The following is a 55,607-nucleotide window of genomic DNA, read 5'->3' as shown; positions in this document are numbered from 1 at the left end:
CGGGCAGGCGGCCGGCAGGCGTCTGTCGCCCGGGCGCGTGTTCACCCTGGCCGGCGTACGCCCGGTGCTGTTCGTGGTGCTGGCCTTCGTGCTGGCGCACAACATCCTCTACACCTACATCGCGCCGTTCCTGGCGGCGTCGGGCATGGAAAGGCGGACGGATCTGGCGCTGCTGCTGTTCGGCGTCGCGTCGCTGCTGGGCATCTGGATCGTCGGCGCGCTGATCGACGGCCATCTGCGGGCGCTGACGCTGGCCAGCACCGGCCTGTTCGGTCTGTCCACGCTGGCGCTCGGCGTGGCGGGCGATGCCCCGGCCGTGGTCCTTGCGGCGGTGGCCGCCTGGGGCCTGGCGTTTGGTGGTGCGGCGACGCTGTTCCAGACGGCCCTGGCCAGGACCGCGGGCGACGCGGCGGATGTCGCCCAGTCCATGCTGGTCACCGCTTGGAACACGGCCATTGCCGGCGGCGGCATCGTCGGCGGCGTGCTGCTCGAACGGCTGGGCGTCGGCGCCTTCGCGCCGGCCCTGCTGGTACTGCTGCTGGCGGCGCTGCTGGTGGTGTGGGGAGCGAGGCGGCACGGCTTTCCGCCTCCGGCCGACGCGGCCGGAGGCGGAGAGGAGGCCGCCGTCTCCGTCAGTCCGTGCGGTCCAGCCGGCGCAGATGCAGCATGTAGAGCCGGGAGAAGCGCGTCACCAGATCGTGGAACGGCAGCGGCTTCACCGGGGTGAAGGGCAAGGCCAGCTCTTGCGCGCCCGTCCCCGTGGCGTGGCGTGCCAGTTCGCGGCCAACGGCGGTGCCCAGCGCCATGCCGCGTCCGTTGTAGCCGACCGCCCCGGTCACGCCGGGCGCCAGCTCGTGGAAGTGGGGCCGGAAATCGGCGGTCATCGCCAGATGCCCGCTCCAGCTCCGCGCGATGGCCGGATTGCCGATTTGGGGGAAGACGCGGCGGATGCGTTCCCGCGTGCGCTCCCGCGCCCGCCGCTCGGCGTCCGCCGACCGCACCAGCGTGCAGCCGGAGACCAGCCGGTTGTCGGCAGTCCAGCGGAAGAAATGCAGGTCGCCGCGGGTGTCGCTGCACGCCATGTCGGAGGGCAGCACGCTGGCGCGCAGGGCGGCGGGCAGCGGCTCCGTCACCATCTGGAAGTTCAGCACCGGCACGACCGAGCGGCGCAGCCCCGGCCACAGATCGTCGGTGTAGGCGTTGGTCGCCAGCACGACGCGGTCGGCGGTCACGCTGCCCCGCGGCGTGGTCAGGGTCCAGCCGGTGCCGGCGCGCCCGATGGACACCACCGGCGTGTCGCTGTGGATCGCCACGCCCAGCCCGAGGGCGGCCCGCGCCATTTCGCGGGCCAGCGACAGCGGGTTCACATGCCCGCCGGTCGGGGCGACCATGGCGCCGTGCCAGAAGCGCGTGCCCAGCGCCCGTTCCGTCTGCGCCGCGTCGAGCAGCGCGACCTCGGCCCCCAGCGCCCGCCATTGCGCGACCCGCTGCTCGGCCGCCTTCATGCGGCCGGGCCGGTGGGCCGGCTGGATCCAGCCCTTCTGCACGCCGTCACAGCGCATCTGGTAGCGCTCGATCAGGTCGAAGACCAGCGCCGCCGAGCCGCCGACCATGCGGGCCAGCGCCGATCCCTTCGCCTCGCCGTAGGCCGCCGTCAGGTTGACGGGGTCGAGGCGCGACAGCGTCGGGATGATCTGGCCGTTGTTGCGGCCCGACCCGCCGAAGCCCGGCTCGCGCGCCTCCAGCACCGCCACGCGCACGCCCTGCTCGGCCAGATGGATCGCCGTGGACAGGCCGGTGACGCCCGCCCCGACCACCGCCACGTCCACCCGGACCGACCCGTCCAGCGGACCGGTCTCCGGGCCGGTGACGGCACTCGCCGCCCAATGGGAGTCCGGCAGCGGCGCGTCCAGCAGCGGTTTGAGAAGCGCGCTCATCGCGTCCCCTCCTCCACCAGCAGCGTCTTGGCCAGCGCCACCCAATAGCTGGCGCCGATGGCCAGGTTGGCGTCGTTGAAGTCGTAGCCGGGGTTGTGCAGCAGGCAGCCGCCGTCGGTCGGCCCGTTGCCCAGCCAGACGTAGCAGCCCGGCCGCTCCTTCAGCATGAAGGCGAAATCCTCCGCCCCCATGGAGGGCATCGGGTCGTGGTCGATGTTCGCCTCGCCGACCAGCGTGGCGGCGACGCGGGCGCACAGCGCGGTCTCGGCGGCGCTGTTGACCGTCGCCGGGTAGCGCCGCTCGTAGCGCACGCTGGCGGTGCAGCCGAAGGCGGCGGCGGTGTGCTCGGCCAGCGCGCGCAGCCGCGCCTCCACCACGTCCTGCACCCCTTCCTTGAAGGCGCGGACGGTGCCGCGCAGCGTGACCTCCGCCGGGATGACGTTCCAGGTGTCTCCGCCGGTGATCCAGGTGGTGGAGACCACGGCGCTGTCCAGCGGGTGCAGGCTGCGCCCCGGAATGGTCTGCAGGGTGGTCAGCAGATGGCCGGCGGCGGTCATCGGATCGTGGCCGAGATGCGGCATGGCGGCGTGGCTGCCCTTGCCGTGGACCGTCACCTCGAAGATATCGTAGCTGCCCATCATCGGCCCCGGCCGCAGCGCGATCTGCCCAAGCGGCAGGCCCGGCCAGTTGTGCATGCCGTAGACGCCGTCCACCGGGAACCGCTCGAACAGCCCCTCGGCGATCATCTCGCGGGCACCGCCCTCGTTCTCCTCCGCCGGCTGGAAGATGACGTGCAGCGTCCCAGCGAAGTCGGGATCGTCGGCCAGGACCTTGGTGGCTCCCAGCAGCATGGTGGTGTGGCCGTCGTGGCCGCAGGCGTGCATCCGCCCCGGATTGACCGAGCGGTGGGCGAAGTCGTTGGTCTCGTGAATGTGCAGCGCGTCCATGTCGGCGCGCAGCGCGATGGCGCGGCCGCCGGGGCGGCGGCCCTTCAGCGTGCCGACCACGCCGGTGCGCCCCAGCCCCGTCGCCACCTCCAGCCCGAAGGCGCGCAGCTTGTCCGCGACGAAGGCGGCGGTCTCGTGCTCCTCGAAGGCGGTTTCGGGATGGGCGTGCAGATGGTGCCGCCACTGCCGCATCTCCGGGGCCAGGGCCTCGGCGGCGGGATGCAGGCGGACGTTCGCGGGGATGGTCATTCCGGGGACTCCTGGGGTCCGCCCGCCGGCAGGCTGTAGCGGAAGTCGCAGTGGCTGGCGCCCTGCATGATGGTCTGGGTGCGGGTGAAGCGGACGTCGGGCCGGTAGCCGCACATGAACTCGCCGTCCCGGTTGCAGGACAGGATGTCGCCGATCTCCTCCACGCCCATGGCGCGGTAGCTTTCGGCGTAGCGGCAGCGGGTAACGTTGAAGCCCAGCCGGTCGGGCGCGCTCTCGATCACCTCCAGCCGCAGGGCGTCCCCGGCGGTCCACAGGGCCAGCCGCTCGTGGAAGGTGGCGAGATCGGCGGTGCCGCGGGTGGCGCGGTCCTCCGCCGCCATGGCGGCGCCGGCCTCGCGTGCCATCACCTCGATGGCGCGGGCGAGCACGGCGCGCGCCTGCTCCCGCCCGATCTCGGGCAGGAGCTGGTCGTAGAGCGCCTTGGCGAAGGCCGCCTCGATGCGCCGCCGCTCCAAGATGGGCAGGGGAGCAGACGCGGGAGCGGCGTTTTCGGTGTCGTTGGTCATCGCTGCGATCCTTTTTCCGTCAGCCGCCGAGATAGGCCGCCCGCACGCGCGGGTCGGCGGCCAGATCGGCGGCGCTGCCCGAGAGTGTCACCCTTCCCGCCTCCATGACATAGGCGTGATCGGCGACACGCAGCGCGGCGCGGGCGTTCTGCTCCACCAGCAGGATCGAGGTGCCCTCGCCGCGGATCTGGACCAGCAGGTCGAAAATCTGCTTCACCACCATCGGCGCGAGGCCGAGCGACGGCTCGTCGAGCAGTAGCAGGCGGGGCTTCGACATCAGGGCGCGGGCGATGCACAGCATCTGCTGCTCGCCGCCCGACAGCGATCCCGCCTTCTGGGTCAGCCGCTCGCGCAGGCGGGGGAACAGCTCCAGCATCCGTTCCATGCGGGCGGCGCGGTCGTGGCGCAGCGTCCGCCCGCCGAGCAGAAGGTTCTCCCGCACCGTCATGGTGCCGAAGATCTGCCGCCCCTCCGGCGCCTGGGCGAGGCCGCGGCGCACCACCTCGTGGCTGGGGCTGTCGGTCATATCCTCGCCGTCGAAGACGGTGGCGCCGCCCGTGGTGCGGTAGATGCCCGACAGCGCGCGCATCAGCGTGGTCTTGCCGACGCCGTTGGCGCCCAGCACGGCGACGATGGCCCCCTCCGCCACGTCGAGCGAGACGCCGCGCAGGATCTCCTGCGGCCCCATGCGCACCGTCAGGTCGCGGACTTCAAGGATGCGGCGGGTGGCGATGGCGTGTGCGGCGTCAAGCGGCATCGTCTTCCACTCCCAGATAGGCTTCGAGGACGGCGGGATCGCGCTGCACCGCCTCCGGCGTGCCGTCGGCGATCTTGCGGCCGGACGCCAGGACGATGACCCGGCTGCAGCTTCCCATCACCAGCCCCATGTCGTGCTCCACCAGCAGAACGGTGACGCCGCCGGCGTGCAGGCGGCGGATGAAGTCGGCCAGCTCCGCCGTCTCGGTGTCGTTCAGGCCGGCCGCCGGCTCGTCGAGGATCAGCAGCCGGGGCGCGGTAGCCAGGGCGCGGGCGATCTCCAGATACTTGCGCTTGCCGTAGGACAGGTTGGCGGCGATGTCCCCGGCCTGGGCGGTCAGGCCGACGCGCTCCAGCGCCTCCCAGCTGCGCTCGCTGACCGCGCGGCTGTGGGCGCGGCCGTTGACCAGCGCCCGCCAGGGCGACTGGCCGAAGGCGCCGACCGCCCCGACGGACACGTTGTCGAACACCGTCATGTTGGGGAAGACGCGCAGGTTCTGGAAGGTGCGGCCCATGCCCATGCGGGCGATCTGCCAGGGCTTGCGCCCCGTGACGTCCTGCCCATCGAAGGTCACCGTGCCGTCCGACGGCGGGGTGAAACCGGTGATCAGGTTGAACAGGGTGGTCTTGCCGGCGCCGTTGGGGCCGATCAGCCCGACCAGCTCGCCCTTGGCGATGGTGGCGCTGACGTCGCTGACCGCCAGCAGACCGCCGAAGCGCCGGGTCAGCCCCTGGATGGAGAGAAGCGTGTTGCTCATGATCCGCCTCACTTCCAGCCGACGGGCGTGCCGCCGGCGATGGTGGCCCAGCCGCGGGAGAAGGAGCGGCGGACGAAGCCCAGCGCGGTGCCTTCGGCCAGCATGCCCTTGGGCAGCAGCAGGATGGACAGGAACATGGTCGCCCCGACGGCGATCATGCGGTAATCGCCGATGTCGCGCAGCGCCTCCGGCAGAACGATCATGAACAGGGCGCCGACGACGGCGCCGGGAAGGCTGCCCAGCCCGCCGACCACCACCATCGCCAGGATCAGGATCGATTCCATGAAGCGGAAGTTGTCCGGCGCGATGTAGGCGGAGGTGTGGGCGAGCAGCGCCCCGGCGATGCCGGCGAAGAAGGTGGCGACGACGAAGGACTCGATCTTCAGCCGCTCCACGTTGATGCCCATGCTGTCGGCGCACTGGTCGTCCTCGCGGAGGGCCCGCAGCGCGTTGCCGTAGTAGGAGTGGGTCAGCCGGTGCAGCACCCAGACGCAGGCGACGGCGATGACCGCGACCGCCAGATAGCGGCTGAGCAGCGTGTCGGCCTGCCAGCCGAACAGCGAGATCGGCGGGATGCCGCGGATGCCCATCGGGCCGCGGGTCACGTCCACCCAGTTCAGCAGGACCACGTAGATCATCTCGCCGATGCCGAGCGTGGCGACGGCGAAGTAGATGCTGACCAGCCGCATGGTCGGCAGCGCCACCAGGAAGCCGAACAACGCGGCGATCAGCCCCGCCGCCGGCAGCGTGACGATGAAGGGCAGGCCGAGCTTCGTGGACAGCAGGGCCGCCGCGTAGGCGCCGATGCCGTAGAAGGCGGCGTGGCCGATCGACGAGCAGCCCGGCGGTGCCCGTCACATGGTTCAGGCTGGCCGACAGGATCACGAAGATCATCGTCGTGATGGCGATCTGGGCGAGGTAGCTGGACCCGGTGCCGACGATCGCGGCGGGCACGGCGCCGAAGGCGACCGCCAGCAGAAGGAGGGTCCAGGCGAACCGCCGGCCTCGCCCGGAAAACGCGGCGGGCGGCGCGAGGGTGGCCGGCATCAGCCGGGCGTCAGGCACGTTCACGTCCATGTCCGAACAATCCTTGCGGGAAGAAGACCAGCGTGATGACCAGAAGGCTGTAGGTGATCAGGTCCTTCCAGCCGCTCGACAGGAACTCGGTCGCGATGCTCTCCGACACGCCGAGCAGCAGGGCGCAGGCGACCGCCCCCGGGATGCTCGACAGGCCGCCCATCACCATGGCGACGAAGGCCTTGACGCCCGGCGCGAAGCCCATGTGCGGCGAGATGGCGCCGTCGTAGAGGCCGACCAGGATTCCCGCCGTGGCGCCCAGCATCGAGCCGACCGCGAAGGTGGTGACGATGGTGCGGTCGGTGTTGATGCCGACGTAGCGGGCGCCGAGCTGGTTGTTGGACACCGCACGGATGCCGAGTCCGGTCTGGGTGCGGTAGAGCAGGAACTGCAGCGCGCCCAGCATGACGGCGGAGGTGGCGAAGATGACCAGACTGCCGCTGGCGACCATGACCGGCCCGATGGCGACCGGCTGCTGCAGCAGGTAGCCGGACGGGATGCCCTGCATGTCGCCGCCGAAGATGTGCATCATGATCTCGCGCGTCACGATCGACACGGCGAGCGAGGAGAGCAGCGTCGCCTCGCGCATGGCGCGGGACTTCTGGCTGGCCTCGTCGGTGAAGCGGCGGAAGGGGCGGAAGGCGATGCGCTCCAGCCCGACGCCGGACACCGCGCCCACCGCCAGAACCAGCGGCACCACCGCCAGCAGCGGCGGGGCCATCGCGGTGATGACCATCAGCCCGACGAAGGCGCCGATGGTGTAGACCTCGCCGTGGGCGAAGTTGACGACGTTCAGGACGCCGAAGATCAGCGTGAAGCCGATCGCCATCAGGGCGTAGACGCACCCGATGGACAGGCCGTTGATGACCTGCTGAAGGAAGAAGACATCGAAGACCATGGCGTGCTCCAGGCTTCGGGGAGCGCGCCCGCCGGTCCCGGCGGAGCGCGCACCACGGCGTGTGTCCCGAAAAGCGGATCGTGTGGAAAGCCCTGGGGCGTCCCTGGGGCGTCCTTAGACGGTACCGGTCAGGGGCCGGTCACGACCTGGAAGCGGCCGTCCTTCACCATCATCTTCGCCAGCGCCTTCGCCGGCTCGCGGGTGACGGGGTCGAAGCTGGTGGCGCCGGTCACGCCGGGATAGTTGGTGGTGGCGGCCAGCGCGTCGCGCAGGCTCTCGCGGGTCACCGACGGTCCGGCCTTGGCGACGGCGTCCAGCATGATGCCGACCGCGTCGTAGGCTTGGGCGGCGAACATGCCGGGCTCCGACTTGAAGCGCGCGGCGTACTCCTTCACGAAGGTCTGCACCGCCGGGTCGGGGTTGTCGGGCGTGAAGGTCGTGGCGAGATGCAGCCCCTCCACCGATTCACGCCCCAGCTCGATCAGCTTGGGCGAGTAGAGGGAGCTGGTGCCGTAGAGCGGGATCTTGATGCCGAGCTGCTCGCGCTGCTGGGCGAAGGCGGCCCCCTCCTCGTAGAACATCGCGAGGTAGATCACGTCGGGCTTCTGCCGGGCGACCTTGGTCAGGATGGAGCGGAAATCGCGGTTGCCGGGGTTGAACGCCTCGGTGGCGGTGATCTTGCCGCCCTTGGCCTTGAAGCCGCTGACGAAGCCGTCGAGCGCCGAGATGCCCCAGTCGTTCTGGATGTAGATCACCGCCGCCGTCTTCTTGCCCGCCGCGATGATCCAGTCGGCGTTGTACGGGCCTTCGAAGGCCTGGGTGGTGATGTTGCGGAATTGCCAGGGGCTGAGCTTGGTGAAATCCGGGTGCGAGGCGGTCTGGGAGAGCTGCGGCATCTTCTCCGCCGCGTAGATCTCACCCGCCGCCATCGACACGGTGGATGAGAAGTCGCCGATCACCCCGACGACCTTGGAGTTGTCGAGGAACTTGTGCGCGATGTTGCGCGCCTCCTTGGGATCGTCCTTGCTGTCCTCGAAGGTGATGGCGACCTTGGCGCCGGCCAGCTTGCCCGAGGCGTTGAACTCCTCCAGCTTGATCTGGGCGGCGTTGCGGAACATCTCGCCATACTGGCTGCGGTCGCCGCTGAGCGGCGCCTGATAGCCGATGACGATCTCGCGGTCGGCGGCCTGGACGGCGGTGCCGGTGGCCAGCATGGCGCCCAGAACGGCGCCGAGAATGGCGTTCTTCCTCATGATTCGGTTCCCCTGTCGGCGAGGCTGGACGGTCAGTTCGCGGCGGCCGGATCAGCGACGGGCGCGGCGGCGCCCGGCGTGATCGTCAGGTGGCAGCAGGTGCTGCGGCCCGGCTTCCAGGTGTCGACCTCGATCTCAAAGCCGGCGGTCTCGAAGGTGCCCTTGTCGACCGCGCCGGCGAGTTCGCAAAGCGTCTCAACCGTCTGCGCCGGCAGGTTGGCTTCGAGCCAAGCTTCCTTCAGCGGACAGGTGTGGAAGCGGATCTCCAGCACCTCGTCGGTGCAGCGCACGACCTCCGGCCCGAACTGGGCCTCGGCGTCGGGGATGAACTTCAGGAAGGAGTCCCGCAGGCCGGCCAGATCGGCCGGGGCGTGGGGCGCGAAATTGTGGGCGATGGCCGCACCCCGGCGATAGATGGTGCGCGCCATGATCTCCCGGGCCTTCTCCTCGCCGATCTCCTTGCGCATCTCGTCGAAGGCCGCCTCATAGACCATCGCGCGGCTCTTCATCGCGTTGCGCAGAAGTGTGCGAAACTCGTCCATCGGTGAATGCTCCTGTTTTTTTGCCAAGTGTCTTGCGGTGGCGATTTTTGTTTTTTGAAAGCGCTTGTTCTTGCGTCAGAGGGACGGGCCGCCCTGAAGGAAGGCTTCGATCCGTGCCTCGTCGGCGGCGGTGTCGAAACCGGCCCGCCCCATCCAGGCGTCGTCGTGGTAGGTGTTGCGGTAGCGCTCGCCGGAATCGCAGATCAGCGTGACCAGCGAGCCGGCCCGCCCGGCGTCGCGCATCCGTCCAGCGATCCAGCACAGCCCGAAGAAGTTGGTCCCGGTGGACCCGCCGACCATCCGGCCAAGCCGCCGCGACAGCACCCGCATCGCCGCCAGCGAGGCCACGTCGGGCACCTTGATCATCTGGTCGACGACTTCGGGGATGAAGGACGGCTCGACGCGGGGCCGCCCGATGCCCTCGATGCGCGACCCGCGCTCGCAGGTCAGCGCGGCGTCGCGGTTGACGAAGCTTTCGTAGAAGACCGAATGCTCGGCGTCGGGAACGCACAGCCGGGTCGGCAGATGGCGGTAGCGGATGTGGCGCCCGATGGTGGCGGCGGTGCCGCCGGTGCCGGCGCTCATCACGATCCAGTCGGGCACCGGGTGGCGCTCGCTGCGCATCTGGCCGAAGATCGACTGGGCGATGTTGTCGGTGCGCCAGTCGGTCGCCCGCTCGGCGTAGGTGAACTGGTCGAGATAGACGCCGCCCAGCCGCACCGCCAGCGCCGCCGCCTCGGCATAGATCGCCTTGGAGGAGTCGACGAAGTGGCAGCGCCCGCCGTGCAGTTCGATGGCGGCGACCTTCTCGTCCGAGGTGCCGCGCGGCATCACCGCGTGAAAGGGCAGGCCGAGCAGCCGGGCGAAATAGGCTTCCGACACCGCGGTGGAGCCCGACGACGCCTCAATCACCGGGGTGCCCTCGCCGATCCGCCCGTTGCAGATGGCGAACAGCAGCAGCGACCGCGCGACGCGGTGCTTCAGGCTGCCGGTGGGGTGGGTCGACTCGTCCTTCAGATAGACGTCGATCCCGGACAGTTCCGGAACGTCGAGCTTCAGCAGCGGCGTGTCGGGCGACCGCGCCGCCTCGGTCTCCAGCAGCTCGATCGCGCGCCGGGTCCAGTCGCGGCCGGTGGCCTCGGGCAGCGGGGTGTAGTCGAGGCGGAACGGCTGACGGATCGAACCGGCACCGGGAGAAAACGGCACGGTCTGCGCGGAAGCGGTCATGTCACCCTCAAAGCGCGATGACGGCGTCGATCTCGACCGACGCGCCGAGCGGCAGCGCGGACACCTCGACGGTCGAGCGGGCGGGGAACGGCGCCTGGAAGAAGCCGGCATAGACCTCGTTCACCGCCTTGAATTGGGTGAGGTCGGTCACGTAGACGGTCATCTTCACCGCCTTCGCCAGGCTGGTTCCGGCGGCCTCGGCGATCGCCGCGATGTTGGTCAGGCTGCGCGCCGCCTGGGTGGGCGCGTCCGGGCCGGCGAAGGCCCCGGTGGCCGGGTCGATCGGCAGCTGGCCGGAGACGAACAGCAGCCCCCCGGCGACGCGGGCCTGGGCGTAGGGGCCGATGGCGGCCGGGGCTTTGTCCGTGGCGATGGTGTCGGTCATCATCCTGATCTTTCCTGTTCTGGCCCTGTGGTGGCGGCCGCCTGCTCAAAGGCTGGCCTGCTCAAAGGCCGGGCGGTCTGCCCGCGATGGCGGCATGCGGGTGCATGCGAAATCCTCAAAACGAAAAAGCTTTTCTCCTGGCGGGCCAAACGAGCAAAATCATCCGTCCCAACCGCGAAGGCCCCGAGCAACCCCGATGACCATCGACGCCACCGACCGGAAGATCCTGGCCGCCCTTCAGGCCGACGCGACCCTGTCGCTCGCCGACCTCGGCAAGCAGGTCGGCCTGTCCGCCACCCCCTGCTGGCGCCGCGTGCAACGCCTTGAACAGGAAGGCTATGTCCGCCGCCGCGTGGCCTTGCTGGACCGGGCCAAGCTGAACGTCGACGTGACCGTCTTCGTGGCCGTCCGAACCAGCAAACACTCGGCGGAATGGCTGGAGGAGTTCCGTCGCGTGGTGGCCGACATACCGGAGGTTGTCGATCTCTACCGCCTGAGCGGCGAAATCGACTATCTTCTGCGGGTGGTCATTCCGGACATCAAGGCCTACGACTCCTTCTACCGAAAGCTCATCGAGCGCATCGAGCTTCAGGATGTCTCGTCAATGTTCGCCATGGAGGAAATGAAGTCGACAACGGAAGTCCCTCTTTCTTACGTAAAAACCCAGACCAGCTAGGATTTTACTTGTTGGTTTTCTTTTTAGACTCACGCTTCGGCAATTTTCGCGAAGCCCCTGTAGTGATTCTCAATATCGCATGGTTCATATGAGAATTTTTTACTTTTTTGGCTGAGAAGGCGCTTCTATGTAGAAAAAATTTCCACGTTAAAAGCATCTCATAGAAAATTCATTTCTCGTGGCTGCCGGTGTGCGAATGGATCGGGCGTTTGGCCTCTATAACTCTCTCCCCCTGGGGAGAGGGTGGCCCGGAGGGCTGGTGAGGGGGATGTGCTTGGCGGCACGTCCGGCAAAAGCGCAACCCCCTCACCCTAACCCTCTCCCCAGGGGGGAGAGGGGACTTCAAATGCAATCGTCCAGGCCCAGCCCCCGTTGCCTATTGCCTGCGCAAAGCGGCCGGTCTATATGCGTAACGTCTCACTCAATGAGACGCTGAAACCGCCAGGGCAGGCGAACCTTGAAAACGCGCAGCACGCCGACTCCCGACGCCGCCACCGCCACCGCCACCGCCAACGTCCCCGACGACGCGGCCAAGCCGAAGGCCGCCGCCACCGACCGGACCTTCGCGATCCTGGAACTGGTCGCGTCGGCCTCCGGCCCGCTGGCCGTCAAGACCATCGGGACGACGCTCGGCCTGCCCAAACCGACCGCCCACCGCCTCGTCAACAGCCTGATCGAGAAGGGGCTTCTGGCGCGGGATCTGGAAACGCGCGACGTCATCATCGGCGTCGAGGCGGCTCGGCTGGCGGTCGGTATCCTGCGGGCCTCGCTGTCCCGCGCACCGGTCCGATCCGTTCTGCGCGCGGTCAGCGCCGAGCTGGGGGAAACCTGCAATGTCGGCGTCCTCGACGGCGGCGACGTCGTCTATCTCGACCGCGTGGAGGTCGAGCACTGGCCCCTGCGGCTCCAGTTCGGCGTCGGATCGCGGGTACCGATGCACTGCACGGCCATGGGCAAGCTGTTCCTCGCCACCCTGCCGGACGGCATGCGGAGCCGCCTGCTGGCTTCCGGCCCCTTCTCCGCGCAGACCGCCCACACCCTCACCGATCCGGACGCGCTGGCCGCCGAGCTGGAGCGCATCGCCGCGCGCGGCTACTCGCTCGACGACGAAGAGTATGTGGTGGGCGTGTTCTGCGTGGCGGTGCCGATCCTGTCCTCCACGGGCCGGACGGTGGCGGCCATTGCCGTGCAGGCCCCGAAGGTCCGGCTGTCGCACGACCGCGTCGAACAGGTCCTGCCCATCCTCCGCCGCGGCGCCGAGGCCCTGTCCGCGCAGTTCGGATAGCCTTCCTCCCCCCATCGTTCTTCAAAACCGGACGTTTCATTGCCCAAGCCGCGGGATGCCGGCAGGGCATGCCCCCGTATGCATGGATAATTGGGTACACGAACTTTTTGGGCTTGCGCGACCCAGGGTCCTGTGAGTTAATGATACAAATCGTATCGCTGAATGAGACCAAGAGGCCGAGCGATACGCTTCCAGTCACGGGGAGGAACGATGACGCGGAAGATCGCCTTGGGCTCCGCTCCGTTGCAGGAGGCCCGCGAACCGACAATCGAGGACGCTGCCGATAACAACTCCGGTGACCGCCGGCCGCTCGCCGACCGCGTCCTGGCGTTGCTGGACGCGGTGGCCGGGGCGGGACAGCCGATGGCCGTCAAGGACATCGCGGAGAAGCTGGCCCTGCCGAAGCCGACCGCGCACCGGCTGATCGCCATGCTGGAGGAACGCGGCTTCCTCGCCCGTCCGATCGACGGCCGGCTGGTGACCGTCGGCCCGAAACTCCGCACCCTGGCGCTCAACACGCTGCGCAGCTCCCTGGCCCAGGCGCCGTCGCACGCCCGGCTGCGGGCGCTCAGCTTGGAGTTGGGGGAAACCTGCAACATCGGCGTGCTGGAGGGCGGCGACGTCGTCTATCTCGACCGCGTCGAGGTGGAAGGCTGGCCGCTGCGCCTGGAATTCGGCGTCGGGTCGCGGGTGCCGCTGCACTGCACGGCGATGGGCAAGCTGTTCCTCGCCTTCCTGCCGGAACTGCCGCGGCGGCGCCTGCTGGATTGCCTGCCGCTGCCCCGGATGGCGGCGGCGACGCTGTGCGACCCGGCGCTGTTCCGCGCGGAATTGGACAGCATCGCCGCCTGCGGCCATTCCTTCGACGACGAGGAATACATGCCGGGCGTCTTCTGCGCGGCGGTGCCGATCCGCGACGGCGCGGGACGGATGGTCGCCGCCCTGGCGGTGCAGGCGCCGAAGGTCCGGCTGTCGCGGGAATCGGTGGCCGACCGGCTGCCGGTCCTGCACCGCGCCGCAAGCGACATGGCCCACGCGCTGGGCATCGACGCCGCCCCGGCCGAGCCGGCCCTCTCACCTTAAGGAAGACGGACGCCATGGCAAGGACGCTTGAGACGACCGCCGCCGGATGCCCGGCCCGGCTGATGGCGCGCAGCGCCGCCCTGGAGCCGGTTCCCACGGCGGTGGTCGCCGCAGGGTCGCCGGTCGCGCTGGAAAGCGCGCGGCGCGCCGCCACCCTCGGCCTCATCGAGCCGGTGCTGGTCGGCGATCCGGCGGCCATCGCCGACAGCGCCCGCAGCATCGGCTGGACGCTCCACGGCGCCTGCGTGGTTCCGGCGCGCGACGACGCGGCGGCGGCGCGGATCGCGGTGGCGCTCGCCCGTTCCGGCGACGTCGGCGCGCTGATGAAGGGGCACATCCACACCGACACGCTGATGCTCGCGGCCCTCGACCCGAAGAACGGGTTGCGCACCGGGCGCCGCTTCACCCACGCCTTCCACATGACGCTGCCCGGTTCGGGCCGCGAGCTGGTCATCACCGATGCGGCGATCAACGTGGCGCCGTCGCTGAACACCCGGCTGGACATCATCCGCAACGCCGTGGAGCTGTGGCGGCTGGTCGGCGGCAGCGACCCGCGCGTGGCCCTGCTGTCCTGCACCGAGGAGGTGACCGAACGCGTGCCCTCCAGCATGGACGCCGACCGGCTGACCCGCCTGTGCCAGCAGGAGGTGCCGGGCGCGACGGTGTTCGGGCCGCTGGCGCTCGACCTCGCGGTGTCGGCCGAGGCGGCGCGGATCAAAAACCTGTCCCACCCCTGCGCCGGGGCCGCCGACATCCTGGTGGTGCCGAACATCGAGACCGGCAACGCCCTGTTCAAGGCGCTGGTGCATTTCCTGGACGCGGTCGCCGCGGGAATCGTGCTGGGTGCTGCGGTGCCGATCGTTCTCACCTCGCGCGCCGACCCGCCGGCGGCCCGCATCGCCGCCGCCGCCATCGCCCAGATCGTCGCCGGGCGCCGCTCCGCCACGCCGGGCGCGCCCTACCCCACCACCGCAGCCAACAAGGGAGGCGCCGCCCCCAGCCTGCACGCCTGACGCTCAAAAATAAATCCTGGGAGGGAATGCAAATGCTCCGCAACGCCTTGACGCTCACCGCGGCGGTGGCCGCGCTGCTGACACCCGTCCTGTCATCCGCCCCCGCGCGCGCCGACGATTACCCGTCGCGCCCCATCGAGGTCATCGCGACCTTCGGGGCCGGCGGCGGCGCCGACCTGATGGCGCGCCAGTTCGCCCGCCTCGCCGAACCCCATCTCCACGTCGCCATGCCCGTCGTCAACGTGTCCGGGGCGTCGGGCAACGCTGGCCTGACGCGGGTCCTGACCAACCCGGCCGACGGCTACACGGTCGGCACGCTGATCGCGCTGTCCGTCTCCTCCTGGGCGTCGGGCCTGGGCACGGCGAAGCCGGACAATTTCGTCTATGTGGCGATGATGCAGAACTCGCCGTCGATGCTCTACGTCTCGAAGAACAGCCCCTTCAAAACCTACGAGGACTTCGCCGCCCACGCCAAGGCCAACCCCGGCAAGCTGCGCGTCGCCACCTCCGGCTACGGCACGCAGGACGACATCACGCTGAAGTATCTGGGAAGCCAGGGCGTGCCGGTGACCAACGTCCCCTTCGCCCGCCCGTCGGAGCGCTACGCCTCGCCCATCGGCGGCCACACCGACGCGATCTACGAGGAACCGGGCGACGTCGCCCAGTTCCTGAAGTCCGGCGACCTGAGGCCCATCGTCGTGTTCGACAAGCAGCGCCATCCCTCCTTCCCCGACGTGCCCGCCTCGGCGGAGCTGGGGCTGGACATCGGCGACCTGCCCAACTTCCGCACGCTGGCCGTGCCCGCCAGCACGCCGCCGGAGCGCGTGCAGAAGCTGCACGAGGCCGCCGCGAAGGTGCTGGCGAGCCCGGAATGGAAGACCTTCTGCGCCGACACCTTCACCTGCGTCGACACGCTGGTAACGCCGGACCAAGCCAAGGAGGAGGTCAAGGCCTTTTATGAAACTGTGAAGGGCTATCTGGACCGCTTCGCGACCAAGACCGTCGGCCAGACACCGGGCTGAGTCCGCTTCCAATTCCGCCTCACCCGTTTCATCGCTCCTCAGGGAGGGAACCGTGACTCCCCTGTCCCACGGTCTTCGCCGGCTGGCGACACCCGCGGCCCTGCTCTTCGGGTCGCTTCTTCTCTCGCAACACATCGTGCGCGACAGCACCATGATCGCCGGCCTGCCGGACCCGGTGGGACCGACGGGATGGCCCCGGCTGATGCTGGGCGCGGTCGGGCTGTGCGCCCTGATCTGGATCGCCAAGGAACTCCTGGCGCTGCGGCGCGCGGTCCACCAGCAGAAACCGATTGATGAGGAATACGAAGGCTACGCCTATGGCCGGGCCATGATCGGGCTGGGGCTGGTCGTCCTCTACGGCATCGCCCTGCCGCAGCTCGGCTTTCCCATCGCCACCGCGGCCTTCGTCGCCCTGTGGTGCCTGATCGGCGGCATCCGGCGCCCGCTGACGCTGGCGCTGGTCACCGGCATCGGCTGCGTGGCGCTCCTCTACATCTTCGTCCTGCTCGCCCAGATGCCGCTGAACCGCGGCCAAGGCGTCTTCGACGGCTTCACCGTCGCGCTCTACCGCCTGCTCGGCATCTACTGAGCCGGCCACCGGAGGGATCGTCCCATGGATATCCTCGCCAATCTGGCCGGTGGCTTCGCCGGCGCCCTCGATCCGTACAACTTCGTCTTCCTCGTCTCGGGCCTGATGCTCGGGGTGGTGGCCGGCGCTTTGCCGGGCATCTCCTTCGTCAACGCCATGGCCATCGCCCTGCCCTTCACCTACCTGCTGCCGCCGGTCACGGCGATGTCCTTCCTCGGCGGCATCTATGTGGGTGGCGTGTTCGGCGGCTCGATCTCCTCGATCCTCATCAACATCCCCGGCACGCCGGCCTCGCTGCCGAGTTGCTGGGACGGCTACCCGATGACGCGCAAGGGCCTGTCCTCGCGGGCCTTGAGCATCGCCATCACCGCGTCGGCCTTCGGCGGGCTGGTCAGCGCGTTGCTGCTGACCTTCGGCGCCCCGCCCTTCGCCAGCTTCGCGCTGAAGTTCGACCAACCGGAATTCTTCGCCGCCACCATCCTGGGCCTCGTCAGCGTCATCGCCATCGCCAAGGACGCCCCGCTGATGAGCGCGCTCTCGATGTTCCTCGGCCTGCTCATCGGGACGGTCGGCGTCGATCCGATGTACGGCATGCCCCGGCTGACGCTGGGCGTCCCCGACCTGGAGAGCGGCATCAACTTCACCGTCGTGATGATCGGCCTCTTCGCCATCGGCGAGGTCGTGGACCTGATCTGCAAGCGGGCCGGCGGCGCCCGCTCCGTCGCCACCAAGCCCGGCAAGCAGGTCGGCCTGTCCGACCTGTGGCGGGTGAAGTCCTCCGTGCTGCGCGGCACCGGCGTCGGCTGCACCATCGGCGTCATCCCCGGCGCCGGGGCCACGGTGGGAGCGGTCATCGCCTACAGCGTGGAGAAGCAGGCCTGCGGCAAGGGCGACCGCTTCGGCACCGGGATGGAGGAAGGGCTGGCGGCCCCGGAGGCGGCCAAGAACGCCACCACCGGCACCGCCATGATCCCGTTGCTGACGCTGGGCATCCCCGGCAGCGCCGCCACGGCGATCATGCTGGCCGCCATGCTGATCCACGGGCTGAACCCCGGCCCGCTCCTCTTCACCTCGAACACCACGCTGGTCTACACGATCTTCGCCAGCATGCTGATCGCCAATCTGCTGATGATCGTCGCGGCGATGGGCGTGGCGCGGGTCTTCTCGACGCTGATGCGCGTGCCGCCGGCCATCCTCGGCGCCTTCATCATCGTGCTCAGCGTCGTCGGCGCCTACGGCGTGCGCAACAACCTCTTCGACGTCTATGTCTGCCTCGCCTTCGGCGTCGTCGGCTACTTCATGAAGCGCACCAACTTCCCGCCGGCCCCGTTGGTGGTGGGCGTGATCCTGGGGCCGCTGTGCGAGCGCTACTTCCTCACCTCGCTCGCCAACTACGAAGGCAACATGGCGGTGTTCTTCACCCGCCCGATCAGCGGCACGATCCTGGCGCTGTCCGCGATCTTCCTCGCCTGGTCGATGTGGCCGGTGGTGAAGCCCCTGCTCCGCCGTCCTCCCAACGATCCCACCCACGGCGATCCGGCCCCGAAGGAGCCTCCGCACCGGGTGCTCAAAGCCTGACCGTCCGAACCAACGAACGAACCTTCAGGGAGAGAGACAAGCAAATGGACAACATCATGCTCGACCGAACGCCGGCCAGCGCCGACCAGGAGGCCATCGCCGCCCTCGTCGCCCGCGCCCGCACCGCCCAGCGCGCCTTCGCCGACGCGACGCAGGAGCGGGTGGACGACGCCGTCGCCGCCCTCGCCTGGGCCATCTACGAGCCGGGCCGCGCCCGCGCCCTGGCGGAACTGGCGGTGGCCGACACCGGCCTCGGCAACGTCGCGGACAAGATCGTCAAGAACCAGCGCAAAACCTTCGGCACGCTGCGCGACCTGATGCGGGTGCGCACCGTCGGCGTGATCGAGGAGGACACCGCCAAGGGCATCGTCAAGATCGCCAAGCCGCTGGGCGTCGTCGGCGCCGTCACCCCCTCCACCAACCCGGCGGCCACGCCGGTCAACAAGGCGATGATGGCCGTCAAGGGCCGCAACGCCATCATCATCGCCCCCTCCCCCATGGGCTCCGCCGCCACCGGCCGCACGGTCGAGCTGATGCGGGCCGAACTGGCGCGCATCGGCGCGCCGGAGGATCTGGTGCAGATGATCCCCACCCCCATCACCAAGGGCCTGACCCAGGCGCTGATGGAGGCGGTGGACCTCGTCGTCGTCACCGGCTCGCAGGACAACGTGCGCCGCGCCTATTCCAGCGGCACCCCGTCCATCGGCGTCGGGGCCGGCAACGTCCCGGTCATCGTGGACGAAAGCGCCGATCTGGCCGAGGCGGCGCGCAAGATCTGCGCCTCCAAGACCTTCGACAACTCCACCTCCTGCTCGTCGGAGAACGCGCTGATCGTCCTCGACTCCGTCTACGACGCGACCATCGCGGCGCTGGAGGAGGCCGGCGCCTACCTCTGCACCGCGGAGGAGCGGGAGCGCGTGCAGTCCCGCCTGTGGGAGAACGGCAAGCTGAACCGCAAGCTGATCGCCAAGGACGCCGCCATCCTGGCCGAGGCGTTCGAGCTGGCGCCCAAGGCGCGGGAGGCGCGCTTCTTCCTGGTGGAGGAGACGGGCGTCGGCAAGGCGCATCCCTTCTCCGGCGAGAAGCTGTCGCTGGTGCTGGCGGTCTACCGGGTGCCGGACTTCGACGCGGCGGTCGATCAGGTGCGCCGGATCCTCGACCACCAGGGGCGCGGCCATTCCTGCGGCATCCACACCAAGGACGAGGCGCACGCCAAACGGCTGGCCGACGAGCTGGACGTGGTGCGCGTGCTGGTCAACTTCGCCCACACCTTCGGCAACGGCGGCGGCTTCGACAGCGGGCTGAACTTCACCCTCTCCATGGGCTGCGGGAGCTGGCAGAAGAACTCCATCTCCGAAAACCTGAGCTGGAAGCACTTCGTCAACATCACCCACCTCGTCCGCCCGATCCCGGAGGACAAGCCGAGCGAAGAGGCCCTGTTCGGCCCCTTCTGGTCCCGCCACGGACGCTGACGGAGGCGACGATGAACTTCGAGGAACAGGCTGGAAAATCCGTTCTCGCCCGCGCCGGGGTGAGCGTTCCGCAGGGCCGCCTCTGCGCCAGCGCGCAGGAGGCCGAAGCGGCCGCCCGCGCCATCGGGCCGGTGGTCGTCAAGGCGCAGGTGCCCACGGGCAAGCGCGGCAAGTCGGGCGGCGTCAAGCTGGCCGCCACGCCGGAGGAGGCCGCGGCATCCGCGCAGGCCATCCTGGGCATGGAGATCGGCGGCTTTCCGGTCGCCCGCGTCCTGGTCGAGGAGCAGGCGGCCATCGCCCGCGAATTCTACGCCGCGGTGCTGAACGACCCGGCCAGCCGCAGCCCGCTCGTGCTGTTCTCCACCGAGGGCGGCATGGACATCGAGGAGGTCGCGGCGACCCGCCCCGAATCCCTGCGCCGCATGGCGGTGGACATCCGCAAGGGCTTCGGCCCGGCGGACGCGCGCCGCCTGCTGCTGGGGCTGGACCTCGGCGAGGCCGCCGTGCCGGTGGCGGCGATGCTGGTCGATCTCTACCGCGTCTACCGCCAGCACGACGCCGAGCTGCTGGAGATCAACCCGCTGGCCCTGCTCGCCGACGGCCGCATCGTGCCGCTGGACTGCAAGCTGACGGTGGACGACGCCGCCCTCTACCGGCAGGAGGACATCGCCGAACTGGGCGCCAAGGAGCCGCTGTCGGCGCTGGAGGAGCGCGGGCGGGCGCTCGACCTCAAATACATCGAGCTGGAGGGCAACGTCGGCGTCCTGGCGAACGGCGCCGGGCTGACCATGACGACCATGGACGTGGTCAGCCACGCCGGCGGGCGTCCGTCCAACTTCCTGGAGATCGGCGGCGAAGCCTACACCAAGGGGACGGAAGCGCTGGACCTCGTGCTGTCCAACCCCGGCGTCAAAAGCCTCGTCGTCAATTTCTGCGGCGCCTTCGCCCGCACCGACGTGATGGCCGGCGGCGTGATCCAGGCCTGGAAGACGCTGAACCCCACCGTCCCCGTCTTCTTCTCCATCCACGGCACCGGCGAGGACGAGGCCGTGCGCATGGTGCGGGAGGAGCTGGGAATCGAACCCTACGACCGGATGGAAGACGCCATCTCGGCAGCCGTGGAGGCCGCGCGATGATCGTACGCAAGAGCGACCGGGTCCTGGTGCAGGGCATCACCGGCAAGCAGGGCACCTTCTGGACCGAGCAGATGCAGGCTTACGGCACCACCGTGGTCGGCGGCGTGAATCCGAAGAAGGCCGGGCAGAGCCATTGCGGCGTGCCCATCTTCGCCACCGCAAAGGAGGCCATGGCGAACGGCGGCTTCGACGTGTCGGTGATGTTCATCCCGCCCGCCGCCGCCAAGGCCGCCGCCATCGACGCCATCGAGGCGGGGGCGAAGACCGTCGTCTGCCTGACCGAGCACATCCCCGCCCACGACGTGATGGAGATGCACGCCGCCGCGGCGGAGCACGGCACCCGCATCATCGGGCCGAACACCGCCGGCATCGTGACGCCGGGCGAGGGCTTCGTCGGCATCATGCCGGCCTTCAACCCGCGCATCTTCCAGCCGGGCCGGGTCGGCGTCATCTCGCGCAGCGGCAGTCTGGGCACGCTGGTCTGCCTGAACCTTGTGCGCGGCGGCCATGGGCAGTCGGCCTTCCTCGGCATCGGCGGCGACCCGATGATCGGCACGACGACCAAGGACGCGCTGGCCGCCCTGATCGACGATCCGGGCACCGACGCCATCGCGCTCGTCGGCGAGATCGGCGGCAGCATGGAGGAGGAGGCGGCGGAGCTGGTGGCGAAGACGGACAAGCCCGTCGTCTCCTTCATCGCCGGCCGCGCCTCCCCGCCGGGCAAGAAGATGGGCCACGCCGGGGCGATCGTGACCGGCGACCGCGGCAGCTATGCCTCCAAGCGCGGCGCGCTGGAACGCGCCGGGGCCGTGGTGGTGGACGTGCCCGGCGACCTGCCGGCGGCCCTCGACGCGCTGATGGCCGAGGCCGCGAAACGGTCGGGCGCGCAGCGGCTCGCGGACTGACCGCTCAGCCGCCTTTTTGAAGAACGGTACGGCAGCACTGCCCCCTTTCCCGGCCCCCTCTCCCGGCCCCCGCCGGGAGGGAACGGGGGAGGCATACCGGAAGGAACGGATCAGGATGGCGAAGATCGACGACGTCGGCGGCCAGCGTGCGCGCGGGTTCGCCTTCACCCAGAGCCACCAGCGAAGGAGCGGGCCGGCGGCGCCCGAGGACGCGCGCGGCTGGCTCGACCGCTACCAGTCGCCGCGCGAGGAGCTGAACCCCTCGCCGACCGTCTCCGACACGGTCAAATACACCACCTGCTACATGTGCGCCTGCCGCTGCGGCATCAAAGTGCACATCAAGGACGGCCAGCTCCGCTTCATCGAGGGGAACAAGGATCATCCGGTGAATCACGGCGTGATCTGCGCCAAGGGGTCCGCCGGCATCATGACCCAGAACTCCCCGGCCAAGCTGCGCAAGCCCCTGCTGCGCACCGGGGAGCGCGGCACCGGCGAGTTCCGCGAGATCGAGTGGGACGAGGCGCTGACCATCCTGACCGAGCGCCTGGGCAAGATCCGCGACAGCGACCCCAGCAAGCTCGCCTTCTTCACCGGGCGCGACCAGAGCCAGTCGCTGACCGGCTTCTGGGCGGCGCAGTTCGGCACGCCCAACTTCGCGGCGCACGGCGGCTTCTGCTCCGTCAACATGGCCGCGGCGGGCATGTACACGCTGGGCGGCAGCTTCTGGGAGTTCGGGGAGCCGGACTGGGACCACACCCGCTACCTGCTGCTGTTCGGCGTGGCCGAAGACCATGACAGCAACCCGATCAAGATCGGCCTGTCGAAGATGAAGGCGCGCGGCGCCAAGATCGTCTCCGTCAACCCGATCAAGACCGGCTATTCCGCCATCGCCGACGAATGGATCGGCATCCGTCCGGGCAGTGACGGTCTGTTCGTCTTCGCCCTGATCCACGAGCTTCTGCGTGCCGACCGCATCGACGCCGAGTATCTCGTCCGCTACACCAACGCCCCCTGGCTGGTCATCCAGGATCCCGGCGCCCCCGACGACGGCCTGTTCGCCCGCGACGCCGACGGCGCCCCGCTGGCCTGGGACGCGGTGGAGCAGCGCGCCATTCCGGCCACCGCGGCCGGCATCCGCCCGGCGCTGGTCGGCGCCGTCACCCTGCCGGACGGGCGGCGGGCCGTGCCCTCCTTCCATCTGCTGGCCGAGCGCTACCTCGACCCGCAGCACGCGCCGGAGGCGGTGGCCGAGCGCTGCGGCGTCCCCGCCGACACCATCCGCCGCATCGCCGCCGAGATGGCCCACCTCGCCTTCCAGGAGACGCTGACCATCGAGCAGCCCTGGACCGACTGGGCGGGGCGGCGCCACGAGCGGATGGTCGGGCGGCCCATCGCCATGCACGCCATGCGCGGCATCTCCGCCCATTCCAACGGCTTCCACACCTGCCGGGCCATCCACATCCTGCAAATCCTGCTGGGCACCATCGACGTTCCGGGCGGCTGGCGCTACAAGTCGCCCTACCCCCGCCCCGCCCCGCCGGGTCCCAAGCCCGCCGGCAAGCGCGGCGAGACCGGCCCCGGCAAGGCCATCCACGGGATGCCGCTCGGCTACCCCATGGGGCCGGAAGACCTGCTGGTCGGCGAGGACGGGCAGCCGCTGCGCATCGACAAGGCCTTCAGCTGGGACGCGCCGCTCTCGGTGCACGGGCTGATGCACATGGTGGTCGCCAACGCCTGGGAGGGCGATCCGTACCGCGTCGACACGCTGTTCATGTACATGGCCAACATGGCCTGGAACTCGTCGATGAACACGTCCGAGACGATGCGGATGCTGTCCGACAAGGACCCCGACAGCGGCGAATACCGCATCCCCTTCATCGTCTATTGCGACGCCTACGCGTCGGAGATGGTGGCCTACGCCGACCTCGTGCTGGCCGACACCACCTACCTGGAGCGGTGGGACTGCATCTCCCTGCTCGACCGCCCGATCGGCAGCGCGCACGGCCCCGGCGATTCCATCCGCCAGCCGGTGCTGACCCCCGACCGCGACGTGCGGCCCTTCCAGGACGTGCTGATCGAGCTGGGCGCGCGGCTCGGCCTACCCGCCTTCGTCCGGGAAGACGGCAGCCCGCGCTACCCCGGCGGCTACCCCGACTACATGACCAACCACGAGCGCAAGCCCGGCATCGGCCCGCTGGCCGGCTGGCGCGGAGCCGACGGCAAAGAGACCGGCAAGGGCGCGCCCAACGCGGACCAGCTCGACCGCTACGTTCGCAACGGCTGCTTCTGGCATTTCGAGCTGCCGCCGGAGCAGCACTATTTCAAGCACGCCAACCAGGCCTATCTGGAGACCGCCACCCGCATGGGCTTCCTCGACAAGCCGGAGCCGGTGATCCTCCAGCTCTACGTCGAGCCGCTCCAGAAATTCCGCCTCGCCGCGCGCGGGCACGGCGCGGTGCTGCCGCCCGCCGACAAGCGGCAGCGGGTGGAGACCTACTTCGACCCCCTGCCCTTCTGGTACCCGCCGCTGGAGGAGGAGGGGCTGGACAAGGGCGCCTTCCCGCTGCACGCGGTCACCCAGCGCCCGATGCCCATGTACCATTCCTGGGGATCGCAGAACGCCTGGCTGCGGCAGATCCTGGCCCGCAACAGCCTTTACATCGCGCGCTCCACCGCAGAGGCGCTCGGCCTCGCCGACGGCGACTGGGCCTGGGTGGCCAGCCCGACCGGGCGCATCCGGGTGCCGGTCCATCTGATGGACGGGGTGGAGGCCGGGACGGTCTGGACCTGGAACGCCATCGGCAAGCGCTCCGGCGCCTGGAACCTGTCCGCCGACGCGCCGGAGGGGACGAAGGGCTTCCTGCTCAACCACCTGATCTCGGAGCTGCTGCCGGAGCGCAACGGCTACCGCCACGCCAACGCCGACCCGGTGACCGGGCAGGCCGCCTGGTATGACTTGCGCGTCCGCGTCGAGAAGGCCCCGCCGAAGGAGCGGGCCGAGACGATGCCGCGCTTCCCCGCCCAAGCCATGCCGCCGGGCGTCGAGCCGCCGCCCGCCATCCTGCGCACCGGCGCCGCGTTCCGGTCCACGTCTCGGGGAGTCCGGTCATGACGAGCCTTCCCAACCGCGAGCCCGGCGCCCCCCGGCTGGGGCTGGTCATCGACCTCGACACCTGCGTTGGCTGCCACGCCTGCGCGGTGGCCTGCAAGCAGTGGAACGCCGGCGGCCACATGGCGCCGCTGACCGACACCGACGCCTACGGCGCCGGCCCGGACGGGGTGTGGTTCAACCGCATCCACAGCTTCGAGGCCGGCTCGGACCAAGGCGGCTGCGGGTCGCGCACCACCAACTTCCCGCGCTCCTGCCTGCATTGCGAACAGCCGGCCTGCGTGACCGTCTGCCCGACCGGCGCCTCCTACAAGCGCGCCGAGGACGGCATCGTGCTGGTCAACGAGGATCTGTGCATCGGCTGCAAGCTGTGCTCCTGGGCCTGCCCCTACGGCGCGCGGGAGTTCGATCAGGACGTCGGCGTGATGAAGAAATGCACCCTGTGCATCGACCGCATCCACAACGAGACGCTGGCGGAGTCGGAGCGGGTGCCGGCCTGCGTCATGGTCTGCCCGACCTCCGCCCGGCATTTCGGCGACCTCGCCGACCCGGCCTCCGCTGTGTCGAAGCTGGTGGCGGAGCGCGGCGGCTACGACCTGATGCCGGAACTGGGCTACGAGCCGACCAACAAGTACTTGCCGCCCCGGCCCCGGCCCACCCTGGCGCTGGACGAGCGCGTCACCAGGGACAGCGCCAACGACGATCTGCCGCTCCACGGCCTGCTGAAATGGGCCGACCGCATCCTGGCGCGCTGAGGGAGGAAATCCGATGCATCCGGCCTTCTCCATCATCTTCTTCACCAGCGCTGCGGGCGCCGGTTACGGCCTGCTCGCCTTGCTCGGTATGCTGGCGCCGTTCGGCCTGCTGCCGGCGAGCCCGCTGTTCGGCTTCGCCGCCCTCGCCCTCGCCCTGGGGCTGGTGGTGGCCGGGCTGTTGTCCTCGCTGGCCCATCTCGGCCGGCCGGAGCGGGCGTGGCGGGCGCTGTCGCAGTGGCGCAGTTCCTGGCTGTCGCGCGAAGGCGTGGCGGCGGTCGCCACCTTCCTGCCGGCGGGGGTCTTCGCCATCGCTTGGCTCTTCCTGGGGAGCGGCGTGGCGGGGGTCGCCGGCTGGATCACCGCGGCGATGGCGGTGGTCACCGTCTATTGCACGGCAATGATCTACGCCTCGCTGAAGCCCATCCGCCAGTGGGCCAACCCGTGGGTGCCGCGCAGCTATCTGGCGCTGTCACTGATGACCGGGGCGCTGCTGCTGAACGCGCTGCTGGGCGTGGCGGGTCAGGCGGCGGGCTGGTCCTCCCTGCTGGCGCTGGCGTCGGTGGCGCTGGCCTGGGCGGCGAAGGAAGGGCATTGGCGGCATTGCGCCACCGCCCGCCCCGTCAGCACGGCGGAGACAGCCACCGGGCTGGGCCACATCGGGCGGGTCCGCCTGCTCGACGCCCCGCACAGCGAGGACAACTACCTGCTCAAGGAAATGGGCTTCCGCGTCGGGCGCCGTCACGCCGTCCGCCTGCGCCTGATCACCCGCCTCGCCGCCTTCGCCCTGCCGGCGGCGCTGAGCCTCGGCGCGCTGGTCGCCGGCCCCGGCGCCCTCTCCGGCACGCTGGCGCTGCTGGCCGCCGCCGCCGCCGCGCTGGGGGTGATCGCCGAGCGCTGGCTCTTCTTCGCCGAGGCGAAGCACACCGTGACCCTCTTCTACGGCGCCGGGGAAGCCTGAGCCCGCCTCTTCACCCACCCACCACAGGAAAGGAACAGAGATGCCGCATGGCCATACCGATCACGGCTCCGCCCTGGCCTTCCTGATGACCCGCGCCAAGGCGATGGATGCCCGGAGCCTCTACATCTGCGGCTCGCCCTCCTGCCCCCGCGTGGGCTTCCGCTCCGGTCCGGGCATCGTCTACGAGCCGCTCTCCACCGGTCTCGCCGGACGCCTTGTCGACCGTTTCGCGGTGGACAGCCACGGCCTCAGCCAAGGGCTGCTCGTCTGGAGCGGGCGCCATTACCGCTGGTTCAGCATGCCGATGCCGGAGGGGGACGACGGCTACGCCCCCCTGATCGCCGTGCACCGGCCCGCCATTTGTCCCGGCCCCGGCGAGCGGGCCATGCCGCGCGTCATCGCCGGCTGACCGCCCCGCCCTTCGCCTTCATCCCATCCATGAAACGAGGATGCGCACCATGAAAATGACCACCGAGGAAGCGTTCGTGAAGGTCCTTCAGATGCACGGCATCCGGCACGCCTTCGGGATCATCGGTTCGGCCATGATGCCGGTCTCCGACCTCTTCCCCAAGGCCGGCATCCGGTTCTGGGACTGCGCGCACGAGACCAACGCCGCCCTGATCTGCGACGGCTACAGCCGCGTCACCGGCGAGATGGCCATGGCCATCGCCCAGAACGGACCCGGCGTGACCGGCTTCGTCACCTCGATCAAGACCGCCTACTGGAACCACACGCCGATGCTGCTGGTGACGCCGCAGGCCGCCAACAAGACCATCGGCCAGGGCGGCTTCCAGGAGGTCGAGCAGATGGCCATGTTCCGGGAGATGGTCTGTTACCAGGAGGAGGTGCGCGACCCCAGCCGCATGGCCGAGGTGCTGAACCGCGTCATCGAGAAGGCGTGGCGCGGTTGCGCCCCGGCGCAGATCAACGTGCCGCGCGATTTCTGGACCCAGGTCATCGACGTCGAGCTGCCGCAAATCGTCCGGCTGGAGCGTCCGGCGGGCGGGCGGCAGGCCATCGCCGAGGCGGCCCACCTGCTGTCGGAAGCGAAATTCCCGGTCATCCTGAACGGCGCCGGGGTGGTGATCGGCGGGGCCATTCCGGACAGCATCGCGCTGGCGGAGCGGCTGGACGCGCCGGTCTGCTGCGGCTACCAGCACAACGACGCCTTCCCCGGCAGCCACCCGCTGTCGGTCGGGCCGCTCGGCTACAACGGCTCCAAGGCGGCGATGGAGCTGATCGCCAAGGCCGACGTCGTGCTGGCGCTCGGCACGCGGCTCAACCCCTTCTCCACCCTGCCCGGCTATGGAATCGACTATTGGCCGAAGGGCGCGCGGATCATCCAGGTCGACATCAACCCCGACCGCATCGGCCTGACCAAGAAGGTCTCGGTCGGCATCTGCGGCGACGCCAAGCAGGTTGCCCAGCAGATCCTGGCGCAGCTCGCCCCCGGTGCCGGGGACGCGGGCCGGCTGGAGCGCCGGGCCTTGATCCACCAGACCAAGTCGGCGTGGCTTCAGCTCCTGTCCTCTCTCGACCATGAGGAGGATGACCCCGGAACGAGCTGGAACGCCGAAGCGCGCGAGCGCGAGTCCGACCGCATGTCGCCCCGTCAGGCGTGGCGGGCCATCCAGGCCGCCTTGCCGGCGGACGCCATTCTTTCCACCGACATCGGCAACAACTGCGCCATCGGCAACGCCTACCCCACCTTCGAGGAGGGGCGGAAGTATCTGGCTCCCGGCATGTTCGGCCCCTGCGGTTACGGCTTCCCGTCGATCGTCGGCGCGAAGATCGGTTGCCCGAGCACACCGGTGGTCGGCTTCGCCGGTGACGGCGCCTTCGGCATCTCGATGAACGAGATGTCCTCCATCGGGCGCGAGGGATGGCCGGCGGTCACCATGGTGATCTTCCGGAACTTCCAGTGGGGGGCGGAGAAGCGCAACACGACGCTGTGGTTCGACAACAACTTCGTCGGCACGGAGCTGAACCCCAAGCTCAGCTACGCCAAGGTGGCCGAGGGTTGCGGCCTGAAGGGCATCACCGCGCGCACCCAGGACGAGGTGACCGCCGCCCTGCGCCAAGCCATCGAGGACCAGGGGCGCGGCATCACCACCTTCGTCGAGGTGATCCTGAACCAGGAGCTGGGCGAGCCGTTCCGCCGCGACGCCATGAAGAAGCCGGTGGCAGTCGCCGGCATCGCCCCGTCGGACATGCGCCCGCAGCAGGCCGTGTAAGGCGGGGCGCGGGCTGTTCACGCGGTGCTTGTTGCATGAGTTGTCGGGGCTTTGCCCCACCCTAACCCTCCCCCGCTGACGCAGGGGAGGGAACTTTTTTGCCCCCTCCCCTGCGCAGCAGAGGAGGGCCGGGGTGGGGGCAATACTGTCCAAAATTGATGCCTTGGGGCATGTCACGTTTCGACTTCGAAAGCCCCTATAGGTTGCTTTATTTTTAAAACAGAACAACCTAAAGACGCTTTCGATTTCGAAAGCGGTCACTCCCCCAGCAAATCGTCGATGCGCATCCGCAGGTCCCGCAGCAGCTCCCGATGCTCCTTCTGCATCGCGTTGCTGACCGCGTCGATGGCCTTCAGCTCCTTCTCGATGCGGTTGATCGAGCGGCCGAGCACACGCATCGGCTCCACCGAGCCCGGCGCCTTGGACGCCCGCGCCGCGCGCACCGACTGCACCGTCAGCCCGCCGGTGCGCGCCGACTGCCACAGCCGCCGCACCTCCCCTTCGTCGCCGACGAAGGCCAGCTCGACCAGGGCGGAACGGGACACCGCGTCGGGGTTCTCCCGGTATTCGCGGAGGATGTCCGTCGGCAGGTCCAGCACCTTCAGCCGCTTCGACACCTCGGCCTCCGAGCAGCCGAGCACCGCGGCGACCTCCGCCTGGGCGTAGCCGTGGCTGTCGATGAGCTGGGTCAGGCCGCGGGCCAGATCGATGGCGTCCAGGTCCACGCGCTGGACGTTCTCGATCAGCGCGATCTCCTCCGCCTTGCCCTTGGTGATGATGGCGGCGATGGTCGGACGGCCGAGCATCTGGTGGGCGCGCAGGCGGCGCTCACCGGCCACGAGGCGGTAGACGCCCTTTTCCGCCGTCTCCTGCACCAGCACCGGCTGCTGGAGTCCGTGCCGCTCGATGGAGGCGGCCAGCGAGGCGAGCGCCGTCTCGTCGAAGATGGTGCGCGGCTGGTTGGGGTCGGTGCGGATGGCAGCGACGTCGGCCTCGATCAGCCGGGGCAGGGCGCCGGTCAGCCCGAACAGCCGGTCGGTCTCCAGGGCGGGGGCGGTGTTCTTCGCTTGCAGAACCGTGGCGGCGGTCTGGCGGGTCAGCTTCTTAGGCGGCATCGGACGACTCCCGGATGCGTCCGGTGGCCTTCAGCAGGGCACCGGCGATGGCGGCGTAGCTTTCCACGCCCGGCGCGCCGATGTCGGCGTCCAGCGTGATGACGTTGGCGCCGGCGGCCTGCGCGTAGATCGTCGCGCGCGGCACCGGCGGGAAGACCCGGTAATCCTCTCCCCACAGCCGGCCGATGTCGTCCAGCGAGGAGCGGTCCTGGGTCTGTCGGGGATTCAGCATGGTCGGCAGCACGCCCAGCACCCGCAGGTTTGGATTCAGACGCCGCTGGATCTTCGTCACGGTGTCCAAGAAGGCGTTCACGCCCAGGATGGCGTGCGGCTCCGCTTGGCAAGGGATCAGCACATAGTCCGCCGCGGTCAGCGCGTTGATGGTGACCGCCCCCAGGTTCGGCGCGCAGTCGATCAGGATGAAATCGTAATCGCCCCGCACCGCGTCCAGCATCTCCGCCATGGCGGTCTGGGCGTTGGTCAGGTTGCCGGGCAGTTCCGTGTCGGCGCTGGCGAGCGCGATGCTCGACGGCACGACGTCCAGCCCTTCCACGTTGGTCGGGCGGATGACCTCGGCCAGCTTCGCCTTGCCCATCAATGCGTGGTAGAGCACCCTACCCTGCTCGGTCAGCGCCACCACGTCGGTCTGCGGCACGCCGACATGGACCGTGGCGTTGCCCTGCGGATCGGCGTCCACCAGCAGCACGCGATTCCCCGACCGGGCCAGCATGAAGGCGACGTTGATCGAGGTCGCCGTCTTGGCCGTGCCGCCCTTTTGCAGGCCGATGGCGATGGTCGTGCCGGCGCGCGGCGCCTCGGTCGCCGGCTGCTCCAGCGACAGCAGCAGCAGCCGGCCCAGCACGTCGCGGGGCAGGGGCTCGCGGCCCGTCTCCCACTTGCTGAGCCGCTGCTTGTCGTAGCGGCGGCCGGTCAGTTCGTTCACGAACGCGGCCATCTGCGTCTGGGTGAGGCCGCGCCTCTCGCGCAGCAGCTTCAAATCGTCGCCGGTCATTGCCCCCTCGTCGCCCCATTGTGCCGGAGTCGTCCCGGAAGCTACCAAGTCGTCCCAACCCCCGCAATGGGTGTCTACCCGCGGCCTGGAGCAGCCGGCACTGGCGGACCATGGCCTCTCCGGTGCATAACTAAGGCATGCGGGGCCGGCGGCGGCACCGGGGCTGTGGGGTTGCACGAATGACGGCGAACTGGTCGGTGCGGCAACTGGTGTGTCAGGCGCATGGCTGCGAGCTCGCCGTGTCGTGGCGGACCGATGGACGCTGGACCTGGACCGTGTCGGTGGCCGGGGAGCGCATCGCCGTCGGGATCGCCCAATCGCAGGAAGGCGCCCAGGATGCCGCCGCCAACGCGGCGGAACGCCATGCCCGCGCCGATGGCATCATCCAACTGACGATGTTCTGAACGCCAAAGCACGGATTTCCACTCAATCGGCGTCGAATTGGGCGTATTGCGCCGCAACATGACCGTCGATACGGGCGTAGCCCATACAATCCCCAGAAAAAGCGCTTAGCCACAGAGAATAATCCAGTGGGATTTTGCGCGAACCCATCAGGGTTTGTGTGATTTTCCCGTGCGTCTCCTATTGTTTGTGGACGATCGCAAAGACCGTAGGCCGCGCGTGAATTGTCTAAAACTTTCCGCGGAGCTTCGACCTTCGACGATGCGACGGCTCTGGCCTCCGGCCAGGGAAGCGGGACGGGCGAGGTTCCACGTCCGCTCCGATTGGGCCCATTCGACCAACCACGCGAGAGGTTCGACGTGACTTCGCTGGGGAAACGCCAGATTCACACCGACGCATTTGGGGGCGATTGCCTGGACGCTTCACCGGCTGTCGAGATCGACCGTATGGACCGCGGCGGCTGGTACGCTGTCATGAACGGATTCGACGACGCCAACATCTTCCAAACCTGGGATTTCGGGCGCATCGCACATCCCGGCCGCGACCTCAGCCACATCGTGCTGCGCCGGGACGGCCGGCCGGTGGCCGCGGCGCAGCTGCTGGTCCGCCGGGTTCCGGGCATCGGCGGCATCGCGCTGGTCATGTGGGGACCGTTGTGGCGCCCCAAGGGCCGTCCAGCCGATCCGGCCGACTTCCTGGCGATCATGGACGCGATGAAGGCCGAGTACAGCGTTCGGCGCGGGCTGTTCCTGCGCGTCCTGCCGCGCGTCGAGGACGGGGCAGGGGAGGGCGCCCGCGCGCTGTCCGCCATGGAGGCGCTGGGGATGCGGCACAGCGACGCCAAGGCCCCCTACCGCACCTTCATCATGGACCTGACCCGCGACGAGGCGACGATCCACAAGGACCTGTCCCGCCACTGGCGGCGCGGCCTCGCCAAAGCCGAGGGGGCAGGGTTGGAAATCGTCGAGGGCTCCTCGCCGGAGATCCTCGACGCCATCGATGACCTGTTCATCCAGACGCAGCGCCGCAAGGGTTTCCGCGCCTTCGACAGCCGCACCCTGACCAAGGTCCACCGCGCCCTGCCCGACGGCATGAAGATGCACGCCGTGATGGCCTCCCACAACGGCGAGCCGGTGGCCGGCGTGGTGGTGTCGCTGCTCGGGGACACCGCGCTGATGCAGAATTCCGCCACCGCGGAGGCCGGGCTGCCGCTGAACGCCGCTTTCCTCGTCCACTGGAAGGCGATGCAGTGGGTGAAGGCGAACGGCGGGAAGCGCTACGACCTGCACGGCGTCAACGCCCAGGCCAACCCCGGCGTCCACCTGTTCAAGCGCGGCTTCGCCGGCAAGGGGGAGGAGGAGCGGGTCTTCATCGGCACCTTCGAAGCCCCCGGCCCGATGCTCAGCCGGCTTCTCGTCGAAGGCGGCCAGACGGTGCGCACGCTGGCCGCGACCTGCACCGCGCAGGCGAGCCAGATGATGGCGATGGCGATGAACAAGGGACCGGCCGAGCGCGCCGACGCCACCACCCCATCCAACCCGGCGTAAGTCCCGAAAATACGAAACGCCCGGTCCATGGTCTGGACCGGGCGTCGCGTTTGCGCGTCAATGGCCGAGCATTACTGCGGCTGAACGTCACTGGGTGCGTGCGATCACCGGCACGCCGTCCAGATCCTTGGGAAGATCGTCGGGGATGCCCGACGCGAAATTGACCGCGATGGCGTAGTCGTCGGACAGCTTCGTGACTTCGGCGCGGGTCATACCGGGGTACCCGCTGAGGATCGCCAGATAACGGTCACGGGCGGCTTCGGCAGCCTCTTTCGGCACGGGCATACTGACCTCCCTTTCGTCATAGGATGCCATAATCATTTATGGATTGTTGGCCCCATAAACAATACCCCAATGCGACCGTTTACCGCAAATCCGCCGCTCAGAGTCGTTGGGCGAGCCCGTGCAGGTCGCCGACCACCGTCACATCGGGTGGGAAGGGGTTCGGCAGCCCTTCCGACACCACGCCCACGAAGCCCATGCCGGCCTTGCGGGCGGCCTCCAGCTCGGTCAGAGAGTCGCCGATGGCGAGCGACCGCGCCGGGTCGTGCCCGCCCGCGGCGACGATGCGCGCAAAGACCTCCGCCTTCACGTTGGGGGAGCCGGTGATGCTGCGGAAATGCCGCTCCAGCCCCTTGGCGCGCACGGTGCCCATCAGCACCTCGTGCGGCGTGCCCGAGACGAGGTGGCAGGGCGTGCCGTCCAACCGGTCCAGCACCGTCTCCGCACCGGCGATCAGCGCGCAGTCGGAAACGCGCGGGTCAACGATCTCGGCGTAGCGGCGGGCCAGGTCGTCGATCTCCGCCGGGCCGGGGTCGCGCCCGAACATCTCCCGCTCCAGGATCGCCAGCATCTTGAAACGGCTGAGGCCGCCGTTGCGCCAGATCGTCTGGCGCATCCGCTCCTCCGTCTCCGCATCGTCGATGCCGTAGAGGATGGCAAAGCCGCCGTTCTTGGTGGGCACGGAGTCGATGATGACGCCGTCGAAATCGAAGATCACGACCTCCGGGTCCAACCGGTCGGGTGTCTGAAGCATTGCGCCGTCTCGCATCGTTGTGGTGGCCCCGCACGGAACAGGGGCGGGTGCCGGAAAAGGCGTCGGGGGATCGTACAGGAAATCCCCCGTGCCTCAACGGTTCGGGCCGAAGAAAGAGCCTTTCGGAAAAGCTGTCTCACAGTGTGGCGCAGGCCACAGCGGGGGAGGGCGGCGGGGCGTAGTGTCTGGTCATCGGACAGGCCGGGCCCCGACGCAGACGGAACCGGCAGACAAATCCCCCCAGACACCAACTCCCCAGACACCAACTCCCCAGACACCGGAAGGAAACCACACCATGCGCCGCACCACCCTGATCGCCGCCGCCGTCGCCGTCCTGTGCTCCGCCCCGGCCTTCGCCGGCGACCTGATGACCGGCGGCATCCCGCTCGGCAACGCCAGCAACCTGGGGGTCATCTCCAACACCGCCGCGGGCATCCAGAACAAGGCGCAGCAGCAGGTGATGGGTGTCCAGGCCGGCGGCGGGCTGGCCGGTCCCTTCGGCACCGCCTCCAACCTGGGCAACGTCTCCAACCTCGCCGCCGGCGTCGGCAACACCGCCAAGCAGCAGGTCTTCGGCCTGCAGACCGGTGGCGGGATGGGCGGCGGGGTGAAGGCGCCCTTCGCTCTGGGCGGCTTCAACAGCAACGCCGGCACCGTCAGCAACAGCGCGGTCGGCATCGGCAACACCGCCCAGCAGCAGGTCAAGGCCATGCAGTTCGGCGCGCCGGGCGCTCTGTTCAACCAGAACCTCGGCAACGTCTCCAACCTCTCCGCCGGCGTCGGCAACAAGGCCCAGCAGCAGGTCACCGGCATCCAGAAGTAAGGCTCGCCCGCTTCGCATCCCTCCCTCCCCGAACCTCGCGGCCGGCAGACCTCTGCCGGCCGTCTTTTTTGCCAGCCGTCTTTTTGCGGGACGCAGGAAACGGGTGGCCCGGCTTCGCGGCATCGGCGACGATCCCGGCGGCAGGATCGGGAGGGCATCATGGACGAGGACGCGATGTGGAGCGCGGTGGCGCACCGGGACCGGGACGGTGACGGGCGCTTCGTCTACGCGGTGCGCACCACCGGCGTCTATTGCCGGCCGTCCTGTCCATCGCGACGGGCCAAGCGGGAAAACGTCGCGTTCCACCCCGATGCCGCGGCGGCGGAGGCAGCGGGCTTCCGCCCCTGCAAGCGCTGCCGCCCCAACGCGCCGCCGCCCGCGCTCACATGATCCCCAGCAGCCGGATCAGACCCAGCCCGATGGCGCCGAGCGCCGCCAGCGACAGCACCACCGCCACGGTGACGCGCAGACCCGCCCGCGACAGCATCCGCACATCCACCCCAAGCCCCAGCGCGGCCATCGACAGCACCGTCAGGACGCCCGCCGCGGTCTGGCTGGCCGCCAGGGCGGCGTCCGGGATCAGCCCCGCCGCCCGCAGCCCGGCCAGCGCCAGGAAGCCGAGGATGAACCAGGGCACCAGCCGGCGCAGCGGGAGGCGGGTCTTGGCGCCCCTTTCCCGAGCAGCGCCTTCCGGCTTCGCCATCAAGGCCAGCGCCACCACCACCGGGCCGAGCATCAGCACGCGCAGCAGCTTCACCAGCGTCCCAACCTGGACGCTCAGCGCGCCAACCGGCGCCGTCGCCGCCAGGATCTGCGGCACCGCGTAAACGGTCAGCCCGGCGAACACGCCGTACTGCATGGGGCTGAGCCCGAGGAGAGGCACCAGCAGCGGCAGGCCCAGCACCACCAGAACCCCCAGCACCGCCGTGAAGGCGATGGCTGCGGCGACATCATCGCCGTGCGCCCCGATCACCGGCGCCGTCGCCGCGATGGCCGAGTTGCCGCAGATCGAGTTGCCGCAGGCGACCAGCACCGCCATGCGCGGCGGCAATCCCAGCAGGCGCCCGATGCCGTAGCTGACCGCCAGGGCCAGGGCGACCACCCCGGCGATCCCCGCCACCAGCCCCGGTCCGGCGCCCAGGATCGTGTCCGGGTCGATGGAGGCGCCCAGCAGCAGCACCGCGACCTCCAGCAGCGTCTTGGCGCTGAAGTCCGTTCCCGCCTTCCAGCGCCGTCCCGGCGCCCAGACGCTGCGCAGGGCCACCCCGATCAGAATCGCCAGGACCAGCGCTTCCAGCCAGGCCTGCCCGAAGACCCGCACTTCCAGGCTTTGCAGGGCCAGCGCCGCGCCGCTCACGCCGGAGCAGAGCAGAATCCCCGGCAGCAGGGCGCCCAGGGTCCGGCGGGGCGATGGAGGAAGATGGTTCGGCATGGCGTCCTCGAATTCCGATGCCGGGAAGCTGCGCCCTCTGGACCGTTCGTTCCAACGGATTATAGTGGACGGATCGTTCGATAAAACCGAACGTTTGAAGGGACGAGTGACCGGATGACTCTCGAACAGCTCCGCATCTTCGTGGCGGTCGCCACGCAGCAGCATGTGACGCGGGCCGCCGCCTCCCTGAATCTGACGCAGTCCGCGGTCAGCGCCGCCGTCTCCAGCCTGGAGGCCCGGCACGCCGTCCGCCTGTTCGACCGGGTGGGCCGACGCATCGAGCTGACGGAGGCCGGGCGCCTGTTCCTGAACGAGGCCGTCGCGGTGCTCGCCCGCGCCGAGGCGGCGGAGCGCATGCTGGCCGACCTGTCGGCGCTGAAGCGCGGGCGCATCGCCATCCACGCCAGCCAGACCATCACCGGCTACTGGCTGCCCGAACGGCTCGTGGCGTTCCACCGGCGCTATCCGGACGTCGACGTCGCGGTGAAGGCCGCCAACACCGCCCAGGTCGCCAAGGCCGTGCTGGACGGTGCCGCCGATCTGGGGTTGGTGGAAGGGGAGGTGACGGACCCGCTGCTCGACCAGGACCTTCTGGCCGGCGACCGTCTGCTGCTGCTGGTGGGGGACGGTCACCCCTGGCGCGGGCGGAGCGACCTGCCGATGGAGGAGTTGCACCGCTCCCCCTGGGTCCTGCGCGAGGCGGGATCGGGCACCCGCTCCGAGTTTGAGGAGGCGCTGCGCGGGCAGGGGAGGGCGCCGGAGGATTTGCCGGTGACGCTGGAGCTGCCCTCGAACGAGGCGGTGCTGTCGGCGGTCATGGCCGGGGCGGGGGCCACCGCCCTGTCGGATCTGGTGGCGCGCGGCGCACTGGCGGCCGGGCATCTGCACCGCGTTCCCTTCCCGCTGCCCGAGCGCCCCTTCCGCCTGCTGCGCCACCGCGAGCGCGGGTTGAGCCACGCCGCGCGGACCTTCCGCGACCGTCTGCTGACTGAATAGGGCAGGGGAGGGGGTCAGACCACCTCGTCGAACTCGACCCTGGGAATGTCGATCCAGCTCTCCGGCTCGCCGGCGTCCTTGCGCCAGAAGATCACCGGCAGGTCGGCGTTCAGCACGCGGGCGATGGAAGCGCCGCGCGCCGTCATCAGCTCCTTGTACTCCGCGGCCTCGACGATGCGCACGCCGTAGCCGGGGATACGGTCGGCCTGGAGCACGGGGCCGAGCGCGTTCTTGAACTTGCGCAGGTCGTTGTCGGAGCCGACCCGCTTGCGCAGCGGCTCCAGCGCCATCCAGAAGGCGGTGCCGTGGCCCAGATGGGCGCGGGCGATCTCGTAGAGCCGCTTCTCGATGGGCTTCAGCGCGAAGTAGTCTTCCGAATAGGTCAGCAGGTTGTTGCCCAGCGCCGCGCGCACCACCCAGTTCGACAGCACCAGGGTCAGGCCGCGCACCTGCCGCTCGCCGTCCTTCTTGCCGCGGCGGTACAGCAGCTTGTAGTCGGAGATCCAGGAGAAGGCGCCACTTTCGCCCTCGCCCCCGGTCTCCAGGTTGGTCTTGATCTGTGTGCCCTGAAGCCGCTCCAGCGCCCCTTCGATCTTGTCGTAGGCGCTGCCCCCGGCGGTCTTGCCGACGATGCGCTGGAGATCGCTGGTGGTGAAGTGGAGCTTCCCCACCTCCGGCCCCATCTTGCCCTCGGCCATCTTCTCGCGCAGCAGCGAGACGGCGTAGATCAGCACCGACTTGTCCCAGATCGTCGCAACGCCGACGTCGCGCGGGGCGCGCACCTCGATCTTCACCTTGCCGTCGTCGTAGGTGGGAAGGCTTTCCACCTTGTCCTTCGACAGGCCGAACAGCGAATAGGCCATCAGGGCCCGGTCGTTGTTCACGTCGCCGCGCAGCGGCGAATCCAGCCGCAGCGCCAGCTGGACCGGGCGGTCCAGCAGTTCGGCGTTTTCCTTGTCGGTGTTGTGGTCGTCCATGCACCCAGTCTCCCCGGCCCCGCCGCTGGCGGTTACGGTATTGATTCCCGATACGCCCCGCATGTTCCACAGCGCAGGCGCAAACGTCGCCATTCTGCCGAAAGATTCCTCACCGGCCGGAAACGACGCTGTGACCCTGCGGACGAATGTCGCCGTTCTGCCAGTTCCCCCGGACGCTGTGCCCCGCTGGAGGGCCTGCCTGCCGAAAGCGTCCGCGTTCTGACGGTCCCGACTCCCGACAAGCCGCGAAATGGCGCTGAAAGACTTGGATTCCCTGACTCTTTCCAGAATCCCGAGGGTCCAAAGGCCGTCGCGGAGGGAGCACATTGGCAGAACGGCGACACTCGGTTGCGCGAGTCGGAGTCCGATTCTCGGCCGATTCCCGGAGTCACCGATGGGCCACAGCCCAGATTATTCGGCAGAACGGCGACATCCGGCGGACTCCGACGCTCCACCGCTTCCCCCCGTGCGCCGGAATCTTTCGGCAGAACGGCGACGTTTTCCGACCGGTTTCTCGGCAGAACGGCGACACCCAGACCTGGTCCGCCCCCCCTCCAGGGGGTTCAACGCCTTGATTCCACTGACTCCAGCACCCCGCATCGACGCAACCGGAGCGATTCCGACGCACGCATTTGAATCGTGGACAGCCTGTTGGGGCCACGACAACATCTTGCGTAACGGGCTCACCAAAGCCCGAACCGATAGCTTTTGGACCAGAGTTTTAGGCCAGGGTTTTGGGCCAGGATTTTCAGCTGGCGGCTCCGAACAGCCGCGACACGCCGAAGGAGGCGACGATGACGTAGCGGAGGACGCGACCTCCGGAAACACAAAGGGCACAGGTTTGGCGACCTGTGCCCTCGTGCACACCGAAGTGTCGAAAACCGATGGAAGACCGGGAGAACCGGACCCCGCATCAGCGGTTTGGCGACTTCATGATGCCAGGGTAGGTCCGGAAAACCAAGTGGAATCGCGGATTCCACTGACGCTCCCGCTTTGTCTTCCGCCGGGATTGAAGCGCTGGATCATGGGAAGACAATGACCCCGTACACGACCTTGTACCGGCGATGGATCGCTGCACCCGGTGTGGGAGCCGCGGAGATCGCGGTGCTCTCCGGCCTCTACGCGCGGGCGGACGCCGCCGGCGTCTGCGCCGGTCTGGTCCAGGACGAGCTGGCCGCCGAACTCGGCAAGAGCCGTCCCTGGCTGTCCGCCGTGCTGACGAAGCTGCAGGCGCCGGACCTGTCCCTGGTGGAAGCCCGCCGCGAACGCGGCTTCCGCGGGATGGTCTATGCGCTGGTGGGCGCCCAGGACACCGACTCTTCCGGTCGGCCCGTCGACACCACCGGTCAGCCGGCTGACGGACTCCTAAGGACTGGGAATCCCCTGAATCCTGATTCTCAAAACTCCTCCTCCTTCCGGGCGGGGGGATCGGTTGGGCCTTCGGGCATTAAGAACCAGGACGCTCTTGCCGAGGACTGGCAGCCGGACGCCGCCGATCTGGCCTGGGCCGCCGAAACCCGCCCTGAGGTCGACCCCGCCACGGTGACCCGCAAGTTCGTGTCCTGGTGCCGCAAGGCCAACGTCCGCAACGGCTACAGCCCGGCCGACCCATCCGGCGCCTGGCGCAAATGGGTGGCCCGCGAACTGGTCGCCCCCACCACGGCACCAGCCGGCGAAACACCCGAAGGCACCGTCGTCCCCATTGCAACCGCCTCCAACCGCCCCTCCAACCGGAGCGCCCAGAATGACCGCCAGCCTGCCGAGCTCTCCCGTGAGCCTTCCCGTCAGCGCCGTCCCGCAGACGCCGGACATGGCGTGGCTGCCCGCAACGCCGGCGTCCTCTCTGCCCTGCGCGATCGCCTCGCTCGCCCGGCTTGAACGCGCCGACCTGCGCTTCGAGATCGCGGATCGCGCGCCGGAGGAGATCGGGGCGCTGGCCGAGCGGGTCGAGGCCGCCCTTGAGGGCGCCTGCCCGGCGATCGGTGTGGAGAATGTGCTGACCGGCATCGAGAAGCTGGCGGTGCGCTTCGGCCTGGAGCTTCCGGACGCCGATGTGCTGGAGGCCGACATTCTCGAAATGGCCGGCTGGCCCGCCGAGGAATGGATCGCCGGTTTCCGTGGCGTCTGGTCCTCCTTCCGCTCCGGTTACCGGCGCTTCCCCACGGTCGGCGATTTCCGGGCCGCCGCCGGTCAGGCATCCGTGACCAGCGGAACGGCGGCCCTGCGCCGGCTGGCCATGGCCCTGCGCCAGGAACAGCAACTCCGTGCTCGCGAGATTGCTCATCGCCGCCATCAGAAGGAGAAGGAAGCGGAAATCGCCCGCCGTCAGCAGGCCGCCGCCCTGGCCGCCCCTCCGGTCGCCCCTCCGGTCGCCCCGGCGACGCCGACGGCAACAACGCGCCCGGCACCGGTTACGCCGGACGATGCGCAAGTGGTCCTGGCTCCCGCGCAGCCTCCGTCTCAGATGAGGCGGGTCGTTCCCAAGGTCTTGATAAGGGATCGGTCGGCCAATGGTCCTCATACCACGGTATGTCAAGGACATGACCACCTATCTTTCAATAAGCGACCGCGTACGAAAAGTTCAGTCCGAGAAGCCAAGTATGCCAATGACTGTGGATCGCACCGAAGAGCTGGAGCGAAAGCTTGGCAGACCCTTCATTATTCCAACAGGGTAACGCCTATATAAACAGTCTCATCCCATCGATTCAGATTCCGGTGGCGAAGCACGAAAGGGCGGAGCAAGATACGATAATCTGTTTGTGTCGCGAACCTTTCGGATTGTCCATCCATGCCGCTGAAGACGGTGTCCCGTCAGCAACCGATGACTCTGCGCGGGTACCTGCTGAGGCTTGTGCTCGTGACGCTGGTGCCGATGCTCCTGCTCGGCGGCATGCTCATCGGCTGGCTGGTGCAGCAGCAGCGGGACGCCGTCGAGAACAACATGGCCGACACGGCGGAGGCGCTGGCCCTGATCGTCGACCGGGAGTTGGAAGCGACCATCGAGGCGTTGCGGGCGCTGTCGCGCACGGACGCTCTGGCGGCCGACGATCCCACCGGCTTCTATGAGCGGGCGACGCTGGCGCTGACTCAGCACCCCTCCTGGACGAACATCGCGCTGATCGACCCGTCGGGGCGGCAGATTGTCAACACGGTGGTCCGGCTCGGCGTCCCGCTGCCGGATGTGCCACAGCGCGACGCGCTGCAACGGGTGACCGCGACCCGCCAGCCGGCGGTGTCCGATCTGGTCACCGCGACGGCGGCGGTGCGCCCGACGATCGCCGTCATGGTGCCGGTGATGCGCGACGGCAGCCTGCGCTACGTCCTGTCGGCGGTGGTCGATCCGCGGACCTGGAGCGATTTGCTGGAAGGTTTCGAGACCCGGTCCGGCCTGATCGCCGTGATCATCGACGGTCAGAACCGGATCGCCGCCCGCTCGCGCGAGCATGCGGAGTATCTGGGACGGGCGGTGCCCGACTGGTTCCTGGCGGCGCGCGGCACGGCGGAGACCGGCAACTACCGCGGCGCCACGCTGGACGGGGTGGAGATCATCGGTGCTTTCCACCGCACGCAGCGCGCCGACTGGACCCTCGCGGCCGCAACGCCGACCGAGGCCGTGCTCAATCCCCTGAACCGTACGGTGTTGCTGGCCCTGGGATTGGGCCTGTTTCTGTTGGCCGTGTCTCTGGCGTCGGCGGGGATCTTCGCGCGGCGGCTCGCCCATCCCGTCCGCGCACTGGCCACCCATGGCGGCAGCCTGATGGAGGGGCGCGCCATCCGCTACGACGGCGGCGTGCCGGTGCGCGAGATCGACGAGTTGCACCGCGTCCTGGCCGAGGCCAGCGCCGCGCTGGTCGGCGCCAGCGAATCCGTGGCCCATGCGGAGGCCCGCTACCGCGCCATCGTCGACACGGCGGTGGACGCTATCGTGGTCATCGACCGGGCCGGCACCCTGCACAGCTTCAACCGTGCCGCCGAACGCATCTTCGGCTACGCTGCGGAGGAGGTGATCGGCCGCAACGTCAGCATGCTGATGCCCGATCCCGACCGCAGCGCTCATGACGGCTATTTGAAGCGCTACCACCGCACGGGGGAGCGGCGGATCATCGGCATCGGGCGCGAGGTGACGGGTCAGCGCAAGGACGGGTCGGTGTTTCCGCTGGAGCTGTCCGTCGCCGAATGGAAGGCCGACGGCGAGGTGCGCTTCACCGGCATCGTCCGCGACATCACCGCCCGCCGGATGGCGGCGGAGGCCGAGCTCGCCGCGAAGGAGGCGGCCGAGCAGGCGATGGAGCGCGCTCTGGCCGCGGCGGACGAGGCCCGGCGGGAGAAGACCCGCGCCGAGAAGGCGGAGCGGGCGAAGACCCAGTTCCTGGCGGCGGCCAGCCATGACCTGCGCCAGCCCGTGCAGTCGCTCTATTTCTTCGCGCAGGTGCTGGGCGACAAGCTGCACGGTCATCCCGGCCACGAGCTGGTGACCAGCATGGGCCATTCGCTGGATGCGCTGAAGCTCCTGCTCGACGGTCTTCTCGACGTGTCGCGGCTCGACGCCGGGGCGGTGGAGCCCAGCGTCACCGAATGCGCGGTGGGGCCGCTGCTCGACCGGCTGGCCGCGGAGTACGGGCCGCAGGCGGAGGGGCAAGGGCTGCGGCTGCGGGTCGTGCCGACCTCGCTGTGGGCGCGCACCGACCCGATGCTTCTGGAGCGCATCCTGCGCAACCTGATCGAGAACGCGCTGCGCTACACCGAGCGGGGCGGCGTCGTGGTCGGCTGCCGGCGCGGCAACGGCGTGCTGCGCATCGAGGTGGCCGACAGCGGCGTCGGCGTGCCCGAGGAGTTGCAGCAGGCCGTCTTCGAGGAGTTCTTCCAGATCGGCAACCAGGAGCGCGACCGCGCCAAGGGGCTGGGGCTCGGTCTCGCCATCGTGAAGCGGCTGGCCGGGCTGCTCGGCCACACGGTCGCCCTGCGTTCGTGGCCCGGACGGGGCAGCGTCTTCTCGGTGGAGCTTCCCTCCGTGCGCCCCCGCGCCATCCTGCGCCGCAGCGGGCCGGACCGGGCCAACGACGATGGGCAGGGGCTGGTGGTGGTCATCGACGACGAGGCCATCGTGCTGCTCAGCCTGCGCACCCTGCTGGAACAGTGGGGCTACGAGGTGGTGGCCGCCGTGTCGGCGGAGGAGGCGGTGGACGTCCTGCACGGGCTGGGCCGGCTGCCGGACCTCATCATCGCCGATTACCGCCTGCGCGAGGGGCGGACGGGGGTTGAGGCGATCCGCGACATCCACGGCGTCTGCGGCGTGCGGATCCCCGCCGTGGTGCTGACCGGCGACACGGCGCCCGAACGCATCACCGAAATCCGCGGCGCCGGCTTCCGCCTCGTCCACAAGCCGATCACCCCGCACATCCTGCGCGAATTGCTGAAGCCCGCGGCCTGATTCTAAAAGGTCTGGTTGCGAAAGGCCGGTTTTTGACCCTGGCTGCCCGCCGGCCGGGTCTTTAGTTTTTCCGGCTCCTTGGGGAAGAGCCTCCTTGGGCAAGAGGGAGACGGGACATGAACTGGAGCAAGGGCCTGTGGCGGGGCTGGCTGGCCGCCGCCCTGCTGTGGGGGGCGGTGATCGCCGCCTTTGCCGCCGCCGACCTGCAGGGGCGCCATCCTTTCGCCGGTCTCTACGCCTATTCGGACGCAAGGGACGCCTTTCTGCCGCAGCACTACGCCGCCGACGAGGCGGTGGTGGAGGATGGGGTGAGGCGGGGCGTCGTGGCGCGGACGGACTTCCCCGATGGCACCAGCCTCGCCGCCCCGCCGGGCCTCGGCGAGGAGCGTGTGCGGCGGATCGCCGAACGTTTCTGGGCGGAGCGCTGGGCGCGCCGGGCGGAGGTTCTGTGGCCCTGGGGCCTGCGCGCCGCCGTGCCGCCGCTGCTTCTTCTGCTGTCCGGCGCGCTCGTCCTGTGGATCGCCCGCGGCTTCCGCAAGGTCGACATTCCCGCGGAGGCGGAAGTGCTGGAGACAACGGCAAGCGAGGACGCGCCGAAGGCGGCCTTCAACACGCGGTCCGCCGGCGGGCTGCCGCCCTTCATCCGTTCGCTGGGGCCGGACCCCAAACGCCGCCGCGTGCTGGGGGCAGGCCGGTAAACGCCGCGCCAGTCGAACCCAAGCGTCGTTCGCGTCGCCGTTCAACATCGCGGTAACCCGCGGTGACGCGCAAGCATCCCCGACGGTTGGCATTCCAAAGGCACAAAGGAACAGGAAGACCGGCATCGGGTTGATGGTGGCGGAGACGCGTCCACAGGGCGTGGATGTTCTCCAGGCTGCGCGTTTGTCCGTCCGTCCAGGCGTTCGGGCCGTTCACCATCACGGCGGCGTGTGGTGCAAACGCTGCCAGCGGACCAGACCAAGAGGAGACCTGGGTGTCGGAGCCGACCAAGACGGACAAGATCCTGACCGGAATTCCAGAATTCGACATGGTCCTGAGAGGGGGGCTGCCGCGCGCGCGGCTGCATCTTCTGGAGGGCGCGCCGGGAACCGGCAAGACGACCATCGCGCTTCAATTCCTGCTGAAGGGCCTGCGCGACGGCAAGCGGGGCCTGTATGTGACCCTGTCGGAAACCGAGACGGAGTTGCGCGCCTCGGCCAAAAGCCACGGTTGGTCGCTGAACGGCATCGGCATTTTCGAACTGGTCCCGCTGGAGGCGCAGCTCGACCGCCAGCAGAGCGTGCTCTACCCGTCGGAAGTCGAGCTGGGCGAAACCATGCGCCTGATCACCGAGCGGATCGAGGCCGAAAAGCCGGACCTCGTGGTGATCGATTCCCTGTCGGAGCTGCGCCTGCTCGCCCAGGACCAGCTCCGCTACCGGCGGCAGATTCTGGCGTTGAAGCAGTTCCTGCAAGGGCGCCAGTGCACCACGCTGGCGTTGGACGACCTGACCAGCCAGACCGGCTCCATGGAACTGCACAGCCTGATGCACGGCGTGGTCAGCCTGGAGCAGATCGAGCGTTCCTACGGCGCGGCGCGGCGGCGCCTGCGGATCGCCAAGATGCGCGGCTCCGAATACCAGAGCGGCTGGCACGATTTTGCCATCACGCCGGGCAACGTGCTGATCTTCCCGAGCCTGATCGCCGACGAGCACAAGGCGGAGTTCGAGCCGACCTCCGTGTCGAGCAGCCTGAGCGGACTGGACGAGCTGATGGGCGGCGGGTTGACGCGTGGCACGACGACCATGCTCGTCGGCCCGTCGGGCGTCGGCAAGTCGTCCATCGCCCTGCAATATGTCGCGGCGGCGGTGCGCCGTGGTGAGCACGCCGCCTATTTCTCCTTCGACGAATCCTTCGAAACGCTGTCGCTGCGCAGCACCGCGCTCGGCATCGACATCGAGGAGGCGGTGCGCAAGGGCGAACTGGGCTGGCAGCGCGCGAACCCGTCGCGCCTGTCGCCGGGCCAGTTCGTTTGGCAGGTCCGCCGCCAGGTGGAGGATCAGAAGGCGCGCGTCGTGGTGATCGACAGCCTCAATTCGTACCTCAGCACCATGCCGGAGGAAAAGGCGCTCATCCTGCAGATGCACGAGCTGCTGACCTATCTGAACAACCAGGGTGTCGTGACCATTCTGATCCTGGCCCAGCAGGGCATCGTCGGGGACATCCAGAATCCCGTGGACCTGTCCTTCATGAGCGACACCGTGGTCCTGCTGCGCTTCTTCGAGGCGGCGGGGCAGGTGCGCAAGGCGATCTCGGTGGTCAAGAAGCGCACCGGCGTCCATGAACTGGCGATCCGCGAATTCCGGCTGTTTCCCGACGGCATGCAGATCGGCCCGCAGCTTCTGGAGTTCCAAGGGGTGCTCACCGGCGTGCCCAGCTATGACGGGTCGGCGGACCCGTTGCTGCGCGGGCGGAGCGAGACGGGCTGACCGCGGCGCATGGACGCCCCGATCCTCGTGCTCGCCCCTCATGGCCGGGACGCGGAGGTCATCCGCCTCGTGCTGGACGAGGTCGGCATGACCACGCGGCTCTGCGCCGATCTGCCGGCCCTGTGCGACGGCCTGACGAGGGACGACGTCACGGCCCTGATCCTCTCCGAAGGCGCGTTGCTGGGGGCGGCGATGGAGCCGCTGGTCGCCTGTCTGGAGGCCCAGCCGCCCTGGTCGGACCTGCCGGTTCTGGTGCTGACCGCGCGCGGCAACCGGTCGGCCAGCAAGGCGCGCTGGGCACAGTTCCAGCGGCTCGGCAACGTCACGCTGCTGGACCCGCCCCTGCACGCCGAAGCGCTGCAAAGCGCTGCGCAGTCCGCGGCGCGGACCCGCCTGCGCCAATATCGCATGCGGACGCTTCTGGCCGACATCGAGCGGGCCAACGACGAGTTGGAAGGCCGGGTGGCGGAGCGCACCCGGTCCCTGCAGACCGAGATGCGGGAGCGCCGGAAGGCCGAGGAGGCGTTGCAGCAGGCCCAGAAGATGGAGGCGGTCGGCCAGCTCACCGGCGGGATCGCCCACGACTTCAACAACCTGCTGCAGGTCATGCTCGGCAACCTGCATCTGCTGCGGGGCGCGCTGTCCGCCGACGAACCGCTGCTGCGGCACGTCGCCATGTCCATCACGGCGGGCGACCGCGCCGCGGCGCTCACCCGGCATCTTCTGGCCTTCGCCCGGCGCCAGCCGCTGACGCCGCGCAGCCTGGACCTGAACGCCCTGGCCACCGCGATGAGCGGCCTGATCCAGCAATCCGTCGGCGAGTCGATCCGGGTGGAAAAGGTGCTGGCCGACGGGCTCTGGCGGACCTGGGCGGACGCCAACCAGGTCGAAAGCGCCCTGCTCAACCTCGCCATCAACGCCCGCGACGCCATGCCGGACGGCGGGCTTCTGCGCGTCGAGACGAGCAACACCGTTCTGGACGAGACCATCTCGGACGCGCAGGGGGACATCCTTCCCGGCCGCTACGTCCTGCTCCGCATCACCGACACCGGAAGCGGCATGCCGCCGGACGTGCTGGAGCGGGCGTTCGAACCCTTCTTCACGACGAAGCCGATCGGCCAGGGCACCGGCCTCGGGCTGAGCCAGCTCTATGGCTTCGCGCGTCAATCGGGCGGGCACGCGGCCATCCGGTCGCAGCCCGGCCAGGGCACCATCGTCAGCCTGTACCTGCCGCAGCACGACGGTGTGGACGGCGCCGACAGCTCGGTCCCCGCTGTGGACGCGCCGTCGCAGGACCCGTCCCGCAACGATGAAACGATCCTGGTGGTCGAGGACGAGGCCCTCGTCCTGATGCTGTGGGTCGAGGCGCTGGAAGGGCAGGGATACCACGTCCTGCAGGCGGCCGAACCCGAGGCGGCGATCCGCATCCTGGAGTCGGACACGGCGATCGACCTTCTGATCACCGACGTCGGGCTGCCCGGAATGACCGGTCGGGATCTGGCCGACGTCGCGCGGGGGCTTCGCCCCGGGCTGAGAGTGCTGTTCGTGACCGGCTACGCCCATTACGCCGCCCTCGAAGCGGACAGCCTGGGAGCGGGCACGCGGATGCTCAGCAAGCCGGTCGGCGTGGACACCTTGCAGATCACCGTCCGCAACTTGCTGGATGGGGATTCGGCCTGACGTTGCGCCGGGCAAACCGGGGCAATTGCATCTGACATTCCCTCTCTCCCTGGGGAGAGGGTTAGGGTGAGGGGGTTGCGCTGCTGCCGGACGTACCGCCGAGCATATCCCCCTCACCGGCCCTCCGGGCCACCCTCTCCCCGGAGGGGAGAGGGCTAGGAAGGCAAAGCGCGATTGCGCCGGTGAGGGGAAGACGGCAACTCGACAAGCTCCCTGCACATCGCCTACAACCGGTCATCCGTCCTGTGGGTGGAATGGAAACCGGTTTGAACGGGGCAATGTCAGCACGGCCATCGGCCCCCCCTCTCCGTTTCGGGGAGCGGGAGGGGGCGAACGGGCGTCGCGGGGGAGGCGGCGCCGCGCTTGCGGTGCGTCCGCCTCCGTCCCGCTGGCAATCCAGGCTCGCCGCAACGCTGGCCGCCGTTCTTCTGCTGATCCTGATCCAGGTTCCGGGGCAGGCGGTCGCCATGCTCTCCGCCGGTCTGGCGCAGTCCTTCTGGGCGGCGTCGATGTGCGGACCCGATGGCGCGTCGGACCGGATACCCGACGCGCCCGGTCAGCCAAAGCATGACCTGGAGCATTGCCTGGGCTGCCAGCTCGGCTGCGCGCCTCCGGCAATGCTCTCCCCGGCGGATGTCGCCGTTCCGCCGCCGCGCCTGTCCGGGGCGCTGCGCGCGCTTCCCCTCCGCACCCGCAAGCTCCGCCGCCGGAGCGTCTTCCGTCCGAACGCCCGTGCTCCGCCGATGATGTGTCCTGCCCTTTTCAGCTGATCGTCCGATACACTCTTTCTTGCAGGACTTCGTCATCATGAAGAAGCATGCCCTGGTTCTCGCCGCGCTGGTCGCGCTGACCGCCGGCACCGCCCTGGCCCATGGATTCCAGGCCGGGCCGGTCGACATCGAACATCCCTGGGCGCGCGCCACGGCGCCCTCGGCCCCGAACGGCTCGGCCTACATGGTGCTGAGCACCCACGGCCCGGACAGCGACCGCCTGCTGTCGGCCAGCACGCCCGTCGCCGACAAGGCGGAGCTGCACACCCACCTGATGGACAACGGCGTCATGAAGATGCGCCAGGTCGACGCCATCGAGGTGTCGCCCGGCTCGCCGACCGCGCTGCAGCCCGGCGGCCTGCACGTCATGCTGTTCGGCCTGAAGCAGCCGCTCGCTCCGGGGAAGGCGTTCCCGCTGACCCTGACCTTCGAGAAGGCCGGGCCGGTGACCGTTCAGGTGGACGTGCAGAGCGCTGGGTCCGCCGCCCCGTCCCATGGCGGTGCCGGCGGGCCGCAGGCCGGTGGCACGCAGCACAAGCACTGACGGGCATGCGCCACGCCGGAGGTTGGAAACGGACCGGCGTGGCCGCAACCGCAGGTCGGTACTGATATACCAGCATCGCATTTGACCGTCCGGCCCCTTGGGCGCAGGGTGTGGCGCGCCGGTCCGGCAGAAGGCCGGCGCGCCACAGGAAGGAACCGCCCCGCCCATGAGCGCCGCCCGATGACCGCCACCGAAAAGGCCCTGTCCGCCGGCTCCTCCGGGCGGGCGGGCATCGCCTGGATGCTGCTCACCACGCTTCTGTTCGTGACGCAGGACGCGACGCTCCGCTTTCTGGTGCAGACCTACCCCTTCGCGGAGGTCGCCTGGGCGCGCTTCGCGGTGCATCTGGCCATCGCCTTCGTGGTGGTGGCGGTGAACTCCCCCAGCCATCTGATCGCCCGGCGCCCGGGCATTCAAATTCTCCGCTCCACCCTTCTGGCGGTGCTGACCCTGCTGGTGGCGGTGTCCTACAAGACGTTGCCCTTCGTGGACGTGGCGGCCATCGCCAACGTGGCGCCGGTCCTCGTCACCGTCCTGTCGGTTCCGCTTCTCAAGGAGAAGGTCGGCTGGCGGCGCTCCCTGGGGGTGCTCGGCGGCTTCATCGGGGCGATGATCATCATCGGCCCGGCCAGCCTCGTCTTCCAGTGGGCGATCCTGCTGCCGCTGGCCGCCGCGCTGTGCAACGCGCTCTACCAGATCGTCACGCGGCTGCTGCGCGGCGGCGATTCGACGTTGACGACCTTCTTCTACACCAGCATGGCCGGGACGGTGCTCTGCGGGCTTCTGCTTCCCTTCGGCTGGGTGACGCCGGACCTGACGGGGGCGGCGCTGATGATCATGCTCGGCGTGCTGGGGGCGTGCAGCCATTACTGCCTGATCCGCGCCTACACGGTGGCGGACGCGGCGACGGTGGCGCCCTTCGGCTACACGACGCTGATCTGGGCGGTGCTCTACGGTTTGCTGATCTTCGGGGAGTCGCCCAGCGCTTCGACCCTGGCCGGCGGTCTGGTGATCGTCGCCAGCGGCATCTACATCTTCCACCGCGAGCAGGTGCGGGCGCGCGAGGCCGCGGCGAAAAACGCGGTTTAGGGGGCCTGAGCGGCTCCTGTTTTTCCGCTAAGTTCCCTATGCCGGAGGCACGTACACAGGACGTTCAGGTACCCGAAATATCACGGGCTGTACGCGTCGAACTGTAACATGCTCCGCGTACCGTACGCCGGTCGGTGAGGGCCGGCGTTTTTCCCCATCCACAAGCAACGAGAACAGCAATGAACGGACTGCCCAAGCAGACGTGGCGCTGCCGCGTTGCCGAACTGTTGAGCGATCCCGTGGTCCAGGCCGTGTTGCGCCGGGACCGCCTGACTCACGAGCAGGTTCTGGCACAGCTCACCCCCATTGCCGAGCACCTGCGCCGCAACACCTCCCCCGAACGACCCGCAAGGCGGCTTCCGCGCGAAGCCTTCTGACCTTTCCAAAGAGAAAAGGCCGCCCGGTGGAACGGGCGGCCTTCTTCTTTTGCGCCGATGGGGCGGATCAGCCGGCGATCTCGAACTTGATCCCCTGGGCCAGCGGCAGGGCGCGGGAGTAGTTCACCGTGGCCGTCTGGCGGCGCATGTAGCCCTTCCAGGCGTCGGACCCGGACTCGCGACCGCCGCCCGTCTCCTTCTCGCCGCCGAAGGCGCCGCCGATTTCCGCACCCGACGGGCCGATGTTGACGTTGGCGATGCCGCAGTCGCTGCCCGACGCCGACAGGAAGCTCTCGGCCTCGCGGATGTCGGTGGTGAAGATGCAGGAGGACAGGCCCTGCGGCACCGCGTTCTGCAGCGCGATGGCCTCCTCCAGCGTCTCGTAGGTCAGGACGTAGAGGATCGGGGCGAAGGTCTCGTGCCGGACGATGTCGGTCTGGCCCGGCATCTCGACGATGGCCGGCTGCACGTACCAGGCGTCCCGATACTGGTCAGCGAGCGCGCGGCGGCCGCCGGTCACGGTGCCGCCGTCGGCCTTGGCCTGCTCCAGCGCGCGCTGCATGCCGTCAAAGGCGCCCTTGTCGTTCAGCGGGCCGACCAGCACGCCGGACTCCAGCGGGTTGCCGATGGGAACGGAGGCGTAGGCGGCCTTGAGGCGCGGCAGCAGCGTGTCGCGCACGTCCTTGTGGACGATCAGGCGGCGCAGCGTGGTGCAGCGCTGGCCGCAGGTGCCCACCGCGGAGAAGACGATGGCGCGCACCGCCATGTCGAGGTCGGCCGACGGCGCCACGATCATGGCGTTGTTGCCGCCCAGCTCCAGGATCGGGCGGGCGAAGCGCTCCGCCACCTTCAGCGCGACCTCGCGGCCCATGCGGGTCGAACCGGTGGCCGACACGATGGGGACCAGCGGGCTGGCGACCAGAGCCTCGCCGACATCGCGCCCGCCGTTGACGACCTGCAGCAGGTTCGCCGGGGCGTCGCCGAAGCGGGCCACCGCGCGCTCGAAGATGCGCTGGCAGGCGAGCGCGGTCAGCGGGGTCTTCTCCGACGGCTTCCAGATCACCGGGTCGCCGCAGACCAGCGCCAGGGCGGCGTTCCAGGCCCAGACCGCGACCGGGAAGTTGAAGGCGGAGATCACCGCGCACGGGCCCATCGGGTGCCAGGTCTCGCGCATCGCGTGGCCCGGACGCTCCGACGCGATGGTCAGGCCGTAGAGCTGGCGGGACAGGCCGACCGCGAAGTCGCAGATGTCGATCATCTCCTGGACCTCGCCCAGGCCCTCCTGGAAGATCTTGCCCATCTCCAGCGTGACGAGACGGCCCAGGTCCTCCTTGGCGTCGCGCAGCTCCTCGCCCAGCAGACGGACCAGTTCGCCGCGGCGCGGCGCCGGGACGGAGCGCCACGCCTCGAAGGCGCGCTGGGCGCGGGCGGCCACCTCCGGGATCTCCGACGCCGGGGTGACCGGCGCCACGCCCAGCGCGGCGCCGTCGATGGGCGAGCGGACGGACAGGCCGGCCCCGTCGGCGGGAAGCTCAAGGCCGAGGCGGGAGAGAAGGTCGCGGTGCTGCATGGAAAAGGTCCTCGGTGTAAGGCAACCGGTGGAGGGTTGGTGCGCACTGTAACCCTCTCCCCTCTGGGGAGAGGGTGGCCCGCAGGGCCGGTGAGGGGGTTGTGCTTGGCGGTAGGTCCGGCAACAGCGCAACCCCCTCACCCTAACCCTCTCCCCAGAGGGGAGAGGGGACTTGTCGTCAGCGCTGGCGCCCGGCGGCGCGGATGTCGGACAGGCTGCGGTTCGGCGTCAGGGCCTCGGGGTCGAGCCTGACGTGCAGGATGGCCGGCCGGCCGGAGGCGCGGGCGCGCTCGAAGGCCGGGGCGAACTCCTCCGTCCGCTCCACCGTCTCGCCATGGCCGCCATAGGCGCGGGCGAGCGCGGCGAAGTCCGGGTTGGTCAGGGCGGTGCCGGACACGCGGCCCGGATACTCGCGCTCCTGATGCATGCGGATGGTGCCGTACATGCCGTTGTCGATGACCAAAACGATGAGGTTGGCGCCCTCCTGCACGGCGGTGCCGAACTCCAGCCCGGTCATCTGGAAGCAGCCGTCACCGGCGAAGCAGACCACGTCCCGCTCCGGATGGAGCAGCTTGGCCGCGACGGCGGCGGGCAGGCCGTAGCCCATCGAGCCGCAGACCGGTGCGGCCTGCGTGGCGAAGCGGCGGAAGCGCCAGAAGCGGTGGATCCAGGTGGCGTAGTTGCCGGCGCCGTTGGTCAGGATGGTGTCGTCGGGCAGAGTGTCGCGCAGCCAGGACATGACGGCGCCCATCTGGACGTCGCCGGGGATGGAGGCCGGGGGCTCGCTCCAGGCGGTGTAGGCGGCGTGCGCCGTCTCGGCCCGACCGGCCCAGGCGGGGGAGGCCGACGCCTCCAGCCCGGCCACGGCGTCGAGGAAGCCCCCCGGCGTGGCATTGATGGCGAGGTCGGGGTTGTAGACGCGGCCCAGTTCTTCCGCCCCCGGATGGACGTGAATCAGCGTCTTGCCGGTCTCCGGGATGCCGAGCAGCCCGTAGCTCTGCGACGGCACCTCGGAGAAGCGGCCGCCGAGCAGCAGGATCACGTCGGCGTCCTTCACCAGGGCGACCAGCTTGGGGTTGATGCCCAGCCCGATGTCGCCCGCGTAGTTCGGGTGCGTGTGGTCGAACAGCATCTGGCGGCGGAAGGTGACGGCCACCGGCAGCGCGAAGGTCTCGGCGAAGACGTGCAGCGAGGCCACCGCGTCCTCGGTCCAGCGGGACCCCCCGGCGATGACCAGCGGGCGCTTCGCCCCGGCGAGCAGACGCCCGACCTCGGCGACCTGGGCGGGGGTGGGAGCGCTGTCCACCGGCTGGGCGGGGCGGGCGGCGGCGACGTCCGCCGTCTCCACCAGCATGTCCTCCGGCAGCACCAGGACGACCGGGCCGGGCCGGCCGGCGAGTGCCGTGTGGAAGGCGCGGCTGACCATCTCCGGCACGCGGTCGGCGCTGTCGATCTCCGCCACCCACTTGGCCATGCCGCCGAACATGAGGGTGTAGTCGACCTCCTGGAAGGCGTCGCGCCCGCGCATGCCGCGCTCGATCTGGCCGATGAACAGGATCATCGGGGTGGAGTCCTGCTGCGCCACATGGACGCCCGGCGCGGCGTTGGTGGCGCCGGGGCCGCGGGTGACGAAGCAGATGCCCGGCCGGCCGGTCAGCTTGCCCTCGGCCTCCGCCATCATGGCCGCACCGCTCTCGTGGCGGGCGTTGATCGTGCGGATCGGGGAATCGTGCAGCGCGTCCAGCACGGCGAGGTAGCTTTCGCCCGGCACGCAGAACACGCGCTCGACGCCCTGCGCCTCCAGCGCATCGACGATCAACTGGCCTCCGGTCTTGCCATTGGTCTGCATGGCGCGCTCGTTCCTCGGCTGGGCGTTTAAATCCTCCTCAATCTGGCGGCAGGCCCCGCCCCGCGCAACCGACTTTCTTTCCCCAGGTCATGAGCTATAGTCATGACCCATGGGTCTGCAACGCCGCCTTCTCCCGTCCATGAGCGCGCTCTCCGCCTTCGAGGCGGCGGCGCGCACCGGCAGCTTCACCGCCGCGGCGCAGGAGCTGGCGCTGACCCAGGGCGCCGTCAGCCGGCAGATCAAGGCGCTGGAGGACCAGCTCGGCGTTCCGCTGTTCGTGCGCCGCGACCAGCGTGTGACCCTGACCCCGGCCGGCGAATCCTACGCGGCGGAGGTGCGCGAGGCGCTGCACCGTGTGGGCGCGGCGACGCTCCGGGTCATGACCGCGCCGCAGGGGGGCGTGCTGAAGCTGGCCGTTCTGCCGACCTTCGGCACGCGCTGGCTGGTGCCGCGCCTGCCCGCCTTCCAGGCGGCCCACCCGCAGGTCATCATCCATTTCATGACGAAGATGGAGCCCTTCGACTTCCGGTCGGAGGATCTGGACGCCGCCATCCATTTCGGCGCCGCCGACTGGCCCGGCGCCGTCTGCGAGCGGCTGATGGAGGAGGAGGTCCTGCCGCTCTGCGCCCCGTCCTTCCTGGCCGCCCACCCGATCCGCGCGGCGGCGGACCTCGTGGCGCTGCCCCTGCTGCACACGACCAGCCGCCCGGAGGCATGGCGGGACTGGTTCGCCGCCCAGGGCATCGAGCGGCACGAGGGCGCCGGCATGTTCTTCGAGCAGTTCTCCACCACCGCTCAGGCGGCGATCACCGGGCTGGGGGTGGCGCTGCTGCCGACCCTGCTGGTCCAGGCGGAGATGCGGGACGGGTCGCTGGTCCCGGCGCTGGACCGGCCCTATCGCAATCCGGACCGCGCCTATCACCTCGTCCACCCGCCGTCGCGGGCGCATCACCCGCCGCTGGTGGCGTTCCGGGAGTGGTTGCTCGGGCAGTCCGTAACCCAGCTCCGAAGCGCTTGAGAACACGGCGAAAACTCCCTCTCACACGGTGGGGGAGGGGAAATGGGCCGGGACGGGGCATCTTCGTCAGGGCAGACAGGCCCTGTCCGTATGACGTTTTTGCTGCAATTTCATGGCGCCCGGCGTTAAGAGGAAACGGCAGAACCGACCGAGAGAACCGTTTCCATGCTGCTGCTGCGCGCCATCCGCTCCATGATGCCCAAGGAAGAGCGGGTCATTGAGCAATTCATCGAGCAGGCCCGCCACATCGTCGACGCCGCCGCCGCCCTGGAAGCCGTCATGCAGGCCGGTCCAGAGGAGCGCCCCGACCGCACCGCGACGCTGAAGCGGATCGAGAAGGACGCCGACCGCGTCGCCAAGGACGCCGGGCGCGGGCTGCACCGCGCCTTCATCACCCCCTTCGACCGGTCGGAGATTCAGGCACTGATCAACGCGCTGGACGATTGCATCGACCTGATGGACGAGGTGCCGCGCCTCGCCGCGCTCTACGGCATCGAGACCTTCGACGACCGGATGATGCGCATGGCGGCGATCGGCCGCCGTCAGGCGGCCCTGCTGTCCGAGGTCATGCCGCTGCTGACCAAAATCTCCGTTCACGCCGACCGCATCCTGCACATCTGCGGCCAGATCTCCGACCTGGAGGACGAGGCCGACGAGATCCTGCGCGACGCCATGAAGTCCCTGATCGCCGAGCGTCCGGAGATGATCGACTTCCTGGGCCGCCGCGAGGTCTACGAGCTGCTGGAAGCCGTCACCGACCGCTGCGACGACGTGGGCGACCTCATCGAAGGCATCACCCTGGATCAGGCGTAAGGGCGGTTCTCGCCCACGGGCGGGGGAGCGAAGGCCGCTCCCCGCTCACATCCGGCTCAGACCTGGGCCATGCCACCATCGGCGAACAGCTCCACGCCGTTGACGAAGCTGCTGTCGTCGGACGCCAGGAAGACGGCGGCCTTGGCGATTTCATCGGGATCGCCGACGCGGCCCAGCGGCACCTGCGCCGCCAGATAATCCACCAGCCCCTGCTGCTGCGCCGCGTCCGGACCGGCCAGCTCGACCAGACCCGGCGTGCGGATCGGGCCGGGGCTGAGCGTGTTGACG

The 55,607-nt window shown here is 69.4% G+C and carries 53 protein-coding genes (2 of these 53 running past the window's edge); 33 read left to right on the top strand and 20 right to left on the bottom strand.

Annotated elements, in window-relative coordinates; all coding sequences use genetic code 11:
• A protein-coding gene (locus tag ACWPN7_RS09175; protein WP_492273254.1) for an MFS transporter crosses the window boundary here: on the top strand, nucleotides 1-727 show its 3' portion. It extends 590 nt beyond the left edge of the window; only the last 727 of its 1,317 coding nucleotides appear in the window; its start codon lies beyond the left edge, outside the window; it ends in the stop codon at nucleotides 725-727.
• On the opposite strand, the gene ACWPN7_RS09170 is transcribed toward ACWPN7_RS09175, so the two are convergent.
• The 11 genes from ACWPN7_RS09170 to ACWPN7_RS09120 form a co-directional block, all read right to left on the bottom strand.
• The gene (locus ACWPN7_RS09170) at nucleotides 633-1,937 is read right to left on the bottom strand and encodes an NAD(P)/FAD-dependent oxidoreductase (protein ID WP_201043583.1); all 1,305 of its coding nucleotides are present in this window, start codon (nucleotides 1,935-1,937) and stop codon (nucleotides 633-635) included. The genes ACWPN7_RS09175 and ACWPN7_RS09170 overlap by 95 nt on opposite strands.
• Nucleotides 1,934-3,133, bottom strand: coding sequence for a M20 aminoacylase family protein (locus ACWPN7_RS09165; protein ID WP_407825174.1), 1,200 nt, complete (start codon nucleotides 3,131-3,133; stop codon nucleotides 1,934-1,936). Before ACWPN7_RS09165 ends, ACWPN7_RS09170 begins: the two co-directional genes overlap by 4 nt.
• Complete coding sequence (locus ACWPN7_RS09160; protein ID WP_456530755.1) at nucleotides 3,130-3,660, bottom strand: L-2-amino-thiazoline-4-carboxylic acid hydrolase; 531 nt, start codon at nucleotides 3,658-3,660, stop codon at nucleotides 3,130-3,132. The genes ACWPN7_RS09165 and ACWPN7_RS09160 overlap by 4 nt, the downstream gene beginning before the upstream one ends.
• A gap of 19 nt (nucleotides 3,661-3,679) precedes the next feature.
• Nucleotides 3,680-4,417 carry an ABC transporter ATP-binding protein gene (locus ACWPN7_RS09155; RefSeq protein ID WP_051658724.1) on the bottom strand — a complete coding sequence of 246 codons (738 nt, stop codon included), beginning with the start codon at nucleotides 4,415-4,417 and terminating at the stop codon, nucleotides 3,680-3,682.
• Entirely contained in the window at nucleotides 4,407-5,174 is a 768-nt protein-coding gene (locus ACWPN7_RS09150) for an ABC transporter ATP-binding protein (protein WP_456525847.1), read from the bottom strand. The genes ACWPN7_RS09155 and ACWPN7_RS09150 overlap by 11 nt, the downstream gene beginning before the upstream one ends.
• Before the next feature lie 8 nt (nucleotides 5,175-5,182).
• Nucleotides 5,183-5,956, bottom strand: coding sequence for a branched-chain amino acid ABC transporter permease (locus ACWPN7_RS09145; protein ID WP_492273280.1), 774 nt, complete (start codon nucleotides 5,954-5,956; stop codon nucleotides 5,183-5,185).
• A gap of 275 nt (nucleotides 5,957-6,231) precedes the next feature.
• Nucleotides 6,232-7,149 (bottom strand): branched-chain amino acid ABC transporter permease, encoded by a 918-nt coding sequence (locus ACWPN7_RS09140; protein ID WP_059399728.1) that lies wholly within the window; start codon nucleotides 7,147-7,149, stop codon nucleotides 6,232-6,234.
• Between the two features lie 128 nt (nucleotides 7,150-7,277).
• A complete protein-coding gene (locus ACWPN7_RS09135) occupies nucleotides 7,278-8,402 on the bottom strand; it encodes an ABC transporter substrate-binding protein (protein WP_456523040.1) in 1,125 nt (374 codons plus the stop codon).
• 32 nt (nucleotides 8,403-8,434) lie between these two features.
• Nucleotides 8,435-8,944: an L-2-amino-thiazoline-4-carboxylic acid hydrolase gene (locus ACWPN7_RS09130; RefSeq protein ID WP_040137875.1), complete on the bottom strand. Its 510-nt coding sequence runs from the start codon at nucleotides 8,942-8,944 to the stop codon at nucleotides 8,435-8,437.
• A 75-nt stretch (nucleotides 8,945-9,019) separates the two neighbouring features.
• Nucleotides 9,020-10,171, bottom strand: coding sequence for a PLP-dependent cysteine synthase family protein (locus ACWPN7_RS09125; protein ID WP_456530757.1), 1,152 nt, complete (start codon nucleotides 10,169-10,171; stop codon nucleotides 9,020-9,022).
• Between the two features lie 7 nt (nucleotides 10,172-10,178).
• The gene (locus ACWPN7_RS09120) at nucleotides 10,179-10,559 is read right to left on the bottom strand and encodes a Rid family detoxifying hydrolase (RefSeq protein ID WP_014200209.1); all 381 of its coding nucleotides are present in this window, start codon (nucleotides 10,557-10,559) and stop codon (nucleotides 10,179-10,181) included.
• A 193-nt stretch (nucleotides 10,560-10,752) separates the two neighbouring features.
• Between ACWPN7_RS09120 and ACWPN7_RS09115 the strand changes: the two genes are divergently transcribed.
• The 15 genes from ACWPN7_RS09115 to xsc all read left to right on the top strand — a co-directional run bounded on the left by ACWPN7_RS09115 (nucleotide 10,753) and on the right by xsc (nucleotide 28,371).
• Nucleotides 10,753-11,232 carry an Lrp/AsnC family transcriptional regulator gene (locus tag ACWPN7_RS09115; protein ID WP_456530758.1) on the top strand — a complete coding sequence of 160 codons (480 nt, stop codon included), beginning with the start codon at nucleotides 10,753-10,755 and terminating at the stop codon, nucleotides 11,230-11,232.
• A 457-nt stretch (nucleotides 11,233-11,689) separates the two neighbouring features.
• Nucleotides 11,690-12,517: an IclR family transcriptional regulator gene (locus ACWPN7_RS09110; RefSeq protein WP_014200213.1), complete on the top strand. Its 828-nt coding sequence runs from the start codon at nucleotides 11,690-11,692 to the stop codon at nucleotides 12,515-12,517.
• 210 nt (nucleotides 12,518-12,727) lie between these two features.
• Complete coding sequence (locus ACWPN7_RS09105; protein WP_459197537.1) at nucleotides 12,728-13,600, top strand: IclR family transcriptional regulator; 873 nt, start codon at nucleotides 12,728-12,730, stop codon at nucleotides 13,598-13,600.
• Between the two features lie 14 nt (nucleotides 13,601-13,614).
• Nucleotides 13,615-14,613: a bifunctional enoyl-CoA hydratase/phosphate acetyltransferase gene (locus ACWPN7_RS09100; protein WP_040137873.1), complete on the top strand. Its 999-nt coding sequence runs from the start codon at nucleotides 13,615-13,617 to the stop codon at nucleotides 14,611-14,613.
• A 32-nt stretch (nucleotides 14,614-14,645) separates the two neighbouring features.
• On the top strand, nucleotides 14,646-15,635 hold the full coding sequence (locus tag ACWPN7_RS09095; protein WP_051658721.1) for a Bug family tripartite tricarboxylate transporter substrate binding protein: 990 nt from the start codon (nucleotides 14,646-14,648) through the stop codon (nucleotides 15,633-15,635).
• A 52-nt stretch (nucleotides 15,636-15,687) separates the two neighbouring features.
• Nucleotides 15,688-16,224, top strand: a complete 537-nt coding sequence (locus ACWPN7_RS09090) for a tripartite tricarboxylate transporter TctB family protein (RefSeq protein WP_040137872.1) — start codon at nucleotides 15,688-15,690, stop codon at nucleotides 16,222-16,224.
• Nucleotides 16,225-16,248: 24 nt separating this feature from the next.
• Entirely contained in the window at nucleotides 16,249-17,802 is a 1,554-nt protein-coding gene (locus tag ACWPN7_RS09085; RefSeq protein WP_014200218.1) for a tripartite tricarboxylate transporter permease, read from the top strand.
• 44 nt (nucleotides 17,803-17,846) lie between these two features.
• Nucleotides 17,847-19,274 carry an acylating sulfoacetaldehyde dehydrogenase gene (gene sauS, locus ACWPN7_RS09080; protein ID WP_040137870.1) on the top strand — a complete coding sequence of 476 codons (1,428 nt, stop codon included), beginning with the start codon at nucleotides 17,847-17,849 and terminating at the stop codon, nucleotides 19,272-19,274.
• 11 nt (nucleotides 19,275-19,285) lie between these two features.
• Nucleotides 19,286-20,410, top strand: a complete 1,125-nt coding sequence (gene sucC, locus ACWPN7_RS09075; protein WP_456525842.1) for an ADP-forming succinate--CoA ligase subunit beta — start codon at nucleotides 19,286-19,288, stop codon at nucleotides 20,408-20,410.
• Entirely contained in the window at nucleotides 20,407-21,315 is a 909-nt protein-coding gene (locus ACWPN7_RS09070) for a succinate--CoA ligase subunit alpha (RefSeq protein WP_200526975.1), read from the top strand. The genes sucC and ACWPN7_RS09070 overlap by 4 nt, the downstream gene beginning before the upstream one ends.
• A gap of 115 nt (nucleotides 21,316-21,430) precedes the next feature.
• Nucleotides 21,431-24,427: a molybdopterin oxidoreductase family protein gene (locus tag ACWPN7_RS09065; RefSeq protein ID WP_459197538.1), complete on the top strand. Its 2,997-nt coding sequence runs from the start codon at nucleotides 21,431-21,433 to the stop codon at nucleotides 24,425-24,427.
• Entirely contained in the window at nucleotides 24,424-25,179 is a 756-nt protein-coding gene (locus ACWPN7_RS09060) for a 4Fe-4S dicluster domain-containing protein (protein ID WP_459197539.1), read from the top strand. The genes ACWPN7_RS09065 and ACWPN7_RS09060 overlap by 4 nt, the downstream gene beginning before the upstream one ends.
• Nucleotides 25,180-25,192: 13 nt before the next feature.
• Nucleotides 25,193-26,137, top strand: a complete 945-nt coding sequence (locus ACWPN7_RS09055; protein WP_459197540.1) for a dimethyl sulfoxide reductase anchor subunit family protein — start codon at nucleotides 25,193-25,195, stop codon at nucleotides 26,135-26,137.
• Nucleotides 26,138-26,177: 40 nt separating this feature from the next.
• Nucleotides 26,178-26,546 carry a hypothetical protein gene (locus ACWPN7_RS09050; RefSeq protein WP_459197541.1) on the top strand — a complete coding sequence of 123 codons (369 nt, stop codon included), beginning with the start codon at nucleotides 26,178-26,180 and terminating at the stop codon, nucleotides 26,544-26,546.
• Nucleotides 26,547-26,595: 49 nt separating this feature from the next.
• Nucleotides 26,596-28,371: a sulfoacetaldehyde acetyltransferase gene (gene xsc / locus ACWPN7_RS09045; protein ID WP_459197542.1), complete on the top strand. Its 1,776-nt coding sequence runs from the start codon at nucleotides 26,596-26,598 to the stop codon at nucleotides 28,369-28,371.
• 257 nt (nucleotides 28,372-28,628) lie between these two features.
• Here the strand turns inward: xsc and ACWPN7_RS09040 are convergent, their stop codons facing one another.
• The gene (locus ACWPN7_RS09040; protein WP_459197543.1) at nucleotides 28,629-29,486 is read right to left on the bottom strand and encodes a ParB/RepB/Spo0J family partition protein; all 858 of its coding nucleotides are present in this window, start codon (nucleotides 29,484-29,486) and stop codon (nucleotides 28,629-28,631) included.
• Complete coding sequence (locus tag ACWPN7_RS09035) at nucleotides 29,476-30,498, bottom strand: AAA family ATPase (protein WP_349620879.1); 1,023 nt, start codon at nucleotides 30,496-30,498, stop codon at nucleotides 29,476-29,478. Before ACWPN7_RS09035 ends, ACWPN7_RS09040 begins: the two co-directional genes overlap by 11 nt.
• 179 nt (nucleotides 30,499-30,677) lie before the next feature.
• Here ACWPN7_RS09035 and ACWPN7_RS09030 point away from each other — a divergent pair, with 179 nt between their 5' ends.
• Both ACWPN7_RS09030 and ACWPN7_RS09025 read left to right on the top strand, forming a co-directional pair.
• Nucleotides 30,678-30,902: a hypothetical protein gene (locus tag ACWPN7_RS09030; RefSeq protein ID WP_040137863.1), complete on the top strand. Its 225-nt coding sequence runs from the start codon at nucleotides 30,678-30,680 to the stop codon at nucleotides 30,900-30,902.
• A gap of 471 nt (nucleotides 30,903-31,373) precedes the next feature.
• Complete coding sequence (locus ACWPN7_RS09025; protein ID WP_456530770.1) at nucleotides 31,374-32,447, top strand: lipid II:glycine glycyltransferase FemX; 1,074 nt, start codon at nucleotides 31,374-31,376, stop codon at nucleotides 32,445-32,447.
• A gap of 87 nt (nucleotides 32,448-32,534) precedes the next feature.
• On the opposite strand, the gene ACWPN7_RS09020 is transcribed toward ACWPN7_RS09025, so the two are convergent.
• Nucleotides 32,535-32,732, bottom strand: coding sequence for a hypothetical protein (locus ACWPN7_RS09020; protein WP_035683083.1), 198 nt, complete (start codon nucleotides 32,730-32,732; stop codon nucleotides 32,535-32,537).
• Between the two features lie 97 nt (nucleotides 32,733-32,829).
• Nucleotides 32,830-33,483: an HAD family hydrolase gene (locus ACWPN7_RS09015; protein ID WP_459197544.1), complete on the bottom strand. Its 654-nt coding sequence runs from the start codon at nucleotides 33,481-33,483 to the stop codon at nucleotides 32,830-32,832.
• 295 nt (nucleotides 33,484-33,778) lie between these two features.
• Between ACWPN7_RS09015 and ACWPN7_RS09010 the strand changes: the two genes are divergently transcribed.
• Both ACWPN7_RS09010 and ACWPN7_RS09005 read left to right on the top strand, forming a co-directional pair.
• Nucleotides 33,779-34,306 (top strand): hypothetical protein, encoded by a 528-nt coding sequence (locus tag ACWPN7_RS09010; RefSeq protein WP_459197545.1) that lies wholly within the window; start codon nucleotides 33,779-33,781, stop codon nucleotides 34,304-34,306.
• A 159-nt stretch (nucleotides 34,307-34,465) separates the two neighbouring features.
• Complete coding sequence (locus tag ACWPN7_RS09005) at nucleotides 34,466-34,696, top strand: Ada metal-binding domain-containing protein (protein WP_200777095.1); 231 nt, start codon at nucleotides 34,466-34,468, stop codon at nucleotides 34,694-34,696.
• On the opposite strand, the gene ACWPN7_RS09000 is transcribed toward ACWPN7_RS09005, so the two are convergent.
• Entirely contained in the window at nucleotides 34,689-35,738 is a 1,050-nt protein-coding gene (locus ACWPN7_RS09000) for a YeiH family protein (protein ID WP_407825624.1), read from the bottom strand. The two genes, ACWPN7_RS09005 and ACWPN7_RS09000, sit on opposite strands and share 8 nt — an antisense overlap.
• A gap of 114 nt (nucleotides 35,739-35,852) precedes the next feature.
• Here ACWPN7_RS09000 and ACWPN7_RS08995 point away from each other — a divergent pair, with 114 nt between their 5' ends.
• Nucleotides 35,853-36,734 carry a LysR family transcriptional regulator gene (locus tag ACWPN7_RS08995; protein ID WP_451995869.1) on the top strand — a complete coding sequence of 294 codons (882 nt, stop codon included), beginning with the start codon at nucleotides 35,853-35,855 and terminating at the stop codon, nucleotides 36,732-36,734.
• A 14-nt stretch (nucleotides 36,735-36,748) separates the two neighbouring features.
• Here the strand turns inward: ACWPN7_RS08995 and ACWPN7_RS08990 are convergent, their stop codons facing one another.
• Entirely contained in the window at nucleotides 36,749-37,711 is a 963-nt protein-coding gene (locus tag ACWPN7_RS08990; RefSeq protein ID WP_040137857.1) for a replication initiator protein A, read from the bottom strand.
• Between the two features lie 1,035 nt (nucleotides 37,712-38,746).
• On the opposite strand from ACWPN7_RS08990, the gene ACWPN7_RS08985 reads away from it, so the two are divergent.
• The 10 genes from ACWPN7_RS08985 (at nucleotide 38,747) to ACWPN7_RS08940 (ending at nucleotide 50,069) form a co-directional block, all read left to right on the top strand.
• Nucleotides 38,747-39,589 carry a hypothetical protein gene (locus ACWPN7_RS08985; RefSeq protein ID WP_459197546.1) on the top strand — a complete coding sequence of 281 codons (843 nt, stop codon included), beginning with the start codon at nucleotides 38,747-38,749 and terminating at the stop codon, nucleotides 39,587-39,589.
• On the top strand, nucleotides 39,483-40,397 hold the full coding sequence (locus ACWPN7_RS08980) for a hypothetical protein (protein ID WP_459197579.1): 915 nt from the start codon (nucleotides 39,483-39,485) through the stop codon (nucleotides 40,395-40,397). The genes ACWPN7_RS08985 and ACWPN7_RS08980 overlap by 107 nt, the downstream gene beginning before the upstream one ends.
• 102 nt (nucleotides 40,398-40,499) lie before the next feature.
• A complete protein-coding gene (locus ACWPN7_RS08975; protein WP_149649261.1) occupies nucleotides 40,500-43,142 on the top strand; it encodes a PAS domain S-box protein in 2,643 nt (880 codons plus the stop codon).
• A gap of 116 nt (nucleotides 43,143-43,258) precedes the next feature.
• Entirely contained in the window at nucleotides 43,259-43,840 is a 582-nt protein-coding gene (locus ACWPN7_RS08970) for a hypothetical protein (protein ID WP_040138326.1), read from the top strand.
• A 275-nt stretch (nucleotides 43,841-44,115) separates the two neighbouring features.
• A complete protein-coding gene (locus tag ACWPN7_RS08965; protein WP_459197547.1) occupies nucleotides 44,116-45,609 on the top strand; it encodes an ATPase domain-containing protein in 1,494 nt (497 codons plus the stop codon).
• Between the two features lie 9 nt (nucleotides 45,610-45,618).
• Complete coding sequence (locus ACWPN7_RS08960; protein ID WP_456525833.1) at nucleotides 45,619-47,289, top strand: ATP-binding protein; 1,671 nt, start codon at nucleotides 45,619-45,621, stop codon at nucleotides 47,287-47,289.
• A gap of 368 nt (nucleotides 47,290-47,657) precedes the next feature.
• Nucleotides 47,658-48,059: a DUF2946 family protein gene (locus ACWPN7_RS08955; protein ID WP_247894793.1), complete on the top strand. Its 402-nt coding sequence runs from the start codon at nucleotides 47,658-47,660 to the stop codon at nucleotides 48,057-48,059.
• Between the two features lie 37 nt (nucleotides 48,060-48,096).
• The gene (locus ACWPN7_RS08950) at nucleotides 48,097-48,603 is read left to right on the top strand and encodes a copper chaperone PCu(A)C (RefSeq protein WP_198129142.1); all 507 of its coding nucleotides are present in this window, start codon (nucleotides 48,097-48,099) and stop codon (nucleotides 48,601-48,603) included.
• Nucleotides 48,604-48,783: 180 nt separating this feature from the next.
• Nucleotides 48,784-49,692 (top strand): DMT family transporter, encoded by a 909-nt coding sequence (locus ACWPN7_RS08945; protein WP_149649259.1) that lies wholly within the window; start codon nucleotides 48,784-48,786, stop codon nucleotides 49,690-49,692.
• Between the two features lie 179 nt (nucleotides 49,693-49,871).
• The gene (locus ACWPN7_RS08940; RefSeq protein WP_040138322.1) at nucleotides 49,872-50,069 is read left to right on the top strand and encodes a hypothetical protein; all 198 of its coding nucleotides are present in this window, start codon (nucleotides 49,872-49,874) and stop codon (nucleotides 50,067-50,069) included.
• A 67-nt stretch (nucleotides 50,070-50,136) separates the two neighbouring features.
• Here the strand turns inward: ACWPN7_RS08940 and amaB are convergent, their stop codons facing one another.
• The gene (amaB, locus tag ACWPN7_RS08935; RefSeq protein WP_459197548.1) at nucleotides 50,137-51,639 is read right to left on the bottom strand and encodes an L-piperidine-6-carboxylate dehydrogenase; all 1,503 of its coding nucleotides are present in this window, start codon (nucleotides 51,637-51,639) and stop codon (nucleotides 50,137-50,139) included.
• A gap of 178 nt (nucleotides 51,640-51,817) precedes the next feature.
• Complete coding sequence (locus ACWPN7_RS08930) at nucleotides 51,818-53,488, bottom strand: thiamine pyrophosphate-binding protein (protein ID WP_459197549.1); 1,671 nt, start codon at nucleotides 53,486-53,488, stop codon at nucleotides 51,818-51,820.
• 109 nt (nucleotides 53,489-53,597) lie between these two features.
• On the opposite strand from ACWPN7_RS08930, the gene gcvA reads away from it, so the two are divergent.
• Together gcvA and ACWPN7_RS08920 are read left to right on the top strand one after the other, a co-directional pair.
• The gene (gcvA, locus tag ACWPN7_RS08925) at nucleotides 53,598-54,506 is read left to right on the top strand and encodes a transcriptional regulator GcvA (protein WP_137118152.1); all 909 of its coding nucleotides are present in this window, start codon (nucleotides 53,598-53,600) and stop codon (nucleotides 54,504-54,506) included.
• Nucleotides 54,507-54,671: 165 nt separating this feature from the next.
• Nucleotides 54,672-55,319, top strand: a complete 648-nt coding sequence (locus ACWPN7_RS08920) for a DUF47 domain-containing protein (RefSeq protein ID WP_040138318.1) — start codon at nucleotides 54,672-54,674, stop codon at nucleotides 55,317-55,319.
• A 56-nt stretch (nucleotides 55,320-55,375) separates the two neighbouring features.
• Here ACWPN7_RS08920 and ACWPN7_RS08915 read toward each other — a convergent pair whose 3' ends face one another.
• On the bottom strand, nucleotides 55,376-55,607 hold the final stretch of the coding sequence (locus tag ACWPN7_RS08915) for an SDR family NAD(P)-dependent oxidoreductase (protein WP_200475391.1). The gene runs 533 nt beyond the window's last position; the window shows 232 of its 765 coding nt (coding positions 534-765); its start codon lies beyond the right edge, outside the window; the stop codon is at nucleotides 55,376-55,378.

The organism is Azospirillum sp. UENF 312511 (assembly GCF_058780635.1).
This window is presented reverse-complemented; position numbering and strand designations above follow the sequence as displayed.

Bases quoted from the DNA above. Each gene is read 5' to 3' on its own strand.
- ACWPN7_RS09170 (WP_201043583.1), bottom strand. From the start codon at position 1,937: ATGAGCGCGCTTCTCAAACCGCTGCTGGACGCGCCGCTGCCGGACTCC.
- ACWPN7_RS09165 (WP_407825174.1), bottom strand. From the start codon at position 3,133: ATGACCATCCCCGCGAACGTCCGCCTGCATCCCGCCGCCGAGGCCCTG.
- ACWPN7_RS09160 (WP_456530755.1), bottom strand. From the start codon at position 3,660: ATGACCAACGACACCGAAAACGCCGCTCCCGCGTCTGCTCCCCTGCCC.
- ACWPN7_RS09155 (WP_051658724.1), bottom strand. From the start codon at position 4,417: ATGCCGCTTGACGCCGCACACGCCATCGCCACCCGCCGCATCCTTGAA.
- ACWPN7_RS09150 (WP_456525847.1), bottom strand. From the start codon at position 5,174: ATGAGCAACACGCTTCTCTCCATCCAGGGGCTGACCCGGCGCTTCGGC.
- ACWPN7_RS09140 (WP_059399728.1), bottom strand. From the start codon at position 7,149: ATGGTCTTCGATGTCTTCTTCCTTCAGCAGGTCATCAACGGCCTGTCC.
- ACWPN7_RS09135 (WP_456523040.1), bottom strand. From the start codon at position 8,402: ATGAGGAAGAACGCCATTCTCGGCGCCGTTCTGGGCGCCATGCTGGCC.
- ACWPN7_RS09130 (WP_040137875.1), bottom strand. From the start codon at position 8,944: ATGGACGAGTTTCGCACACTTCTGCGCAACGCGATGAAGAGCCGCGCG.
- ACWPN7_RS09125 (WP_456530757.1), bottom strand. From the start codon at position 10,171: ATGACCGCTTCCGCGCAGACCGTGCCGTTTTCTCCCGGTGCCGGTTCG.
- ACWPN7_RS09120 (WP_014200209.1), bottom strand. From the start codon at position 10,559: ATGATGACCGACACCATCGCCACGGACAAAGCCCCGGCCGCCATCGGC.
- ACWPN7_RS09115 (WP_456530758.1), top strand. From the start codon at position 10,753: ATGACCATCGACGCCACCGACCGGAAGATCCTGGCCGCCCTTCAGGCC.
- ACWPN7_RS09105 (WP_459197537.1), top strand. From the start codon at position 12,728: ATGACGCGGAAGATCGCCTTGGGCTCCGCTCCGTTGCAGGAGGCCCGC.
- ACWPN7_RS09100 (WP_040137873.1), top strand. From the start codon at position 13,615: ATGGCAAGGACGCTTGAGACGACCGCCGCCGGATGCCCGGCCCGGCTG.
- ACWPN7_RS09095 (WP_051658721.1), top strand. From the start codon at position 14,646: ATGCTCCGCAACGCCTTGACGCTCACCGCGGCGGTGGCCGCGCTGCTG.
- ACWPN7_RS09085 (WP_014200218.1), top strand. From the start codon at position 16,249: ATGGATATCCTCGCCAATCTGGCCGGTGGCTTCGCCGGCGCCCTCGAT.
- sauS (WP_040137870.1), top strand. From the start codon at position 17,847: ATGGACAACATCATGCTCGACCGAACGCCGGCCAGCGCCGACCAGGAG.
- sucC (WP_456525842.1), top strand. From the start codon at position 19,286: ATGAACTTCGAGGAACAGGCTGGAAAATCCGTTCTCGCCCGCGCCGGG.
- ACWPN7_RS09070 (WP_200526975.1), top strand. From the start codon at position 20,407: ATGATCGTACGCAAGAGCGACCGGGTCCTGGTGCAGGGCATCACCGGC.
- ACWPN7_RS09065 (WP_459197538.1), top strand. From the start codon at position 21,431: ATGGCGAAGATCGACGACGTCGGCGGCCAGCGTGCGCGCGGGTTCGCC.
- ACWPN7_RS09060 (WP_459197539.1), top strand. From the start codon at position 24,424: ATGACGAGCCTTCCCAACCGCGAGCCCGGCGCCCCCCGGCTGGGGCTG.
- ACWPN7_RS09055 (WP_459197540.1), top strand. From the start codon at position 25,193: ATGCATCCGGCCTTCTCCATCATCTTCTTCACCAGCGCTGCGGGCGCC.
- ACWPN7_RS09050 (WP_459197541.1), top strand. From the start codon at position 26,178: ATGCCGCATGGCCATACCGATCACGGCTCCGCCCTGGCCTTCCTGATG.
- xsc (WP_459197542.1), top strand. From the start codon at position 26,596: ATGAAAATGACCACCGAGGAAGCGTTCGTGAAGGTCCTTCAGATGCAC.
- ACWPN7_RS09040 (WP_459197543.1), bottom strand. From the start codon at position 29,486: ATGCCGCCTAAGAAGCTGACCCGCCAGACCGCCGCCACGGTTCTGCAA.
- ACWPN7_RS09035 (WP_349620879.1), bottom strand. From the start codon at position 30,498: ATGACCGGCGACGATTTGAAGCTGCTGCGCGAGAGGCGCGGCCTCACC.
- ACWPN7_RS09030 (WP_040137863.1), top strand. From the start codon at position 30,678: ATGACGGCGAACTGGTCGGTGCGGCAACTGGTGTGTCAGGCGCATGGC.
- ACWPN7_RS09025 (WP_456530770.1), top strand. From the start codon at position 31,374: ATGAACGGATTCGACGACGCCAACATCTTCCAAACCTGGGATTTCGGG.
- ACWPN7_RS09020 (WP_035683083.1), bottom strand. From the start codon at position 32,732: ATGCCCGTGCCGAAAGAGGCTGCCGAAGCCGCCCGTGACCGTTATCTG.
- ACWPN7_RS09015 (WP_459197544.1), bottom strand. From the start codon at position 33,483: ATGCTTCAGACACCCGACCGGTTGGACCCGGAGGTCGTGATCTTCGAT.
- ACWPN7_RS09010 (WP_459197545.1), top strand. From the start codon at position 33,779: ATGCGCCGCACCACCCTGATCGCCGCCGCCGTCGCCGTCCTGTGCTCC.
- ACWPN7_RS09005 (WP_200777095.1), top strand. From the start codon at position 34,466: ATGGACGAGGACGCGATGTGGAGCGCGGTGGCGCACCGGGACCGGGAC.
- ACWPN7_RS09000 (WP_407825624.1), bottom strand. From the start codon at position 35,738: ATGCCGAACCATCTTCCTCCATCGCCCCGCCGGACCCTGGGCGCCCTG.
- ACWPN7_RS08995 (WP_451995869.1), top strand. From the start codon at position 35,853: ATGACTCTCGAACAGCTCCGCATCTTCGTGGCGGTCGCCACGCAGCAG.
- ACWPN7_RS08990 (WP_040137857.1), bottom strand. From the start codon at position 37,711: ATGGACGACCACAACACCGACAAGGAAAACGCCGAACTGCTGGACCGC.
- ACWPN7_RS08985 (WP_459197546.1), top strand. From the start codon at position 38,747: ATGACCCCGTACACGACCTTGTACCGGCGATGGATCGCTGCACCCGGT.
- ACWPN7_RS08975 (WP_149649261.1), top strand. From the start codon at position 40,500: ATGCCGCTGAAGACGGTGTCCCGTCAGCAACCGATGACTCTGCGCGGG.
- ACWPN7_RS08970 (WP_040138326.1), top strand. From the start codon at position 43,259: ATGAACTGGAGCAAGGGCCTGTGGCGGGGCTGGCTGGCCGCCGCCCTG.
- ACWPN7_RS08960 (WP_456525833.1), top strand. From the start codon at position 45,619: ATGGACGCCCCGATCCTCGTGCTCGCCCCTCATGGCCGGGACGCGGAG.
- ACWPN7_RS08950 (WP_198129142.1), top strand. From the start codon at position 48,097: ATGAAGAAGCATGCCCTGGTTCTCGCCGCGCTGGTCGCGCTGACCGCC.
- ACWPN7_RS08945 (WP_149649259.1), top strand. From the start codon at position 48,784: ATGACCGCCACCGAAAAGGCCCTGTCCGCCGGCTCCTCCGGGCGGGCG.
- ACWPN7_RS08940 (WP_040138322.1), top strand. From the start codon at position 49,872: ATGAACGGACTGCCCAAGCAGACGTGGCGCTGCCGCGTTGCCGAACTG.
- amaB (WP_459197548.1), bottom strand. From the start codon at position 51,639: ATGCAGCACCGCGACCTTCTCTCCCGCCTCGGCCTTGAGCTTCCCGCC.
- ACWPN7_RS08930 (WP_459197549.1), bottom strand. From the start codon at position 53,488: ATGCAGACCAATGGCAAGACCGGAGGCCAGTTGATCGTCGATGCGCTG.
- gcvA (WP_137118152.1), top strand. From the start codon at position 53,598: ATGGGTCTGCAACGCCGCCTTCTCCCGTCCATGAGCGCGCTCTCCGCC.
- ACWPN7_RS08920 (WP_040138318.1), top strand. From the start codon at position 54,672: ATGCTGCTGCTGCGCGCCATCCGCTCCATGATGCCCAAGGAAGAGCGG.